General features: G+C 69.7%; 54 protein-coding genes and 2 pseudogenes (1 of these 56 cut by a window edge). 34 read left to right on the forward strand and 22 right to left on the reverse strand.

Annotated features, from left to right (window positions below; all coding sequences use genetic code 11):
* The 3 genes and pseudogenes from OU415_RS22445 to larC form a co-directional block, all read left to right on the forward strand.
* Positions 1-573: pseudogene (locus OU415_RS22445) on the forward strand (ATP-dependent sacrificial sulfur transferase LarE); the annotation flags it as partial.
* Positions 570-1,238, forward strand: a complete 669-nt coding sequence (larB, locus tag OU415_RS22450; RefSeq protein WP_270950997.1) for a nickel pincer cofactor biosynthesis protein LarB — start codon at positions 570-572, stop codon at positions 1,236-1,238. The pseudogene OU415_RS22445 and the gene larB, both read left to right, overlap by 4 nt.
* Positions 1,235-2,374, forward strand: a complete 1,140-nt coding sequence (gene larC / locus OU415_RS22455; RefSeq protein ID WP_270950998.1) for a nickel pincer cofactor biosynthesis protein LarC — start codon at positions 1,235-1,237, stop codon at positions 2,372-2,374. Before larB ends, larC begins: the two co-directional genes overlap by 4 nt.
* 9 nt (positions 2,375-2,383) lie before the next feature.
* Here larC and OU415_RS22460 read toward each other — a convergent pair whose 3' ends face one another.
* From OU415_RS22460 to OU415_RS22480, 5 genes are read right to left on the reverse strand one after another with little or no spacing between them, the layout of a single operon-like run.
* Positions 2,384-4,471 (reverse strand): xanthine dehydrogenase family protein molybdopterin-binding subunit, encoded by a 2,088-nt coding sequence (locus OU415_RS22460; protein ID WP_270950999.1) that lies wholly within the window; start codon positions 4,469-4,471, stop codon positions 2,384-2,386.
* Entirely contained in the window at positions 4,468-5,454 is a 987-nt protein-coding gene (locus OU415_RS22465; protein WP_270951000.1) for an FAD binding domain-containing protein, read from the reverse strand. Before OU415_RS22465 ends, OU415_RS22460 begins: the two co-directional genes overlap by 4 nt.
* Entirely contained in the window at positions 5,451-5,942 is a 492-nt protein-coding gene (locus tag OU415_RS22470; protein ID WP_270951001.1) for a 2Fe-2S iron-sulfur cluster-binding protein, read from the reverse strand. The genes OU415_RS22465 and OU415_RS22470 overlap by 4 nt, the downstream gene beginning before the upstream one ends.
* A gap of 40 nt (positions 5,943-5,982) precedes the next feature.
* On the reverse strand, positions 5,983-6,846 hold the full coding sequence (ligD, locus tag OU415_RS22475; RefSeq protein ID WP_270951002.1) for a non-homologous end-joining DNA ligase: 864 nt from the start codon (positions 6,844-6,846) through the stop codon (positions 5,983-5,985).
* 6 nt (positions 6,847-6,852) lie between these two features.
* Positions 6,853-7,422: a DNA polymerase ligase N-terminal domain-containing protein gene (locus tag OU415_RS22480; RefSeq protein WP_270951003.1), complete on the reverse strand. Its 570-nt coding sequence runs from the start codon at positions 7,420-7,422 to the stop codon at positions 6,853-6,855.
* A gap of 177 nt (positions 7,423-7,599) precedes the next feature.
* Between OU415_RS22480 and OU415_RS22485 the strand changes: the two genes are divergently transcribed.
* The 3 genes from OU415_RS22485 to OU415_RS22495 all read left to right on the forward strand — a co-directional run bounded on the left by OU415_RS22485 (position 7,600) and on the right by OU415_RS22495 (position 10,426).
* Entirely contained in the window at positions 7,600-7,815 is a 216-nt protein-coding gene (locus tag OU415_RS22485) for a hypothetical protein (protein ID WP_270951004.1), read from the forward strand.
* 105 nt (positions 7,816-7,920) lie between these two features.
* On the forward strand, positions 7,921-9,405 hold the full coding sequence (locus tag OU415_RS22490; protein WP_270951005.1) for a CoA transferase: 1,485 nt from the start codon (positions 7,921-7,923) through the stop codon (positions 9,403-9,405).
* A gap of 223 nt (positions 9,406-9,628) precedes the next feature.
* The gene (locus tag OU415_RS22495; RefSeq protein ID WP_270951006.1) at positions 9,629-10,426 is read left to right on the forward strand and encodes an exodeoxyribonuclease III; all 798 of its coding nucleotides are present in this window, start codon (positions 9,629-9,631) and stop codon (positions 10,424-10,426) included.
* 240 nt (positions 10,427-10,666) lie between these two features.
* On the opposite strand, the gene OU415_RS22500 is transcribed toward OU415_RS22495, so the two are convergent.
* Positions 10,667-11,167, reverse strand: coding sequence for an Lrp/AsnC family transcriptional regulator (locus OU415_RS22500; RefSeq protein WP_270951007.1), 501 nt, complete (start codon positions 11,165-11,167; stop codon positions 10,667-10,669).
* 90 nt (positions 11,168-11,257) lie between these two features.
* Here OU415_RS22500 and pdhA point away from each other — a divergent pair, with 90 nt between their 5' ends.
* The 4 genes from pdhA to OU415_RS22520 all read left to right on the forward strand — a co-directional run bounded on the left by pdhA (position 11,258) and on the right by OU415_RS22520 (position 15,984).
* Complete coding sequence (pdhA, locus tag OU415_RS22505; protein ID WP_408641894.1) at positions 11,258-12,325, forward strand: pyruvate dehydrogenase (acetyl-transferring) E1 component subunit alpha; 1,068 nt, start codon at positions 11,258-11,260, stop codon at positions 12,323-12,325.
* A complete protein-coding gene (locus OU415_RS22510; RefSeq protein WP_270951008.1) occupies positions 12,325-13,344 on the forward strand; it encodes an alpha-ketoacid dehydrogenase subunit beta in 1,020 nt (339 codons plus the stop codon). The genes pdhA and OU415_RS22510 overlap by 1 nt, the downstream gene beginning before the upstream one ends.
* A gap of 80 nt (positions 13,345-13,424) precedes the next feature.
* The gene (locus OU415_RS22515) at positions 13,425-14,690 is read left to right on the forward strand and encodes a dihydrolipoamide acetyltransferase family protein (RefSeq protein ID WP_270951062.1); all 1,266 of its coding nucleotides are present in this window, start codon (positions 13,425-13,427) and stop codon (positions 14,688-14,690) included.
* A 91-nt stretch (positions 14,691-14,781) separates the two neighbouring features.
* Positions 14,782-15,984, forward strand: coding sequence for a calcium:proton antiporter (locus OU415_RS22520; protein WP_270951009.1), 1,203 nt, complete (start codon positions 14,782-14,784; stop codon positions 15,982-15,984).
* A 191-nt stretch (positions 15,985-16,175) separates the two neighbouring features.
* On the opposite strand, the gene OU415_RS22525 is transcribed toward OU415_RS22520, so the two are convergent.
* Positions 16,176-16,829, reverse strand: a complete 654-nt coding sequence (locus OU415_RS22525) for a hypothetical protein (RefSeq protein ID WP_270951010.1) — start codon at positions 16,827-16,829, stop codon at positions 16,176-16,178.
* A 303-nt stretch (positions 16,830-17,132) separates the two neighbouring features.
* On the opposite strand from OU415_RS22525, the gene OU415_RS22530 reads away from it, so the two are divergent.
* From OU415_RS22530 to OU415_RS22540, 3 genes are all read left to right on the forward strand, one after another.
* Complete coding sequence (locus tag OU415_RS22530) at positions 17,133-18,080, forward strand: ATP-binding cassette domain-containing protein (protein WP_270951011.1); 948 nt, start codon at positions 17,133-17,135, stop codon at positions 18,078-18,080.
* Between the two features lie 26 nt (positions 18,081-18,106).
* A complete protein-coding gene (locus OU415_RS22535; RefSeq protein ID WP_270951012.1) occupies positions 18,107-18,856 on the forward strand; it encodes an ABC transporter permease in 750 nt (249 codons plus the stop codon).
* 70 nt (positions 18,857-18,926) lie between these two features.
* The gene (locus OU415_RS22540) at positions 18,927-19,583 is read left to right on the forward strand and encodes a GntR family transcriptional regulator (protein ID WP_270951013.1); all 657 of its coding nucleotides are present in this window, start codon (positions 18,927-18,929) and stop codon (positions 19,581-19,583) included.
* Here OU415_RS22540 and OU415_RS22545 read toward each other — a convergent pair.
* The 3 genes from OU415_RS22545 to OU415_RS22555 are packed head-to-tail and all read right to left on the reverse strand — an operon-like array spanning position 19,580 to position 21,637.
* Positions 19,580-20,401 (reverse strand): ABC transporter permease, encoded by an 822-nt coding sequence (locus tag OU415_RS22545; protein ID WP_270951014.1) that lies wholly within the window; start codon positions 20,399-20,401, stop codon positions 19,580-19,582. The genes OU415_RS22540 and OU415_RS22545 overlap by 4 nt on opposite strands.
* Complete coding sequence (locus tag OU415_RS22550) at positions 20,361-21,170, reverse strand: ABC transporter ATP-binding protein (RefSeq protein WP_270951015.1); 810 nt, start codon at positions 21,168-21,170, stop codon at positions 20,361-20,363. Before OU415_RS22550 ends, OU415_RS22545 begins: the two co-directional genes overlap by 41 nt.
* On the reverse strand, positions 21,167-21,637 hold the full coding sequence (locus OU415_RS22555; RefSeq protein ID WP_270951016.1) for a MarR family winged helix-turn-helix transcriptional regulator: 471 nt from the start codon (positions 21,635-21,637) through the stop codon (positions 21,167-21,169). Before OU415_RS22555 ends, OU415_RS22550 begins: the two co-directional genes overlap by 4 nt.
* Positions 21,638-21,820: 183 nt before the next feature.
* Between OU415_RS22555 and OU415_RS22560 the strand changes: the two genes are divergently transcribed.
* Together OU415_RS22560 and OU415_RS22565 are read left to right on the forward strand one after the other, a co-directional pair.
* On the forward strand, positions 21,821-23,266 hold the full coding sequence (locus OU415_RS22560) for an MFS transporter (protein WP_270951017.1): 1,446 nt from the start codon (positions 21,821-21,823) through the stop codon (positions 23,264-23,266).
* A 10-nt stretch (positions 23,267-23,276) separates the two neighbouring features.
* A complete protein-coding gene (locus OU415_RS22565; RefSeq protein ID WP_270951018.1) occupies positions 23,277-23,852 on the forward strand; it encodes a TetR/AcrR family transcriptional regulator in 576 nt (191 codons plus the stop codon).
* Positions 23,853-23,882: 30 nt separating this feature from the next.
* On the opposite strand, the gene OU415_RS22570 is transcribed toward OU415_RS22565, so the two are convergent.
* From OU415_RS22570 to OU415_RS22585, 4 genes are all read right to left on the reverse strand, one after another.
* Positions 23,883-24,482 (reverse strand): HAD family hydrolase, encoded by a 600-nt coding sequence (locus OU415_RS22570; protein ID WP_333778487.1) that lies wholly within the window; start codon positions 24,480-24,482, stop codon positions 23,883-23,885.
* Positions 24,483-24,542: 60 nt separating this feature from the next.
* The gene (locus OU415_RS22575) at positions 24,543-25,163 is read right to left on the reverse strand and encodes a class I SAM-dependent DNA methyltransferase (RefSeq protein WP_270951020.1); all 621 of its coding nucleotides are present in this window, start codon (positions 25,161-25,163) and stop codon (positions 24,543-24,545) included.
* A 137-nt stretch (positions 25,164-25,300) separates the two neighbouring features.
* Positions 25,301-26,053 (reverse strand): amino acid ABC transporter ATP-binding protein, encoded by a 753-nt coding sequence (locus OU415_RS22580; RefSeq protein WP_270951021.1) that lies wholly within the window; start codon positions 26,051-26,053, stop codon positions 25,301-25,303.
* Positions 26,053-26,973, reverse strand: a complete 921-nt coding sequence (locus OU415_RS22585) for an amino acid ABC transporter permease (protein WP_270951022.1) — start codon at positions 26,971-26,973, stop codon at positions 26,053-26,055. Before OU415_RS22585 ends, OU415_RS22580 begins: the two co-directional genes overlap by 1 nt.
* Before the next feature lie 404 nt (positions 26,974-27,377).
* On the opposite strand from OU415_RS22585, the gene OU415_RS22590 reads away from it, so the two are divergent.
* Positions 27,378-28,268, forward strand: coding sequence for an ABC transporter substrate-binding protein (locus tag OU415_RS22590; RefSeq protein WP_270951023.1), 891 nt, complete (start codon positions 27,378-27,380; stop codon positions 28,266-28,268).
* Positions 28,269-28,324: 56 nt separating this feature from the next.
* Here the strand turns inward: OU415_RS22590 and ssuE are convergent, their stop codons facing one another.
* The gene (gene ssuE, locus OU415_RS22595; protein ID WP_270951024.1) at positions 28,325-28,885 is read right to left on the reverse strand and encodes an NADPH-dependent FMN reductase; all 561 of its coding nucleotides are present in this window, start codon (positions 28,883-28,885) and stop codon (positions 28,325-28,327) included.
* Between the two features lie 363 nt (positions 28,886-29,248).
* Here ssuE and OU415_RS22600 point away from each other — a divergent pair, with 363 nt between their 5' ends.
* The 4 genes from OU415_RS22600 (at position 29,249) to OU415_RS22615 (ending at position 34,005) form a co-directional block, all read left to right on the forward strand.
* Positions 29,249-30,511, forward strand: coding sequence for an aminotransferase family protein (locus tag OU415_RS22600; protein WP_270951025.1), 1,263 nt, complete (start codon positions 29,249-29,251; stop codon positions 30,509-30,511).
* A 506-nt stretch (positions 30,512-31,017) separates the two neighbouring features.
* Positions 31,018-31,530 carry an ATP-binding protein gene (locus OU415_RS22605; RefSeq protein ID WP_270951026.1) on the forward strand — a complete coding sequence of 171 codons (513 nt, stop codon included), beginning with the start codon at positions 31,018-31,020 and terminating at the stop codon, positions 31,528-31,530.
* 389 nt (positions 31,531-31,919) lie between these two features.
* On the forward strand, positions 31,920-33,749 hold the full coding sequence (locus OU415_RS22610) for a transketolase (RefSeq protein ID WP_270951064.1): 1,830 nt from the start codon (positions 31,920-31,922) through the stop codon (positions 33,747-33,749).
* Positions 33,750-33,810: 61 nt separating this feature from the next.
* Complete coding sequence (locus OU415_RS22615) at positions 33,811-34,005, forward strand: DUF2795 domain-containing protein (RefSeq protein WP_270951027.1); 195 nt, start codon at positions 33,811-33,813, stop codon at positions 34,003-34,005.
* Positions 34,006-34,028: 23 nt separating this feature from the next.
* Here OU415_RS22615 and OU415_RS22620 read toward each other — a convergent pair whose 3' ends face one another.
* A complete protein-coding gene (locus tag OU415_RS22620; protein WP_270951028.1) occupies positions 34,029-34,307 on the reverse strand; it encodes a DUF3040 domain-containing protein in 279 nt (92 codons plus the stop codon).
* Positions 34,308-34,554: 247 nt separating this feature from the next.
* Complete coding sequence (locus OU415_RS22625; RefSeq protein ID WP_270951029.1) at positions 34,555-36,450, reverse strand: collagenase; 1,896 nt, start codon at positions 36,448-36,450, stop codon at positions 34,555-34,557.
* Between the two features lie 108 nt (positions 36,451-36,558).
* On the opposite strand from OU415_RS22625, the gene OU415_RS22630 reads away from it, so the two are divergent.
* The gene (locus OU415_RS22630) at positions 36,559-37,515 is read left to right on the forward strand and encodes a LysR family transcriptional regulator (protein ID WP_270951030.1); all 957 of its coding nucleotides are present in this window, start codon (positions 36,559-36,561) and stop codon (positions 37,513-37,515) included.
* 269 nt (positions 37,516-37,784) lie between these two features.
* On the forward strand, positions 37,785-38,807 hold the full coding sequence (locus tag OU415_RS22635) for an MBL fold metallo-hydrolase (RefSeq protein WP_270951031.1): 1,023 nt from the start codon (positions 37,785-37,787) through the stop codon (positions 38,805-38,807).
* 59 nt (positions 38,808-38,866) lie between these two features.
* Here the strand turns inward: OU415_RS22635 and OU415_RS22640 are convergent, their stop codons facing one another.
* Together OU415_RS22640 and OU415_RS22645 are read right to left on the reverse strand one after the other, a co-directional pair.
* Positions 38,867-39,982, reverse strand: a complete 1,116-nt coding sequence (locus OU415_RS22640; RefSeq protein ID WP_270951032.1) for an alpha/beta hydrolase — start codon at positions 39,980-39,982, stop codon at positions 38,867-38,869.
* Positions 39,983-40,056: 74 nt separating this feature from the next.
* Positions 40,057-40,803 carry a MerR family transcriptional regulator gene (locus OU415_RS22645; protein ID WP_270951034.1) on the reverse strand — a complete coding sequence of 249 codons (747 nt, stop codon included), beginning with the start codon at positions 40,801-40,803 and terminating at the stop codon, positions 40,057-40,059.
* 209 nt (positions 40,804-41,012) lie between these two features.
* Here OU415_RS22645 and OU415_RS22650 point away from each other — a divergent pair, with 209 nt between their 5' ends.
* Together OU415_RS22650 and OU415_RS22655 are read left to right on the forward strand one after the other, a co-directional pair.
* A complete protein-coding gene (locus tag OU415_RS22650; RefSeq protein ID WP_270951035.1) occupies positions 41,013-42,296 on the forward strand; it encodes an MFS transporter in 1,284 nt (427 codons plus the stop codon).
* Positions 42,297-42,318: 22 nt separating this feature from the next.
* A complete protein-coding gene (locus OU415_RS22655; protein WP_270951036.1) occupies positions 42,319-43,284 on the forward strand; it encodes a phosphotriesterase family protein in 966 nt (321 codons plus the stop codon).
* Here OU415_RS22655 and OU415_RS22660 read toward each other — a convergent pair whose 3' ends face one another.
* On the reverse strand, positions 43,285-44,316 hold the full coding sequence (locus OU415_RS22660; protein ID WP_270951038.1) for an Lrp/AsnC family transcriptional regulator: 1,032 nt from the start codon (positions 44,314-44,316) through the stop codon (positions 43,285-43,287).
* 113 nt (positions 44,317-44,429) lie between these two features.
* Here OU415_RS22660 and OU415_RS22665 point away from each other — a divergent pair, with 113 nt between their 5' ends.
* The 3 genes from OU415_RS22665 to OU415_RS22675 all read left to right on the forward strand — a co-directional run bounded on the left by OU415_RS22665 (position 44,430) and on the right by OU415_RS22675 (position 48,571).
* A complete protein-coding gene (locus tag OU415_RS22665; protein WP_270951040.1) occupies positions 44,430-45,959 on the forward strand; it encodes an AbgT family transporter in 1,530 nt (509 codons plus the stop codon).
* Positions 45,960-45,979: 20 nt separating this feature from the next.
* The gene (locus OU415_RS22670; RefSeq protein ID WP_270951042.1) at positions 45,980-47,233 is read left to right on the forward strand and encodes an amidohydrolase; all 1,254 of its coding nucleotides are present in this window, start codon (positions 45,980-45,982) and stop codon (positions 47,231-47,233) included.
* A 138-nt stretch (positions 47,234-47,371) separates the two neighbouring features.
* A complete protein-coding gene (locus tag OU415_RS22675; RefSeq protein WP_270951044.1) occupies positions 47,372-48,571 on the forward strand; it encodes a hypothetical protein in 1,200 nt (399 codons plus the stop codon).
* A gap of 36 nt (positions 48,572-48,607) precedes the next feature.
* Here the strand turns inward: OU415_RS22675 and OU415_RS22680 are convergent, their stop codons facing one another.
* Positions 48,608-49,231, reverse strand: coding sequence for a TetR/AcrR family transcriptional regulator (locus OU415_RS22680; protein ID WP_270951045.1), 624 nt, complete (start codon positions 49,229-49,231; stop codon positions 48,608-48,610).
* A gap of 63 nt (positions 49,232-49,294) precedes the next feature.
* Here OU415_RS22680 and OU415_RS22685 point away from each other — a divergent pair, with 63 nt between their 5' ends.
* From OU415_RS22685 to OU415_RS22700, 4 genes and pseudogenes are all read left to right on the forward strand, one after another.
* The gene (locus OU415_RS22685; RefSeq protein WP_270951046.1) at positions 49,295-50,122 is read left to right on the forward strand and encodes a class I SAM-dependent methyltransferase; all 828 of its coding nucleotides are present in this window, start codon (positions 49,295-49,297) and stop codon (positions 50,120-50,122) included.
* A 166-nt stretch (positions 50,123-50,288) separates the two neighbouring features.
* Positions 50,289-50,501, forward strand: a pseudogene (locus OU415_RS22690) (class I SAM-dependent methyltransferase); the annotation flags it as partial.
* A 52-nt stretch (positions 50,502-50,553) separates the two neighbouring features.
* Entirely contained in the window at positions 50,554-50,970 is a 417-nt protein-coding gene (locus OU415_RS22695; protein WP_270951067.1) for a hypothetical protein, read from the forward strand.
* Between the two features lie 79 nt (positions 50,971-51,049).
* Entirely contained in the window at positions 51,050-51,667 is a 618-nt protein-coding gene (locus OU415_RS22700) for a hypothetical protein (RefSeq protein WP_270951047.1), read from the forward strand.
* A 43-nt stretch (positions 51,668-51,710) separates the two neighbouring features.
* Here the strand turns inward: OU415_RS22700 and OU415_RS22705 are convergent, their stop codons facing one another.
* Positions 51,711-52,193, reverse strand: a complete 483-nt coding sequence (locus OU415_RS22705; RefSeq protein ID WP_270951048.1) for a hypothetical protein — start codon at positions 52,191-52,193, stop codon at positions 51,711-51,713.
* Between the two features lie 137 nt (positions 52,194-52,330).
* Between OU415_RS22705 and OU415_RS22710 the strand changes: the two genes are divergently transcribed.
* The 3 genes from OU415_RS22710 to OU415_RS22720 form a co-directional block, all read left to right on the forward strand.
* A complete protein-coding gene (locus OU415_RS22710; RefSeq protein WP_270951050.1) occupies positions 52,331-53,167 on the forward strand; it encodes a helix-turn-helix domain-containing protein in 837 nt (278 codons plus the stop codon).
* The gene (locus tag OU415_RS22715) at positions 53,164-53,340 is read left to right on the forward strand and encodes a DUF397 domain-containing protein (RefSeq protein ID WP_270951052.1); all 177 of its coding nucleotides are present in this window, start codon (positions 53,164-53,166) and stop codon (positions 53,338-53,340) included. The genes OU415_RS22710 and OU415_RS22715 overlap by 4 nt, the downstream gene beginning before the upstream one ends.
* A 97-nt stretch (positions 53,341-53,437) precedes the next feature.
* On the forward strand, positions 53,438-55,234 hold the 5' portion of the coding sequence (locus OU415_RS22720) for a CocE/NonD family hydrolase (RefSeq protein WP_270951054.1). It continues 51 nt past the right edge of the window; the window shows 1,797 of its 1,848 coding nt (coding positions 1-1,797); the start codon lies at positions 53,438-53,440; the stop codon falls past the right edge of the window.

The following is a 55,234-nucleotide window of genomic DNA, read 5'->3' on the forward strand; positions in this document are numbered from 1 at the left end:
GAGTACGCGGCCCACGACGGAAAGCGCTGCTACCACTGCAACTCCGCCCTGGACGACGCGGTCGAGCCGTGGGCCGCGGCCTTGGGTGCGCGGATCGCGCTGGGCACGAACCTCGACGACCTCGGCGACCACCGCCCCGGCCAGCAAGCGGCCGCGCAGCGCGGTGCCATCGCGCCGATGGTGGACGCCGGGTTGACCAAGGAAGCCGTTCGCCGGGCCAGCCGCGAGCTCGGCCTTCCCACCGCGGACAAGCCCGCCGCTGCCTGCCTGGCCTCCCGCGTCGCCTACGGCGATCCCGTGACCCCGGAAGTGCTCGGGCGCATCGAGCGCGCCGAGACCGCCGTGCAGGCGCTGGGTTTCGGCGTCTGCCGAGTGCGCGCGCACGCGCACGGCACTGTTGCCCGGCTGGAGGTGCCGGACGGCGACATCGACCGCGCCGCGGCGCAGCACGCCGAGCTGGACCGGGTCGTGCGCGAGGCCGGGTTCGAGTTCTGCTCGCTCGACCTGGGCGGGTTCCGAAGTGGACGGATGAACGCCCTGCTGCCGCTGCTGCCGACCCGGACCGCATCATGACCGGGTTCGCCGACCTCGGCTACGCGCGGGTGGACACCGACCGCGAAACCCGGCAGGGGCTGCCCGAAGTCGTCTACGCCCCCGGCAAGCGACCTGCGGAGATCACCGGGATCGTCACCGAACTGCTCGCCCGCAGCACCGGCCCGGTGCTGGTGACCCGCTTGGAAGCCGACGTCGCAGCGCAGGTCCAGGTGCCCGGTGGAAGCTACGACGAGACCGCGCGCCTGCTGGTGTGCCGACCGGCGCAGCCCCGCCCGTTCCGGGTGTGCATCGCCACCGCGGGCACCTCGGACTGGCCGGTCGCCGCCGAGGCCGAAGCGGTGTGCGCGGCGATCGGGCTGACCGCGCACGTCGTGCGCGACGTCGGTGTGGCCGGCATCCACCGGCTGCTGGCGGCCCGCGAGGAGCTGGCGCAGGCGGACGCGGTGATCGTGGTGGCCGGGATGGAGGGGGCGCTGGCCAGCGCGGTCGGCGGCCTGGTGGCGTGCCCGGTGATCGCGGTGCCCACGTCGACCGGATATGGCGCGGCCTTGGAGGGCGTGACGGCGCTGCTGGCCATGCTGACCTCGTGCGCGGCCGGCCTGACCGTGGTCAACATCGATTCCGGCTTCGGCGCGGCGATGGCCGCGCACCGGCTGGCCCACACTGCGGCGGGACACCGATGATCCTCTGGCTCAACCCGGTCACCGGGGTGTCCGGTGACATGCTGCTCGGCGCGCTGCTCGGCCTCGGCGCGCCGTTGGAAGACGTGCGCGCCGCGGTCGAATCGACCGGACTGGCGGGCTGGCGGCTGCGCAGCGAGCAGGTCCAGGTCAACGGCATCGCAGCGACCAAGGCCGTGGTGGAGGTCGACGACACCAGCACCGAACGCCACGCCTCGGAACTCATCGCCCGGGTCCGCCGAGCCCGGCCCGAGCCCGTCGCGGAGCTGGCCGCCGCGGCGGTCCGCGCGATCGCCGAGGTGGAGGGCGCGCTGCACGGCCAGCACCCCGATGACGTGCACCTGCACGAGATCGGCGGTCTGGACACCGTGGTCGATACCGTCGGCGTGGCCGCCGCGCTGCACGTTTTGGGTGTCACAGCCGTCCATTCCGCACCGTTGGCGCTGGGCACCGGCACAGTCCGCTGCGCTCACGGCGTGCTGCCCGCCCCAGCTCCGGCAACGCTCCAGCTGCTGCGCGGCGCAGCGGTCGTCGGCACCGACCTGCCCGGCGAAACAGTCACCCCCACTGGCGCTGCTCTGCTCACCACGATCGGGACCGAGTTCGTCCCGCCACCGGCGATGACCGTCCAGAACACCGCTTTCGGCGCCGGCACCCGACGGTTCCCGCAGCGCCCCAACGTCCTCACCGCAACCCTCGGCACCCCGCTGACCGCCGAACCGGCCGAGCCGATGCTGGTCCTGGAGTGCAATGTGGACGACGTCACCGGCGAACTCCTCGGCCACGTCATCGACCGGGCCCTGCGGGCAGGCGCGGCCGACGCGTGGACGACCCCGTCGACGACGAAGAAGTCCCGCCCGGCCCACGTCCTGCACGTCCTCTGCCACCCCCACCGGGAACCGGCCCTGACCGAACTGGTCCTGTCCGAAACCGGCAGCCTCGGCATCCGCAGCCACCAGGTCGACCGCCGAGCCCTCCCCCGCCGCACCACCACGGTCACCGTCGAAGGCCACGCGATCCGCCTGAAACACGGCCCCTACCGCACCAAACCCGAGCACGACGACGTAGCAGCAGCCGCCGCGGCTCTGGGCCGGCCGCTGCACGTCATCGCCGCCGAAGCCCTCGCCGCTGCGGACTGACCTGCGGTATCAGGTCAGGAATTTGTCGAGGGTTATCGGCAGGTCCCTGACCCTGGTTCCGGTGGCGTGGTGGGTTGCGTTGGCGATGGCCGCCGCCGTTCCCACGATGCCGAGCTCCCCGATTCCCTTGGTACCCATCGGGTTCACGTACGGGTCGTGCTCGTCGAGGCAGTGGATCTCGATCTCGCCGACGTCGGCGTTGGTCGCTATGTGGTACTCGGCGAAGTCGTGGTTGATCACGTGGCCGTAGCGGGGGTCCACCACGCTGTGCTCGTGCAGCGCCATGGACAGACCCATGGTCATGCCGCCCAGCAGCTGGGAGCGGGCCGTCTTGGCGTTGATCATCCGGCCGGCCGCGAAGACGCCCAGCATCCGCGGCACCCGCACCTCCCCGGTGTCGACGTGCACCCTGACCTCGGCGAACTGGGCGCCGAAGCTGTGCATCGCGAGCTGCCCGGCGTAGGGGTTGTCCGGGATCGCCCCGGTCACCTCGACGCCCTCGTCCGGGATCGGTTCCCCGTTGGGCAGCTGCGCGCGCAGGCGGCGGGCGGCGTCCACGATCGCCGAGCCCCAGCACCCGATCCCGGTCGAGCCGCCGGCTCCGGACGCGTAGGGCAGGTCGGTGTCGCCGATGCTCAGCTGCACCTCGGACATGGGCACGTCCAGCGCGTCCGCCGCGATCTGGGTCAGCGCCGTCCACGCGCCGGTTCCGATGTCGGCCGCGCCGATCAGGACCCGGTAGCGGCCGTCCGGTCGGGCTTGGACGGTGGCGCGCGTTCCGGGCATGGAGAACACCGGGTAGGTCGACGCGGCCACCCCGGTGCCCACCAGCCAGCGGCCGTCGCGGCCGGAGCGCGGGGTGGGATCGCGCTGCGCCCAGCCGAAGCGCTGCGCGCCTTCGCGCAGGCAGGCGACCAGGTTCCGGCTGGAGAAGGCGCGGCCGGTCGCCGGGTCGGTGTCCGGTTCGTTGCGGATGCGGAACTCCACCGGGTCCAGGCCGCAGGCGATGGCCATCTCGTCCATCGCCACCTCCAGGCCGAACATGCCGGGGCACTCGCCGGGAGCCCGCATCCACGACGGCACCGGCACGTCGAGCTCGGCGACCCGGTGGGTGGTGCGGCGGTTCGGAGCGGCGTACATGGTGCGGGTGGGCACCGCGGTCTGCTCGACGAACTCCTTGATCCGGGAGGTCTGCGACACCGCGTCGTGGCTGATCGCGGTCAACCGCCCGGCGGCGTCGCTGCCGAGCCTGATCCGCTGGAAGGTGCCGGTGCGGTAGCCGACGACGGTGAACATCTGCTGCCTGGTCATCACCAGCTTCACCGGGCGCGGGGTGACCTGCTGAGCGGCCATCGCGGCCAGCACCACGTGCGCGTGCGGCAGTCCCTTCGACCCGAAACCGCCGCCCACGTGCGGGCACACCACGTGGATGCGCTGCTGGTCCAGGCCGAACACCGCGGCGATGCTGTCGCGCACCCAGTGCACGCCCTGGGTGGAGTCGTAGAGGGTGAGCTCGCCTTCGGTCCAGATCGCGATCGTGGCGTGCGGTTCGAGCGGGTTGTTGTGCTCCTGCGGCGTGGTGTAGACGGCGTCGTGCACCACCGCGGAGCTGGCCAGAGCGGCGTCCACGTCGCCTTCCGCGGTGTCGGTCTGGAACCCGCCGTTGACGAGTTCGGGTTTGACCAGGTCCGAACGCGCCGGGTGCAGGTCGACGTCGTGCGCGCGCTGCTCGTAGCCGATGTGCACCAGCTGCGCCGCCCGTCGGGCGGTCTCGATGCTCTCGGCGAGCACCGCGCCGATGAGCTGTCCGTGGAAGGCGATGTCCGGGGACTGCAGGATGGCCAGTTCCGCGTCGCTCCTCGAGGCCAGCTTCGGGGCGTTCTCGTGGGTGAGCACCCCGATCACCCCGGGTTCGGTCATCGCCTCGGTGGGATCGATGCCGGTGATCCGGCCGAGCGCGATCTCCGCCTGCAGCGGGACGGCGTACACCGGCTGGTCGACCGGGTGCTCCGCCGCGTACAGCGCCGCGCCCCGGACCTTCTCGCCCCCTTCGATCCGGTCCACCGGGGCACCGATGATGCTGGTCGTCGCGGTCATCCCGGCACCCCCGACAGCTCGGACAGCACACCGACGATCATGTTGCGCGCCAACGGGACCTTGAACTCGTTGCCGGGCAGCGGGCGTGCCGCGTCGAGTTCGGCGTCGGCGGCACGGCGGAACGCATCAGCCGACGCGGCACCGCCGCGCAGCGCGGCTTCGGCGGTGGTGGCCCGCCAGGGCTTGTGCGCGACGCCGCCCAGTGCTAGGCGGACGTCGCGCACCGCCCCGTCGGCGACGTCGACGGCAGCCGCCACCGACACCAGCGCGAACGCGAAGGACGCGCGGTCGCGGGCCTTGCGGTACCGGGAGTTGACGGCGAGGTCCGAGCTCGGGACGTCGATCGAGGTGATCAGCTCGCCGTGCTCCAGGACCGTGTCCCGCTCCGGCGCGTCGCCGGGCAGCCGGTGCAGGTCCACCAGCGGAATCGATCGCGGCCCGCGCGGCCCCTCGGTGTTCACCACGGCGTCGAGGGCGACGAGCGCCACGGCCATGTCGGAGGGGTGCGTGGCGATGCAGGATTCGGACGCGCCGAGGATGGCGTGTTCGCGGTGGAATCCCTCCCGCGCCGAACAGCCGGTGCCCGGTTCGCGCTTGTTGCACGGCGTGTTGATGTCCTGGAAGTACGGGCATCTGGTGCGCTGCAACAGGTTTCCGCCGGCCGTGGCCAGGTTGCGCAGCTGCCCGGAAGCACCGGCCAGGACTGCCTGCGACAGCACCGGGAACCGGCGGCGGATCACCGGGTCGGCGGCCAGCGCGCTGTTGGTGACGGCCGCGCCGATCCGCACGAAGTCCGGCCGCGGCTCGATCCAGTCGGAGGTCAGCTGCCGGACGTCGACCAGCAGATCCGGGACCTCGACCTCCAGCTTCATCAGGTCGACCAGGTTGGTGCCCCCGGCCAGGAAGGCCGCGCCGGGTGCGGCGGCGATCGTGCTCACGGCGCTGTCGACGTCCGGAACGCGCTGGTAGCGGAACGGCCTCATCGCTGCACTACCTCCACGATGGCCGGAACCATGTTGGCGTAAGCACCGCAGCGGCAGAGGTTCCCGCTCATCCGCTCGCGCACCTCGTCGGCCAGCTCCGCCCCGTCGGCGGTGACCGCGCTCGGCTCGCCTTCGCGCATCTCGTGCAACATGCCCACCGCCGACACCACCTGCCCTGGCGTGCAATAACCGCACTGGAAGGCGTCGTGCTCGATGAACGAGCGCTGCACCGGGTGCAGGTCGCCGTCGGTCAAGCCGTCGGCGGTGCGCAGGTTCGCACCGTCGTAGGCCACCGCCAGCATCAGGCAGCTGTTGACCCGGCGGTCGTCGAGCAGCAGCGTGCACGCGCCGCACTGGCCGTGGTCGCAGCCCTTCTTCGGACCGGTGATGCCGAGCCGTTCCCGCAGCGCGTCGAGCACCGTGGTGCGGGTGTCGACGGTGACCCGGTGCTCGACGCCGTCGACGACGAGGGTGATCTCGGTGTCCACTGCCCCTCCCCTCAAGGCCTGTTCATCAGGCCTACCCGTGTCAACCGGGCCGCATTCCCGCCCACGGATCGTTCTTCTGCGCCAGCCGACGCGCCATGTTCGCCAGGCCGTAGGACTGCGGTTCCGCGCGGCTGATCTCGTCGAGGTCCAGCGGGGTCGCGGCCGGGGCGCCGGGGCGGGCGCGCAGCGAGTAGGGCGCGATCATGGTCTGGCCGTAGGCGTTGCGGTTGGTGTCCAGGAAGATCCGGTCGCCGCGCTTGTCCTTCCGCTGCTCGACGGTGAGCCGGTCCGGTTCGTCGCGCACCGCGCGCTCGGCCAGCTCGCGCAGGTCGGCCCGGACCTCGTCGAACTCGCGCTCGGCGCGCAGCGGTGCGGCGACGTGGAAGCCTCGACCGCCGGTGGCCTGCACGTGCGGTTCCAGCCCGGCATCGCGGAACCGCTCGCACATCCGGCGGACCACCTCGCGCAGCTCGGTCAGCGACACCCCGTCCGGCGGGTCCAGGTCGAGCACCACCAGCACCGGCCGTTCCAGGTCGTCCACGGTGGCGAGACCGATGTGGAACTCCAGGCAGGCCTGGCCGGCCAGGTAGAGCAGCGTCGCCGGGTCGTCGAGGACCACGTGGTGCACCACTCCGCGCTCACCGCGCTGCGGCACGGACACCACCCGGATCCAGTCCGGGAAGTGGTCCGAGGCCTCCTTCTGGAAGAACCCGCCTTCGTCGATCCCGTCCGGGAACCGCCGCAGCGTCAACGGTTTTCCGCTGGTGTGGGGGACCATCGCCTCGGCGACCGAGCGGTAGTAGTCGAGCACGTCCTGCTTGCGGTAGCCGGCATCCGGGTAGAGGACTTTGTCCGGATTGGACACTTCGAACCGCCGTCCCTGGACTTCCAGCTGCGCCGTCACCCCGGATCACCGCAGCTCGTCGTTGGTCCGCCCGGAGACCACCGACTCGGGCTGGGTGCTCACCGGGTTGCGCCGCCGGTCGGCGCCCTCGTCGTCGACCTTCACCAGCAGCCACTGCTCGCGCCCGCGGATCTCGCTGCGCGTCAAGGCGAAACCACCGCACAGCTTCGACCCGTTCAGCCAGACCTTGACGTGCCCGGCCTCCAGCGCGTCGGCCATCGGCACCGGCTCGCCGTCGCGCTCGGTGTCGTTGCGGTAGGTGCCGGTGTCCCAGACGACCACCGTGCCCGCGCCGTAGCCCTCCGGGATCTCGCCTTCGAAGTCCGCGTAGTCCAGCGGGTGGTCCTCGGTCTGCGTGGCCAACCGCTTCTCGCGCGGGTCCAGCGACGGCCCCTTCGGCACCGCCCACGACTTGAGCACGCCGTCGACCTCGAGCCGGAAGTCGTAGTGCAGCGTGGAGGCCTCGTGCCGCTGCACCGCGAAGCGCGGCTGAGCACCGGGCGAACCGCCGCTCGGCTCCCCGGAACGCCGCAGATCCCGCTTGCGCCGGTACGTCGCCAACTCGTCCTCAGCCACGTCCTCGGCCTACCCGGAGTGTTCGTCCGCTAACCAAGCGCGATCGACGTGCGGCGCGAAACCGCCTGCTGACACATCAAGTTGAGACGATCGGGTGAAACCTGGAACCAACGGCCAGCGCATTTGTTCCTATTGGGCGAGAAACGCGATGTTGCGCCGACGCCAGGGAGAGCATCCATGCAGCAGCACGTGCACGCCGAACTGATCGGCGGGCCGGAGGACGGCCGGTCCTTCATCATCCCCTCGCCGGAAGCGGACTTACCCATCGGCCAGTTCACCTTCCCCTCCCCGCGCGACGGCGAGTCGCCGTGCGCGCAGTACGACCGCCGCGACCGCCGCTCCGACGGCGTGTGGCGCTACCAGTACGCGGGCGAGCCGGCCATCCGACCGTGACCGCTGCGGTCACGCCGAGATCCGCGAAACGGTCGAGCCGTCCGCACCAGCGTCTAGTTAGCATGGATAACGACTCCTGGTTCGTCGAAGTGCACTGGAGGCACCATGTCGCTGACCGAGCGGATCACCAGCGCGGTGGCCGACCCCGCGACCGATGACGCGTTCGACCCGCTCGCCGAGCTGACCGAAGTGCTCGCCGGAGTCGACCTCGACCCGGCGGACGCCGGCGGGCGGATCACCTTCCGCGGCGCCGACCCGGTGGTGCCCAGCACGCTGCGCCTCGGCGGCGCCGCCAGCATCGCGCTGGCCGCGAAGTCGGTGGCGATGGCCAAGATCTGGCAGCTGCGCGGCGGCCCCGGCCAGGACATCGCGGTGGACCTGCGCCGCGCCCCGCACCGGCTGTGCCCGTTCTACGACCGCAAGTGGGAACTGCTCAACGGCTATCCCGCGGCCAGCCCGGCCAACGCCAGCAACGCCCTCGGCTTCGCCTTCTACCGCACGGCGGACGACCGCTGGGTGATGCCGCTCAACCCCTACCCGAAGCTGAAGGTCGCGACCCAGAAGCTGCTCGGCGTGCCCGACGACGCCGACGCCGTCGCCAAGGCCATCGCCCAGTGGCGGGCCCGCGACCTGGAGGACGCCGGCGTCGAGGCGGGCGTGGTGATGCCGATGCTGCGCACCCCGGCCGAGCTGTTCGCCGAACCCCACTACCAGCAGTCCCTGGTCCACCAGCCGCTGGTCGAGATCACCAAGATCGGCGACAGCGAGCCCGAACCGTTCCGGCCGGGCGGCAGCGCGCCGCTGGACGGCATCCGCGCGCTGGGCATGGGGCACGTGATCGCCGGCGCGGGCGCCGGGCGGGCGTTGGCGCTGCACGGCGCCGACGTGCTGAACCTGTGGCGGCCGAACGAACTCGAGCACGACACGACCTACATCACCGCCAACGTCGGCGCGCGATCCTCCACAGTGGATCCGCGCCGGGGCGGTGGACCGCAGCTGGTCCAGCGGCTGCTCGCCGACGCCGACGTCTTCTACGCCAACCGGCGCCCCGGATACCTGGAGGAGATCGGCCTCTCGCCGGAGCAGGCCGCGGCGACCCGACCGGGCATCGTCCACGTCACGGCGTCGTTCAACGGCCGCACCGGACCGTGGGCCGGTCGGGTCGGGTTCGACCAGTCCGCCGGCAGCGTGGTGGGCATGATGAACCTCGAAGGCGACGGCGAAACCCCGCAGCTGCCGCCGATCCTGGTGGTCAACGACTACATCGTGTCCTGGCTGATGGCCCTCGGCGCCGCACAGGCCCTCATCCGCCGCGCCACCGAAGGCGGCAGCTACCGCGTGCACGTCTCGCTGACCCGCGCCGCGCTGTGGATCTTGAGCATGGGCGTCTTCGACCGCGACTACGCCCGGTCGATCGCCGGCACCGGCGAGGAGCACGCCTACCTGGACCCGGAGACCTTCACCGCGGACACCCCGCTGGGCCACTACCAGGGCGTCACCGACCAGGTCTCGATGAGCGAAACCCCCGGCGACTACCGCCAGGTCCTCGTCCCCCGAGGCTCCTCCCACCCCGAATGGCTCCCCCGCTGATCCCCGTCCCCCGCTCCCGACGCAAATTCAATGGAATTTGGATGTCCAATTTCCATTGAATTTGCGGAAGTTCTCCACAGGACCCCGGAACCTGTCCACACCCTTCGGCGTGTCGGGCGCCGGACACGCCGGGGGATCGCAGTTTCAATTGAAACTGTGGTGCAGGTCCGTTCCGCCACGGGTGGTTCGCCGGGGTGACGGGGGTGTGTGGGAAGGTTCGGGCGTGCGGATCGCGAGCTGGAACGTCAACTCCGTCGGGGCCCGGTTGCCGAAGCTGATCGACTGGCTGGGCACCGCCGAGCCGGACGTGCTGTGCCTGCAAGAGCTCAAGTGCGCCGAGGACGCGTTCCCCTACGACGAGGTCGGCGAACTGGGCTACGAGGTCGCCGCGCACGGCACCGGGCGCTGGAACGGGGTCGCGGTGCTGTCCAAGGTCGGCATCGACGACGTGCGCCGCGGACTGCTCGACGAACCCGGCTTCATGGCCGACGGCGCGATGTTCGAGTCCCAGGAACCGCGGGCGATCGGCGCCACCTGCGGCGGCGTGCGCGTGTGGTCGGTGTACGTGCCCAACGGCCGCGAGGTCGGCCACCCGCACTACGACTACAAGCTCCGCTGGCTCGACGCGCTGCGCGCCACGGCCGCCGAGGAGCTGGGCGAGCTCCCCTGGACCGTGCTCGGCGACTTCAACATCGCGCCGACCGACGCCGACGTCTGGGACATCGCCGAGTTCGAGGGCTGCACGCACATCACCGAGGAGGAGCGCAAGGCGCTTACCGCGCTCGGCGAGGTCGGCCTGACCGAGGTCTACCCGCGCGCCCTGAAGTACGACGTGCCCTTCACCTACTGGGACTACCGGGCGCTGCGCTTCCCCAAGAACCAGGGCATGCGCATCGACCTGGTCTACGGCAACGAGCAGTTCACCGGAGCGGTCACCGACGCCTACGTCGACCGCGAAGCCCGCAAGGGCAAGGGAACCTCCGACCACACCCCGGTGGTCGTCGACCTCACCCTCCCCTAACGGGGCGTACGGTCTCAGAGCCCGTCTTCGACGGCTAGCTCTTGATCTTCGTCTTTGATTCGCCGCCAGGCGAATGGCCCACCCTCGCAACCGGCACCGCCGCGGGTTCTCAGAGGTCGCCTGGCGAGGACAGCCCTTTTGCCGTGTATTGGCATACATAAAAAAGGGATCCCGCAGCCAGGCGGCGTCTGAGGTTCCGCCACCCGCACCGCCACGCAAGGTGGGTCTGGAACACCGCATTCACCTGCGTTCGGGCTCGAACTCGTCGAAGATCAGCCAGGTGTGGCAGGTGCGGACTCCTGGTAGCGACTGGATGTGGTCGAAGACCAGGTTCCGCAGGGTCACGTTGTCCTCGGTGCGCACGCGCACCACGATGTCGAACTCCCCCGCCACCAGCGCCACGTGCTCGACGGAGTCGATCTCGGCGAGGCGGCGGGACACCTCGCGCCAGGTGTCCTGCTCGATGGACAGGCCGATGAGCGCCGCCGTGCCGAGTCCTGCCTTGGTCGGTTCGACGTGGGCGTGGAAGCCGGTGATCACCCCGCTGCCGATCAGGCGGTCCACCCGGCTGTGCGCGTTGGTGCGGGAGATGTTGACCTGCTCGGCCAGGGTGCGGATGGACATCCGGCCGTCGCGGACCAGCTCGTCCACGATGCGCGCGTCGATGTCGTCCAGCGCCGGTGCCGTTCGTCCGGCCCGCCCGCCCCGGACAGCGTTTTCACCGGACGCTTGGTCCACCATGACGTACTCCTGAAGCCGTTCGTTGCGAGTTCTCGCCGATGACTTGTATCACATGGCTCGGCTGGCCGACTATCTCAAGCCAGTCGTCCAATGGAGGTGTCGGCCGTGGAATGGCTTCCGTCGAGCAGTCCGGTGGGGATGCTGGACCAGCCCGATCCGAACTACCCGGTGCCGGAGCCGTCCCGGCTGCTGGCCACGTACCGGGCGATGGTCGTGGGCCGCAGGTTCGACGCCCAGGCCACCACGCTCACCAAGCAGGGCCGTCTCGCGGTGTACCCGTCCTCGCGCGGCCAGGAGGCCTGCCAGGTCGGCGCTGCGCTGAGCATCGGCGCGCAGGACTGGCTGTTCCCGACCTACCGGGACTCGGTGTCGCTGGTGACCCGCGGCCTCGACCCGGTCGAGGTGCTCACGCTGCTGCGCGGTGACTGGCACTGCGGCTACGACGTGCCGAGCACCCGCACCGCGCCGCAGTGCACCCCGCTGGCCACCCAGACCCTGCACGCGGTCGGCTTGGCGCACGGGGAGGCCCGCAAGGGCCGCGACACCGTTGCGCTGGCGCTGATCGGCGACGGCGCGACCAGCGAGGGCGACTTCCACGAGGCGCTCAACTTCGCCGCCGTGTTCAAAGCCCCGGTGGTGTTCCTGGTGCAGAACAACGGCTATGCGATCAGCGTGCCGCTGGCCAAGCAGTCGGTCGCGCCTTCCTTGGCGCACAAGGGGATCGGCTACGGCGTCCGCAGCGAGCAGGTGGACGGCAACGACGCGGCGGCCGTGCTGTCAGTGCTGGACACCGCCGTAGCGCACGCCCGCTCCGGCGGCGGGCCGTTCCTGGTCGAGGCGCACACCTACCGCATGGAGGCGCACACCAACGCCGATGACGCCGGGCGCTACCGCGACGCGGCCGAGGTCGAGCAGTGGCAGCAGCGGGACCCGATCGACCGGCTCGAGCGCCACCTGCGCGAGGGCGGGCACCTCGACGACGCAGCCGTCGAGCGGATCGCCGCGGAGGCCGAGGAGTTCGCCGCCCAGGTCCGCAGCCGGATGCAGGTCGAGCCGACCGCGGATCCGGAGGACCTCTTCCGCCACGTCTACGCCGAACCGACCCCGCAGCTGCAGGAGCAGCTCGCCCAGCTCCGAGCCGAACAGGAGGCGCAGTGATGGCACCGACCAGCATGGCGCAGGCGCTGAACGCGGCGCTGCGCGACGCCATCGCCGAGGACGACGACGTGGTGGTCTTCGGCGAGGACGTCGGCAAGCTCGGCGGGGTCTTCCGGATCACCGACGGCGTGCAGGACGCCTTCGGCGAGGACCGCTGCTTCGACACCCCGCTGGCCGAGTCCGGCATCGTCGGGTTCGCGGTGGGCATGGCCATGGCCGGGTTCCGCCCGGTGGTGGAGATGCAGTTCGACGCCTTCGCCTTCCCGGCGTTCGAGCAGGTCGTCTCGCACGTGGCGAAGATGCGGAACCGGACGCGCGGGGCGGTCGCGCTGCCGATCGTGATCCGGGTTCCGTTCGCGGGCGGCATCGGCGGCGTGGAGCACCACTGCGACTCCAGCGAGGCCTACTACGCGCACACCCCCGGCCTGAAGGTGGTCGCCCCGGCGACCCCGGCGGACGCGTACTCGCTGCTGCGCGAGGCGATCGCCGATCCGGATCCGGTGGTGTTCCTGGAGCCGAAGAAGCTCTACTGGTCCAAGGAGGACGTCGAGCTGCCGGTCGAGACCGAGCCGCTCGGGCGTGCCGTGATCCGCCGACCGGGCCGGGACGCCACGCTGATCGCCTACGGCCCCGGCGTCCCGCTGGCGATGGAGTCCGCGGAAGCCGCCGCCGAGGAGGGCTGGGACGTCCAGGTGGTCGACGTGCGCAGCCTGGTGCCGTTCGACGACGAAACGGTCGCCGCCGCGGTGCGCGAGACCGGGCGCTGCGTGGTCGTGCAGGAAGCGCAGGGATTCGCCGGCGTGGCCGCGGAGATCGCGGCCCGGGTGCAGGAGCGCTGCTTCCACTCGTTGGCCGCGCCGGTGCTGCGCGTATCCGGTTTCGACATCCCGTACCCGCCGCCGAAGCTCGAGCACAGCCACCTGCCGAACGTCGACCGGGTGCTGGACGCGCTCGCGCGGCTGCAGTGGGACGACCAGCCCGACGCGAAGTGGCTCGAACTGCAGGAGGGAGCGGCGTGAACAGCGCAGTGCCGACCCCGCCCAACCGCACCCCAGGGGACCGTGACGCAACCCAGCCACAGGAAACCTCTGAACGCAAGATCACCCTCGAACGCGACCACCACTGTGAATCGCGGAGGGGCGGAACCGCGTTCACCCTGCCCGACTTGGGCGAGGGGTTGACCGAGGCGGAGATCGTCCGCTGGCACGTCGCGGTCGGCGACCGGGTGGAAGCCGACCAGGTGGTGGCCGAGGTGGAGACCGCCAAGGCGGTCGTGGACGTGCCCTGCCCGCACGCCGGTGTCGTCGAGGCGCTGCACGGCGAGCCCGGTGACGTGATCGCGGTGGGGTCCCCGCTGACCACGATCGCCGGCGCGGACGCCCCGCACGAGCAGCACCGGACCGAGGAGCGGGCCGGATCGGGCAACGTGCTCGTCGGCTACGGGACCGGCGGTGCGAAGCGGCGGCGCCGGAACCGGATCCGGCCGGTGCACGTGGTGCCGCAGGCCAACGGTGCAGCGCGCAGTGCTGGAGCTCCGCGCGTGCTGTCCCCGATCGTGCGCCGGCTCGCGAAGCAGCACGCCGTGGATCTGTCCAGTGTGGATGGATCTGGTCCAGGCGGGGTGATCTTGCGCCGCGACGTGGAGGCGGCCCGAGTTCCGGAACCGCCGGTCACCGAACCCTCTGGCGAAACCCGCGTCCCGCTGCGGGGTTTGCGCGGTGCGGTGGCCGACAAGCTCACCCGCAGCCGCCGGGAGATCCCCGACGCCAGCACGTGGGTGGACGTCGACGCCACCCTCCTCCTGGAAGCCCGCGACGTGCTCAAGCCGCGCGGCATCGGCCTGCTGGCGCTGCTCGCGCGGTTCTGCGTCGCCGGGCTGCGCCGGTTCCCGGAGCTCAACGCATCGGTGGACGCCGACCGCAACGAGATCGTCCAGCACAGCCGCATCGGTCTCGGCTTCGCCGCCCAAACCCCGCGCGGCCTGGTGGTTCCGGTGGTTCGCGACGCGCACGAGATGACCACCGCGCAACTGGCCGAGGCGATCTCCCAGCGCACCGAACAGGCCCGCGAGGGAGAGCTGGGGCCGAAGCACCTGACCGGAGGCACCTTCACGCTCAACAACTACGGCGTGTTCGGGGTGGACGGCTCGACGCCGATCATCAACCACCCGGAGGCGGCGATCCTCGGCGTCGGCCGCATCGTCGACAAGCCCTGGGCCTTCCAGGGCGAACTGGCGCTCCGCAAGGTCACCCAGCTGTCCCTGACCTTCGACCACCGGGTTTGCGATGGCGGTACGGCCGGGGGTTTCCTCCGCTACCTCGCCGACTGCGTGGAAAATCCCGTCACCGCCCTCGCCGACCTCTGACCGGCGCATCGCCTCGGAGGTGCCCCACACCTCCGAGGCGATGTGCTCCTGACGGGTAGGATGAGCGCAGAAGGTGCGAGCGGGACGACCCGTGAGCGAGAACGCGAGCAGGGACGGCCCAGCAGATTGCGGGCACACGTCTTTGCGGACAGCATCCACCTTCCGGAACGTCATCACCCCCGCCGTGCTCTTCCGGCTCGCGCTGGGCTGGGGTGCCTTCGTCGCCGTCCTCACCGCTGAGCCGGTCCTGTCGGCACATCTTCCGAGCCCGCTGCTGGTCGGCGTGCTCGTCGGCATCACCGCCGTGATCATCGTCTGCGCCTTCGGCGTGGTCGCTGAGGCGGAGCACCTGGCGCACCGCCTCGGCGACCCCTACGGCACGCTCGTGCTGACGCTGTCCATCGTGCTGATCGAGGTCGTGCTGATCTCGGCGGTGATGCTCGGCCCCGGGGAGCACCTCACCATCGCGCGCGACTCCGTGATGGCGGTGTTGATCATCCTGAACCTCGTCATCGGCATCGCCCTGCTCGTCGGCGGCATGCGGCACGGTGCACTCGAGCCCAACCGCACCGGGGTCTCCTCGTACCTGTCCCTGCTCGTGGTGCTCACGACCCTCGCCTTCGTCCTGCCCGGCCTCATCGGCTCGGACGGCGCCTACGGCCGCGGGCAGGAGATCCCGATCATCGCGCTGACCGTGCTGCTGTACGCCTTCTTCCTCCACTTGCAGATGGGAAGGCAGCGGGCGGACTTCCAGGAGGTCTCGCCGCGCCACAGCGTCACCGGAACGTCCGACGCCGTGGAGGTCAGGCGCCCGCCGATCGCCGAAGTCCTGTCGCAGCACCGCAAGGAGGTGGGCCTGCGGGCTGTCACCCTCGTGATGACCGTTCTTCCCATCGTGCTGCTCTCGCACGACATGGCCGCACTGCTCGACGACGGTCTCGATCGCGCCGGCGCTCCCGTCGCGCTGTCGGGCATCCTCATCGCCATGATCGTGTTCCTGCCCGAGACGATCACCGCCGTCCGGGCCGCGCACGCCGGTGAGATCCAGCGCGTGAGCAACCTCTGCCACGGCGCGCTGGTGTCGACGGTCGGCCTGACGATCCCCGCAGTGCTGACCATCGGGCTGCTGACCGGGCAAACCGTCGTGCTCGCCGAGGATCCGACCAACCTGGCGCTGCTGGGCGTCACCCTCCTGCTCTCGGTCACGACGTTCGCGGGCAAGAAGGTCACCCCGCTTCACGGAGCGGCGCACCTCCTCGTCTTCCTGATCTACGGACTCACCGTCTTCTCGTGACCCCCTAACCCGACCAGGCCCCCAGAACCCGCGGTCCGCCACGGGTGAAGTCCGCAGTTTCAATTGAAACTGTGCACCACCGGCGTGTCGGGCCCCGACACACCAGGCCGTGTCGGGATTCCCGCAAATTCAATGGAAATCAGACGTCCGATTTCCATTGAATTTGCGTCTTCGCACGGCGGCGGGACGGGTCAGGCGTCGTCGGGTTTGGTGGCGTGGTCGTAGTAGCCGAGGACTCCGGTGGCCCCGTGGAGGGCGAAGTCCGCCTCCGGGGTTTTCGGTTTGCCCGCGGTTTCGATGATTCCGCGCAGGGTCACGTTGACCAGGTCGTCCAGGTCCCGCCAGCGGGCCGCCGGGTGCTCGTCGGACCGGGCGTCCGCGGCGAAATCGGCTTCGCAGCGCTGGATTCCTTCGCGGAGCCGGCGGACCAGCTTCATGAACGTGCCGTGGCCGCGGGTGGGGACCAGGTCGTCGGCGTGGGACGCCAGGAGCCCGGCCATGTAGGAGATGTCCTCGACGTGGTTGCCGAGCCACTTGCGGCGGCGGTACACGTCGCCGAGCTCCGGCCAGCGCTTGCGCGCCGCCTGCCGGGTGCGCCCGGTGACCGCGCTCAGATCGGCCAAGCTCGCGCCCAGCCACACTGATTCCTCCGCCGCCTCCGCGGTCTGCCGCATCGCGGCCTCCGCCACCTGGTCCTCGACGTCCAGCGCCGCCCGGAACCTGCCCAGCGAGCGCAACCGCCGCTCCTGCTCGTCGCCGACGTCGCTGAGCTTGGCGCCCGGGTCGACCACTTCGACCGGCGCCGCCTCGGCCAACCGCCGCACCAACCGCCCGACCTCGTCCATCTTCCGACCTCCTTGTAAACCTGAGGTTCACAGTACACCTTGTAAACCCGAGGTTCACAGTGAATTTTCTCCCGGATTCCTCCCGGATCGCCGCTGAACTGCGAATCCGCCGAATCCCGATGCCATTCCGGAGCCCCCGCCGAACAGCGTTTTCGCAGGTCAGAGCAAACATGAACGCAATGTTCACGTTTGACCGGCAACCCCCTCCCGGGGCAAGATCGAGCTCTCCCGAAACCACCCCTGAACTGGGGTTTCTTCGTCGTGCCCGCATTCGGCGGGCGATCGACCAGCTAGGAGTCGTCGATGATCCGTGCCCGCGGTCTGACCCGCCGGTTCACCGTCAAGCGCCACCCCGTCGAGGCCGTCCGCGGCCTGGACCTCGACGTGGAACCCGGCCAGCTGGTGGCCTTCCTCGGCCCCAACGGCGCGGGGAAGTCGACCAGCCTGCGGATGCTCACCACGCTGCTGCCGCCCACCTCGGGCACCGCCACCGTCGCCGGGCACGACATCCGCACCGAGCCCGCGGCCGTCCGCGCCCGCATCGGCTACGTCGGCCAGAAGAACAGCGCCGGCGAGAACTACCGGGCCCGCGACGAGCTGATCACCCAGGGCCGCAGCTACGGCATGTCCCGCCACGACGCCCGGCACCGCGCCGGCGAAGTCCTGGAGCTGCTCGACCTGACCGCGCTGGCCGACCGCAAGCCCGGCACCCTCTCCGGCGGCCAGCGCCGCCGCCTGGACATCGCGATGGGCCTGGTGAACCGGCCGGAACTGCTGTTCCTCGACGAACCCTCCACCGGCCTGGACCCGCACAGCCGCGCCAACATCTGGGAGCACGTGCTGCGGCTGCGCGAGGAGCACCGCACCACGCTGCTGTTCACCACCCACTACCTCGACGAGGCCGACACCATGGCCGAGCGGGTCGTGGTCGTCGACGAGGGCCGGGTCATCGCCGACGGCACTCCCGGCCAGCTCAAAGCCGACCTCGCCGGCGATCGCATCACGATCACCGTCGCACAGCCGGACGTGGCAGCAGCCGCCGAGACGGCCGAGCGCATGACCGACGCGGTGACCGTCGAGGACCGCTCGATCCGCGTCCGCGTCCCGCGCGCCGACGCCGCCCTGCCGGAGTACCTGCGCGCCCTGGAGGACAGGGGGATCAAGGCCATCGCGGCCGAAACCGCGCGCCCCACCTTGGACGACGTGTTCCTCGCGCTCACCGGTCGAAGCCTGCGCGAGACCCAGTCATGACCACCCACCCTGGAAAGGACCGACCGATGACCTTCTTCCGCGACACCGCAACGGTTTTCCAGCGGGAGATCACGCCGAGCCTGCGGGAGCCGACGGCGATCCTGTTCAGCATGGCGCAGCCGCTGCTGTTCCTGTTCCTGTTCGGGCCGCTGCTGGCCGGCACCCCGGGCTTCGAGGCCTCGCCGTGGCAGTGGTTCGTGCCCGGCATCCTGGTGATGATGTGCCTGTTCGGGCCCATGATGGCCGGGTACAACCTGCTGGTCGAGCTGGGCAGCGGCTCGATGGAGCGGATGCTGGTGACCCCGCTGAACCGCTCGGCGATGCTCGTCGGGCGCACCCTCAAGGAGTTCGCCCTGCTGCTGGTGCAGGCCGTGCTGCTGATCGCGCTGTCGGTGCCGCTCGGCTTCCAGCTGCACCCGGTCGGCGTCCTCGCCGGACTGGCGTTGCTGCTGGTGTTCGGCGTGGGCCTGGGGTCGTTGTCCTACGTGCTGGCCATCGCCGCGCACCCCGGCGGGGAGCTGTTCTACGCGGTCACCCAGCTCGTCCTGTTCCCGCTGATGCTGCTGTCCGGCGTGCTGCTGCCGATGGATGCCGGGCCGGGCTGGTTGCAGGTGGTCTCGCGGATCAACCCGGTCTCGCACATCGCCGACGCCGCCCGGGCGCTGTTCTCCGGGCAGCTCCTGGACCCGTCGGTGCTCGCCGGTGGCCTCGCCGCCGTCGTGCTCGCCACGATCGGTCTGGTGGTGGGCACTCGGGCCGTGAAGCGCGGGATCTGATCGCGAAAGGCTGCCGCCCGGGCCGGTCGCTGACTTAGGGTGGGGCGGCAGCCAGCGACGAGGAGGCACCGTGTCGGTCACCGGAGAACGAGCCGCAGAGCCTCGTGTGCCCCTGCGCGAGCAGGTGCGCCAGGAGCTGCAGGCCCGGATCGCCTCCGGCAGGCTGCTGCCCGGCGACCGGATCTTCGAGCAGGACCTCGCCGTTGAGCTGGGGATTTCCCGAGTTCCGGTGCGCGAGGCGATCAGGATGCTGCAGAGCGAGGGCTTCGTCGACGTGCCGCCCGGCCGCCGCGGTGTGTTCGTCCGCGGGCTCGACCGCCAGCAGGCCAAGGAGCTGTTCGAGGTGCGCGAGGCGCTGGAGGTCTACGCCGCCCGCCTGGCCGCCGAGCGGGCCGAACCCGGTGACGTCGAGGTGATGGCCGAACTGGCGCAGCGGTCCCGCGCGGCGCTCGAATCCGGTGACATAGATCAGATGTCCAACGCCAACGAGGCCTTCCACGAGAAGCTGGTGGACCTGTCGGGCAACGACCTGCTGGCGTCGATGCTCGAGCCGCTGCACGGCAGGCTCGCCTGGCTGTTCCGGATGAACCTCGAGCCCGAGCGGGTGTGCCGCGAGCACGAGGCCATCCAGGCCGCGATCAGCGCCGGCGACGCCGACCGGGCGGCCGAGGTGGCCAAGCAGCACGTCCTGTCCAGCCAGCGGATGGTGCTGGAGCGGATGCTCTAGCGGGCGAGCCTGGCCAGCAGAGCCGAGGCGACGCAGATCATCGCGACGGCGGCCACCACCAGCACGCCGAAGTCCAGCATTAGGTTCGCGGGCAGGCCGAGCAGCAGTCCGCGCAGCGCGTCCACCTCGTAGCCCAGCGGGTTGACCCGGTTGACCGCCTGCAGCCAGCCCGGCATCAGCTCCACCGGGTACAGCGCGTTGGAACCGAAGAACAGCGGCATGGTGATCGCCTGCCCGATGCCCATCAGCCGGTCCCGCGAGAGCACCAGCCCGGCGATGGTGATCGACAGGCAGCAGAAGAACGCCGACCCCAGCAGCACTGCCACGACCACGCCCAGCAGCCGCAGCGGGTTCGCCGTCATCGACACCCCGAGCAGCGCGGCCAGCACCAGCACCACCAGCGCCTGCGCGAGCGCGCGCACGCCGGCTGCGAAGGCCTTGCCGCTCACGATCGCCACCCGAGGCGTCGGGGTGACCAGCAGTTTCGCCAGGACCCCGGCGTCGCGCTCCCAGATGATCTGGATGCCGTAGAAGATCGCGACGAACAGCGCCGACTGCGCCAGGATGCCCGGTGCCAGGTAGTCCAGGTACGGCACGTCGCCGGTCGGGATCACCCGCAGGCGGTTGAACGTCTCGCCGAAGATGACCAGCCACAGGGCGGGCTGGATGGCCCGGGTGATCAGCTCGGTGCGGTCGTGGCGCAGCTTCTGCAGCTCGACCAGGCACATCGTCCCGATCCGGGACGCCATCAGCCCGATCGGTCCACGTCGCAGCGGCTCAACCGACACGACGTGCGACCCGGCGTGCTGCACGGACATCGCGCATCCCCTCCCCCGTGCTCTCGCCCAGCGCGTCGCCGGTCACCGCGCGGAAGGCGTCTTCCAGCGTCGCCTCCGGCCCGACCTCGGTGCGCAGCTCCAGCGGTGTTCCTTCGCGGTGGATCCGGCCGCGGTGCATCAGCGCGACCCGGTCGCACTGGCGGTCGGCCTCCTCCATGTAGTGCGTGGTGACCAGCACCGTCATCCCGGTGGCCGCCCGTACCTCGTCGATGCGCTCCCACACGCCCGCGCGGGCGATCGGGTCCAGGCCGATCGTCGGCTCGTCCAGCACCAGCAGCCTCGGCGCGCTGACCAGCGCTTGGGCCAGTTCCAGGCGGCGGACCATGCCGCCGGAGTAGGTGGCCGCGGTCCGCTCCGCGACGTCGTCCAGGCCCACCGAGCGCAGCGCCGCGTCGACCGCATCGCGCCGCTGCGCCCTCGGGACGTCGAAGAGCCGGGCGAACAGCTCGACGTTCTCGCGGCCGGTGAGCGCGGAGTCGGCCGAGAGCTGCTGGGGCACGTAGCCGATCAACCGGCGGGCGGCGAGCTTGCGGCGGTTCACGTCGACGCCGAACACCTCGATCGCGCCGGGCGCGGCGGGCAGCAGCGTGGCGATCATGCGGATGGTGGTCGTCTTGCCCGCCCCGTTTGGGCCGAGCAGCCCGAACACCTCCCCCGAGACGATGCGCAGGTCCACGCCGTCGACGGCCACCGTGTCCCCGAAGCGGTGGCGCAGGCCTTCGCAGCACACCGCGAGTTCCTCGGTCATGACTCCTCCAGATCCGGCGGCTCGTCGGCCGACAGGTTCGCCAGCAGTTGGCGCAGCGCGGGCAGCGCCTGCCGCAACGCCTCCTGATCGGCCTCCGGGAGCTGGGCGACACCGGCGCCGACGAGCTCGGAACGCGCCTCGCGCCAGTACGCCAGGCGGTGCTCGGCGAGGTCGGTGAGCTGCAGTTTCGCGGCGCGGCGGTCATCGGGATCCGGGTGCCGTTCCAGCATTCCCATCGCGACCAGCTGGTTGACCAGCGTGCTGACCGAGTTGGGCGCCAGGTGCAGCACCTCCGCCGCCCCTCGCACCCCGATGCCCGGTTGGTCCTCCACGGCTCGCAGCAGCTCGACCTGCGCGCCGCGCAGCTTCGGACCGGGCGCTTCCGGCCGCAGCCTGCGGCGAACCCGTCGGCGCAGGCCGGCCAGCACCGACATCAGCTCGTCGCCCACCGCCACCGCATCGCTCATAGCACCAAAGTACCTCTTACTAAGAGCTACTTCCATCTTGATCAACTCGTCCACAGTGGATGAATAATCGGACGAATTTCCATTCATCACCGGAAATTCCATCCAAAGCACCCTTGTGGGACTGGGTGAACACAGGTTCACTTGCTTGGTGAACACAAGTTCACCTGAAGAGCGAGGAGCCCGATGAGCAGCCCCACGGCCGCATCCCAGCGACGTTCCAAGATCGTCATCGGAGTGCTCGCCTCCTGCGGGATCGCGGTGTCGCTGATGCAGACCCTGGTCGTACCGCTGCTGCCGGAGTTCCCCAGGCTCCTCAACACCACCCCCGCCAACGCGGCGTGGCTGGTCACCGCGACCCTGGTGGCGGGCGCGGTGTGCGCGCCGGTGCTCGGCCGCCTCGGCGACATGTACGGCAAGCGGCGGATGCTGCTGGTCTCGCTGGCCGCCATGTCCTCGGGCAGCGCCATCGGCGCGGTCAGCGACGACTTCGGTGCCGTGCTGGTCGGCCGGGTGCTGCAAGGCGCGGCGATCGGTGTCGTGCCGCTGGGCATCAGCATCATGCGCGACGAACTGCCGGAGGAGCGGATCACCTCCGGGGTGGCGCTGATGAGCGCGACGCTCGGGATCGGTGGTGCGGTCGGGCTCCCGGTGACCGGAGTGGTCGCCGAGAACTTCAACTGGCACTGGCTCTTCGGCGGTGCGGCCCTCTTCGGCCTCGTCGAGTTCGCGCTGGTGCGCCTGGTGGTGCCGGAGTCGGCGCTGCGCAGCGGCGGGCGGTTCGACTTCGTCGGCGCGCTCGGGCTCTCGGCCGCCCTGACCTGCCTGCTGCTGGCGATCTCCAAGGGCAACGACTGGGGCTGGACCAGTCCGCCGGTGCTCGGCCTGCTCGTCGCGGCCGCTGCCCTGTTCCTCGTGTGGGGCGGCTACGAACTCCGCACCCCGTCCCCGCTGGTGGACCTGCGGGTCTCGGCCCGCCCCGCGGTGCTGCTGACCAACATCGCCTCCGTGCTGATCGGGATGGCGATGTTCGCCGGGTTCATGGTCGGCGCGCAGATCATGCAGGCCCCGGTGGGCACCGGCTACGGCTTCGGGATGTCGCTGGTGGTCACCGGACTGGTGCTGCTGCCGATCGGCGGGGCGATGGGCGTGTTCTCCCCGCTGTCGGCGCGGATCTCGCGGCGGCGCGGACCGCGGACCACGCTGATCCTCGGCGGATCGGTGCTGACCGCGGGCAACCTCGCCGGATCGTTCCTGCACGACCCGCTGCCGCTGGTGGTGTTCAACCTGACGATCGTGGCGATCGGCGGTGCGCTGGCCTACGGCGCGCTGCCGACGCTGATCATGCGCGCCGTGCCGCCGGCCGAGACCGCCGCTGCGAACAGCCTCAACACCCTGGCCCGCTCGATCGGCACGTCCAGCTGCAGCGCCATCGTGGTGGCGCTGACGACGGGGTCGGTGGTGCAGATCTCCGGGGTCGAGTACCCGTCGGTCACGGCCTACTCCTGGGTCTTCCTCGTCGCAGGCACGGCGGCGCTGCTGGCCGCGCTGATCGCCGCGGTCACCCCGTCCGCACGTCGGTACGCACCCGTTGTCCCGCAGGTGGCGACCGCGACCGGGCAGGCGCGCTAGCCTGATCGACATGTCCAGCCCGGCAGTCGGCGACGATCAGCGGCGTGATGCCTGCGCAACCCGCGAGGCGATCCTGAAGGCGGCCCGGCGCCGCTTCTCCTCCTGCGGCTACGCCGACGTGACGCTGCGCGACATCGCGGCCGACACCGAGGTGAGCGCCGCGCTGGTGGTGAAGTACTTCGGCAGCAAGGAGGACCTGTTCACCGAAGCCTCGGGCTTCGAGCAGGACGCCGAGCGGCTGCTCGACTGCGAACTCCCCCAGCTCGGCGAACACCTGGTGCGCACCTTGCTGGACTACCACGAGCAGACCCAGGGCGACCCGCTGCTCCGAGCGGTGTTCACCTCCTCCCGCCCGGCGGGAGCCCAGTTCCGGGCGAACTTCGAGCACCAGCTGCTCACCCGGCTGGCCGAACGCCTCCCCGGCCCCGACGCCCAGCTCCGAGCAGAACTGGTCTGCAGCCACCTGATGGGCCTGGCGGCTTCCCGCCTGGTCCTCCGAACCGAGGCGATCACCGCGGAACCCAAGGAGAACCTGGTCGCCATCACCGCGCCCCTGATCCAGAACTGGCTCGACGGCCCGCTCTGAGCCGCGGCTCGCCAGCTGGGCCAACGCCCTTCAGCCGAGGGCAGCTCGGAGCTGGTCCGGGTCCTGGTAGTGCACGCCGATCATGCCGAGATGACTTGCGGCCGCGACGTTTTCCAGGGTGTCGTCGATGAACAGGCATCGATCGACGTCGGCTCCGGCCCGTTCCGCGGCGAACTGGTAGATGCGCGGATCGGGTTTGGCCGCGCCGACGCTGGAGCTGTTCACCACGGCGTCGAACAGGTCGAGAACGCCCAGCTCCGCCAGGTCGGACTCGAGCCTGGTCGTCGCATTGGACACCAGCACGACCGGCACTCGCAGGTCGGCGAGGAGTTCCGCGACCTCGTCCACGAGGTCGCCGACCGGCGCGGACCACTGGGCAACGACAGCGCGTGCTGTCTCGACACCGCAAAGCACGGCCAGGTCCGCGGTGATGGCCTGGCGCCACTGCTCGTCGGTTTGAGCTCCGGTGATCGCGGGTTTCAGGCGTTCCGGGGCGAACGCCGCGCCGGCCAGCGCCCCCTTCGGCAGGCCGCCGTGGCGCTCAGCGTCATGCATGATCGCTGGATCCCACCAGCGAAGCACACCGTCCAGATCGCACAGAACCGCATCGAACGTCCGCACGCCGATCATGCTCCCACCCCGCCAGCCTCCCGACACGCGAGGGCATGTCGGGAGGCGCACCAGTGCCGGTCAGCGGACTTCCAGGACTGGGATCTTGCAGCGGACGTCCTCGCCGTTGACCGACTCCCACTCGTCCGCTTCGCGGAGGTGGATTCGGCCCGCTTCGACCAGGCCGTTCAGGTATTCGCCGACCTTGCGGGACTCCCAGACGTGGGCGACCGTGGCGACCACCAGGCCTCCTGGGCGGACCACGCGGACCAGTTCGTCGAAGACCTCCGGGCCGACGTGGCCATCGGTGATCGTTCCGACGCAGATCGCCGCCGCGTAGGTGTTGTCCGGGATGTCCAGGCGCTTCGTCAGGTCTGCTTTGGTCAGGTTGCGGTAGGCGCCGGTCGCGCGGGCCTGGTCGAGCATGCCCCGGGACAGGTCGAGGCCGTCGATCACCGCCACCGACCGGGACGCCAGCACCTTGCCGACCAGGCCCGTTCCGCAGCCCGCGTCCAGGACCGGGCCCAGGTCCGCGCCGGCCAGGTCGACCAGGCGGTTCGCGGCGTTGGCCGGGGCGACGTAATCCATCCCGGCGAGCATGTCCGCGTCGTACTCGGCGGCCCACTCGTCGTAGACCGCTTCGGCTTCCTCCTTGCTCTTGAGGTCGTACGCGCGCTGCAACTTCGGGCTGCGGCCAGTCATGGTCGACGCTCCTTCCGCTCGGATCACCTCGACCTTCGCACGATCCGATCCCCGGGAGTACGACCGAGATCACAGCCGCCGGCCGCGAACCTCCGCCTCCGGCGCGCTGTTCGGGCAGGTCAGCGGCGGATCTCCCCTCACAGCACGTGTTCCAGGAACTCCCTGGTCCTCGCCTCGCGGGGCCGGTCGAGCAGTTGGCCCGGCGGCCCGGATTCCAGCACCTCGCCGCCGTCGAGGAACACGACCTCGTCGGCCGCTTCGCGAGCGAAACCGATCTCGTGGGTCACCACCAGCATCGTGTGCCCTGCGGCGGCGAGATCGCGCAGCACCGCCAGCACCTCCCCCACCAGTTCCGGGTCCAGCGCGCTGGTCGGCTCGTCGAACAGCAGCAACTTCGGTTCCATCGCCAGCGCCCGCGCGATGGCGATCCGCTGCTGCTGACCGCCGGAAAGCTGCCGCGGGTAGGCATTCTCGCGCTCGGCCAGGCCCACTCGGCGCAGCTTGTCCCGAGCTCGATCCTCAGCGTCCTTCCTGGACAGACCGAGCACCCCGATCGGCGCCTCGACCAAGTTCTGCAGCACCGTCAGGTGGCCGAACAGGTTGAAGTCCTGGAACACCATGCCGATCTGGGCGCGCTGGCGGGCGACCGCGCGGTCGCCGAGCTCGTGCAGGCGACCACCGGACTCGCGGTAGCCGATCAGCTCGCCGTCGACCTCGACCCGCCCCGCATCGACCTTCTCCAGGTGGTTGACGCAGCGCAGCAGCGTGCTCTTCCCGGAGCCGGACGGCCCGATCACGCAGGTCACCCCGCCCCGGCGCACCGACAGGTCCACCCCGCCGAGCACCCGCGTCGAACCGAAGCTCTTGTGCAGACCGCTTATCTCCAGCATCAACGGGCTCCCTTCAGCACGGCCCGGAGCCGTTGCAGGGGTGTCGGCGGCAGCTCGCGCTCCGCGCCGCGGGCGTAGTGGCGCTCGACGTAGTACTGGCCGGCGGTGAGGATCGAGGTGACCACGAGGTACCAGGCGGTCGCCACCAGCAGCAGCGGGATCACCTGGTAGTTGCGGTTGTAGATCAGCTGCACCGAGTACAGCAGGTCGTGGACCGCGATGACGCTGACGATGGACGTGCTCTTGAGCGTTCCGATCAGCATGTTCCCCGCTGGCGGGATGATCGACCGCATCGCCTGGGGCAGCACGATCCGCCGCAGCACCCGCAACCGGGACATGCCGAGCGACTGCGCGGCCTCGGTCTGCCCGGCGTCGACGGACAGGATCCCGGCGCGCACCACCTCACCGGCGTAGGCGGCCTCGTGCAGCACCAGGCCGATCACCGCGGTCGCGGTGCCGCCGATGAGGTTGACCGTGTCGAACGTGAACCACGGGCCGAAGCTCACCGTCGGGTACAGCGCGCCGATGTTGAACCAGAACAGCAGCTGCACCAGCAGCGGGATGGAGCGGAAGAGCCAGGTGTAGAGCCAGCTCACAGCGTTGAGCACGGGATTTCCGGACAGGCGCATCACGGCCAGCACCGCGCCCAGCGCGAAGCCGAGCACCATCGTGACCGCGGTCAGCCACAAGGTCAGCCAGAGGCCGTTGAGCACGGCGGGCAGGGTGAAGTGGGCACCGACCACGGACCACTGGAAGTTCGGGTTCGTGGCCATCGAGTGGACCACTGCGGCCAGCACCGCCACCGCGGCGAACGCGGCGATCCACCTCCCGGGGTGTCGGGTCGGGACCGCCCGGGGCGGATCGGTCGGCGTGGCGGTCCGGACCTCCGGAACCGCTTGGAGGTGCGAGGATCTGGTCATCAGGACTTCCCGTCGGACTGCGATTTTCGCTGGGAGCGCGGATTTCGGCGGACCGACTTCAACGACATGCCGAAACCGCCTTGAAACAAAGGGGAAACGCCGCGCGGGAACCACCCACCACCGAGGTCCACGCTATCGATCCCGACCGGACCGTCAAGGACGTCCCACAGGTTGATCGGCGTTGACACCCCGTTCAGCACCGGGCGATTCTCGGGTCGTGACCAGGCAACTGCGTTTGGTGAAGCGCAACCACATCGACCTCGCCCTGGTGTGGTCGGCCGCTTGTCGCGGCTGACGCTCCCGACTTCGCGCCGCCGGCCGCTCAGCCGGCGCCTCCCCGCACGGGCCCCACCACCACACCCGTTGCCGTTCCCCGGAAGGGTCGTCACCGAATGCTCACGCGCGTGAGAACAGCCGTCACCGCACTCGCCGCCGCCGGACTGCTCGCCGGTTGCGCACCCGCTCCTGACCAGACCGGACTGGACGTCACCGCCGACGTCGTGTCCCCGGTCGCGAAGGACGAAGCCATCGCCGCACTGCTCCCGCCGGAGGTGCGCGACTCCGGAGTGCTGAAGTTCGGCAGCTCCATCGGCGGCCCGCCCGCCGCGTTCTACCTGCCGGACAACACCACCGCCGTCGGCCTGGACGTCGACATCGCCGACGCGGTGGGCCGCGTGCTGGGCGTGCGCGTCGAGCGGCAGGAGGCCTCGTTCGAGGCGATCCTGCCCGCGCTGGGCAGCGGCAAGTTCCAGGTCGGCACCGGCAACTTCGGCGTCACCGAAGAGCGCAAGAAGACCATCGACTTCGTCACCTACGTCGACGACGGCCAGGGCTTCGCGGTCCGCAGCGACAGCGACCTCCCACCGGTCACCGACGTCGTGCAGCTGTGCGGGCTGACCATCGGCACCGGCGCGGGCACCACGTTCGAGTCGACCCTGAACGCGCAGCAGCACCGCTGCGCGGAGGCCGGGCGCCCGCCGTACCAGGTCCAGGTGTTCAAGGAGCGCAGCGCCAACTACTCGGCCTTGCAGCAGGGCAAGGTCGACGTGGTCATGAACACGATCAACGGCCTGCACCACGCCACGTCGCAGCAGCCGAACCTGCGCTACCTCAACGACTTCCGCCGCCTGGACGTCGGATTCGCGCTGGCCAAGGGCTCACCGCTGGCGCCCGCGCTGCAGGCGGCGGTCGACAAGCTGATCGCCGACGGGAGCTACCAGCGCATCCTGCGCAAGTGGGGTGTCGAACCGTCGGCGATCCCGCGCTCGCAGATCAGCCCTCCGGAACTGCGCTGAACGCGACGTGGGCTGTCGGTCCCGGGCAGGACCGACACCCCACGTCGTTGCTGCGATCAGGCGGTCCGGCCGAGGACCGTGGTGTGCGGGACGCCGTCGAGGGCCTTGTCGAACTGCTCGATGACGTCGGCCAGCGGGCCTCCGCTGTCCGGGTGGACGCTGATCTCGTCGTCGACCACCGTGACGTGCTTGTCGAGCAGGAAGAAGCTCTGCACCGCGTGCCGGGCGCCGAGCGAGTGCACCACCGGGCGCAGGGCGTAGTCGATGGCCAGGACGTGGGCGACGGTCCCGCCGGTGGCCAGCGGCAGCACCGCCTTGCCCGCGAAGCCGAACTGCGGCAGCAGGTCCAGGAAGGACTTGAGCAGGCCGGAGTAGCTCGCCTTGTAGGTCGGGGTGGCCAGCACGATCCCGTCGGCCGCGGCGACCGCGGCGGTTGCTTCGGCGATGGCCGGGGCCCGGGTGTCGGCGCTGAGCAGCGCGTCCGCCGGGAGGGTCCGGACGCGCAGGTGCTCGACGCTGCGGCCGGCGCCGGACAGGCGCTGGGCGATGTGCTCGCCGATCCGCTCGGTCTTCGAGGTTCGCGACGGACTGCCGGAAATCACCAGAACTCTGGACACAGGTGCTCCCTGGGTTCGAAATCCTCCATTGTGGACTGATTCGCGCCTTCCGCTCAGGTGCGCGGAACTCCGGATCGACATGCCTGGGCGCAGACGCGCCGGAAGTCGACGTGCCGCCGCCTGGTGAGCACCGGGAACATCACGGACCAATCGTCGACTTCGCACCGAGCGGGTGTCAACGCTTCCCAGCAGCCGGGAGCAGCACCCGCTGGACCACAGTGGACGGAGAGGCAGCCGAGCACGGAGCGTGATCGCGGGGAGGTGTCGATCTGGCCAATCCGCGAGCTCGACTTCGGCGTTTTGGCACTGGCGCACCGGTGTGCGGCGGGGAAAGCTGAGGGCGCGACACCGAAGGAGGAACGCATGTCGACAGCACCGCGCAGCACTGCGCTGTGGCACCCGTTCGCGGACATGTTCGAGGTCAAGTCCAGCCAGTTCACGGTCAGCCGGGCCGAGGGCGTCTGGGTCTACGACCAGGACGGACGCCAGTACCTCGACGGCACCGCGAGCCTGTGGTACGCCAACGTGGGACACGGCCGCACCGAGATCGCCGAGGCGGCGGCCGCGCAGATGCGCACGCTCGAGTCCTACTTCGTGTTCAACGACTTCACCAACCCGCCGTCCGAGGAGCTGGCCGACCGGCTCGCCCAGCTCGCGCCGGTGGACGACGCGAAGATCTTCCTCACCACCGGCGGCGGCGAGTCGATCGACACCGCCGCCAAGCTGGCCCGGCAGTACTGGGCGCAGCGCGGGCAGCCGCAGCGCACGCACATCATCAGCCGCGGCAACGCCTACCACGGCACCAACGGCATGGGCACCAGCATCGGCGGCATCGAGGTCAACCGGGCCGGCTTCGGCGACCTGGTCCCGGAGACCACCCGGGTGGCGTACGACGACGCCGAGGCCCTGCGCGAGGCCATCGAGAGCATCGGTGCCGACCGGGTCGCGGCGTTCTTCGCCGAGCCGGTGATCGGCGCGGGCGGCCTCTACCCGCCGGAGCCGGGCTACCTGGAAGCGGTGGCCAAGCTGTGCGCCGAGCACGAGATCCTGTTCGTGGCCGACTCGGTGATCTGCGGTTTCGGCCGCGTGGGCAGCTGGTTCGGCGTCGAGCGCTGGGGCCTGCGACCGGACATGATCACCTTCGCCAAGGGCGTGACCAGCGGATACCTGCCGCTGGGCGGCGTGGTCGCGTCCGATCGCGTGGCCGAGCCGTTCTGGGAGCACCCCGGCCGCGTGTTCCGGCACGGCGCGACCTACTCCGGGCACCCCACCGTCGCCGCTGCGGCGCTGGCCAACCTCGACATCCTGGAGCGCGAGAAGCTGCTGCAGCGCGCTGACGAGCTGGAACGCCCGCTGCACGACGCTCTGCTGCAGCTCGCCGACCACCCCGCCGTGGGCGAGGTGCGCGGTGGCGTCGGACTGCTGGGCGCGGTCGAGCTGGCGCCGGAGGTGCTGGCCGCCGACCCGGGCGCCGTCGGGCGCGCGCAGAAGGCGATCCGCGAGCTCGGCGTCATCGTGCGCCCGCTGGGCAAGGCGCTGGCGGTGTCGCCGCCGCTGACCATCGCCGAGTCCGAGATCGAAATGCTCGGCAAGGCGATCAGGGAAGGACTTGACACCATCGGATGACCTCGTCGGGGTGAATGCGAAGCACCGCATTCACCCCGAGCCGGGGACATTCGTCGCCGCCCATTCAGCAGCTGGACATCGGGCACTCATCCACCTGGAATATTCCCGTTGCAGAAAAGATACGCGGCGGTCTGTACCAGACCGGATTCGTCACGTACGTTTCTGTTCAGCCCTGCTGTCGCGGCCGTTGGCGCACCTGTTCGACACCATCTGCTGCGGTATCGAAAGATGCTGCGCCGCAACGCGATCGGCAGCCAAACGTCCACAGCAGACCATCGAGGGAAGTCGACATGCACCGAGTCACGTGAGGCTCGCACCGCGGCACCCGGCCGGGGCGCCGGGCAGCGCGCGGTGCACGCCTCGGAGAAATCGACATTCCCCGGAACCGGCCCGGCGAGCAGTGACTGAAAACCACCGCCCCTGTGCACGAGCCGCCCGAACGAGTTGGCAAAATACGGCTTCCGGGTGACGACGCGCAGCGGACGCGGATGGAGGACGACAGCCAGGTGAACACCCAAACCGCACAAGTCGACGACCTTCGGCTCATCGCACTGCCCAGCGCGGTCAGCTGCGCCGAGATGTTCGTCCGGTTCACCCTCGCCGAGTGGGCCCTGCGCGATCTGATCGACGAGACCACGCAGCTCACCACCGCCCTGGTCACCGCGGCCGTGGACAACGCGAACCAGGACTCGGCGGGCTTCATCACCGTGCGCCTGCGGCTCAGCGGGGACAGCCTCCTCGCCGAGGTCGAGGACGAGCAGGCCACCCTCCCGCCGGCGCTGGCGCCCGGGTTCGCCGGTGGCCGTTGCGGTTCGACCGCCCTGCGCGGCGGCGGCAGCGTCGTGTGGTGCGAGGTGCCGCTCCCGGGTGGGGTCTCGGCGGACTCGGTCCCGCTCCCCCGCCGCTCCAAGACCAAGCGCAGCCCGATGGCTGAACACCCGGCCGAGGAAACCGCCGAGATCGACCCAGAGGTCGTCAAGCGCCTGCTCTCCGGCCTCTCCAACGCCGACCTCCCCTAATCGGCCCCTGTTTCAGCTGGTCATGACACGTGAGCACTTTGGGGCGCTATAACCCCCCAAAGTGCTCACGTGCATCTACCAGGCAAAACGCACTCGCACGCCCCTGATCAAGGCTCTTGATCTTTTGCCTGATCAGGGCTCTTGATCTTTTGCTTGGATTCGCCGCCAGGCGAATAGCCCACCCTCGGCGCTTGCACCGCCGCGGGTTCTCAGCGTTCGCCTGGCGAGGACGGCCCGACTGCCGTGTATTGGCATACATAAAGTCGGGCACCCGCAGACCAGGCGGGCGCTGAGGTTCCGCCACCCGCACCGCCACGCAAAACGAGTGCTTCAGACAAACAAGACAGGCGTGAGTTTCGGGGGCGGGTTAGGTGGGCACTTGGTGGGGCATGGACCACCTGAGCTTCCGCTTCGAGCTGGCGCAGCAACTGCGGGTGGACTCCGTGCGGTGCAGCAGTGCTGCCGGGTCCGGCCATCCCACCTCCTCCATGTCGGCCGCCGACCTGATGGCCGGGCTGCTGGACGGACATCTGCGGTTGGACTTCGACCACCCGGAAGACCCCCGCAACGATCACCTGATCTTCTCCAAGGGGCACGCCTCACCTCTGCTGTACTCGTGCTTCAAGGCGGTCGGTGCGATCGACGACGCCGAGCTGATGACCTTCCGCGAGTTCGGGAGCCGGTTGGAGGGGCATCCGACTCCGATCCTGCCCTGGGTCGACGTGGCCACCGGGTCGCTCGGCCAGGGGCTGCCGATCGGGGTGGGCGTGGCGCTGGCCGCGCAGCGGCTGGACCAGCTGCCCTACCGGGTGTGGGTGCTGTGCGGGGACAGCGAGATGGCCGAGGGCTCGGTCTGGGAAGCGCTGGAGCACGCCGGGTTCGAGCAGCTGGACAACCTGATCGCGCTGGTCGACGTCAACCGGCTGGGCCAGACCGGGCAGACCATGCACGGCTGGGACCTCGACGCCTACGCCGACCGCGCGCGGGCCGCCGGGTGGCGGGTGCTGGAGATCGACGGCCACGACCCGGAGCAGATCGAGACCGCGTTGAAGGACGCCGAGGACGGCGACGGCCGTCCGGTGGCGGTGCTGGCGGCGACCAAGAAGGGCAGGGGCGTCGCCGAGGTCGAGGACAAACCGGGATTCCACGGCAAGGCGCTGGTGCACCCGGAGGAAGCGATCCAGGAGCTCGGCGGGCTCCGCGACCTGCGGGTCACCCCGGCCAAACCCACCACCACCGCGCAGCCGCACGTCTTCGAGGTGCGCGGCGGCGGGCTGCCCGCCTTCGAGCCGGGCACCAAGGTCGCCACCCGCAAGGCCTACGGCGAGGCGCTGCGCGCGCTCGGCGATCGCCGCGGGGACGTGGTGGCGCTGGACGGCGAGGTGGGCAACTCGACCTTCGCGGAGATGTTCCGCGATGCCCACCCGGACCGCTACTTCGAGATGTACATCGCCGAGCAGCAGATGCTGGCCGCCGCGGTGGGCATGCAGGTGCGCGGGTGGCGACCGTTCGCCTCGACCTTCGCCGCTTTCCTGTCCCGCGCCTACGACTTCATCCGGATGGCCGCGATCAGCCGGGCCGACCTGTGCCTGATGGGCTCGCACGCCGGGGTCGCGATCGGCGAGGACGGGCCGTCGCAGATGGCGCTGGAGGACTTGGCCGCGTTGCGCGCGGTGCACGGCAGCACCGTGCTGTACCCGTGCGATGCGAACCAGACCGTGCAGCTGGCCGCGGCGATGGCCGACCGGCCCGGGATCAACTACATGCGCACCAGCCGCGGCGCCACCCCGGTGATCTACGCGCCGGACGAGGAGTTCCCGATCGGCGGCTCCCGGGTGGTGCGCGAGGGCGACGACATCACGCTGGTCGGCGCCGGGATCACCTTGCACGAGTCCCTGCAGGCGGCGGAGATCCTCGCCGCGGAGGGCGTCCAGGCCCGGGTGATCGACCTGTACTCGATCAAGCCGGTCGACGCGGAGACGTTGCGCAGGGCTGCGACCGAGACGCGCGGTCTGGTCACGGTGGAGGACCACTGGCCGGAAGGCGGGCTCGGCGAGACCGTGCTCAGCGCGCTGGCCGGGGTCGGCGCTCCGGTGCACGTGCTGGCGGTGCGCATCATGCCTGGTTCGGGGACGCCGGCCGAGCTGCTCGGGCAGGCCGGCATCGACGCGCCCGCCATCGCCGCTGAGGCCAGGGAACTGCTCAAGGCGCACCGCTGATTCGCGGTTCCCGCAGGTGATGGGCGGGTAGTCGGATGTCGTCCCGGCCGGGAGGCGAGTGATGGCGTCCTTACCCGATCGCGCGGAGCTGCTCCGGTTCCTCTGCCACGTCCGATTTCCGGCGACCAAGCAGGAGATCCACCAGCAGTGCGAGGCGCTGGGCGCGCCCGCCGCGCACTTGGCCCGCCTGCGGACGCTGCCCGAAGGCACCTACGTCGAGCCCGACACGGTCCTGCAGGCGCTGCCGCACCCGTGAATCGTCCACATCGGACATCTGGTTCAGGTTCGCCCTTTTCTCCTGCCCCGCCACCAGAGCGCACCAGCGCTCGCGACGGTGACCGCGAACAGCGTGATCGAGCTCAGGACCAGCCCGCTGACCAGGCACAGCGCGGCCAGCAGCACGAGGAGCGCGAACACCAGGAACACCAGCACCCGGCGAACTCCGGTCCAGTCCCGGCGCCCGTCGAACCTCTCGAACTTCTCCGCCAGCCGAGGATCGCCGGACATCAGCGCCGATTCGATCTCGGCGAGCCTGTCCCGCTCATGCCTGCTCAACATGACGAGCTCCTAGCGACGTTCCCTGCGACCCCAAAGAGGTACCCGCCCCCCATCTGACTGAAGCCCGGAAGGGCCCATACAGATTGGCACGGCAGACTTCGCCGCCCCACGCGACGACCGGGTGATTTTCAGTCACGGAACGTGATCTTGAGCGATCACGTTTCGTCACACCGCGTGGTCGGGCGTCCGGGGCGAACGGACCGCTCGCCTCGGCCGGCGTTCTGAGCGGTCCGTTCGCCCCGACCGATCACGGCGTCGAGCAGGCCCCCGCGGAGCACTCGGTCAGCCAGTTCGCCCAGTCCTGGTCGTAGCTCGTGCCGATGGTCCCGGTGAGGAACTCGCGGGCACCGGCCCAGTCCCCCTTCCGGTACATCCCGAGCACGGTGCCGAGCTCGTCCGGATGGCGCTCGAACATGTACCGCACCGCCAGGTAGCCCCACCGGTAGACGCGGTTGGTGTCGGCGTTGTCGTAGGTGGTGTCCCACAGCTCGCTGAGCCGGTAGGTCTGCTTGCCCGCCTCCTCGATCGCCTCCGGGTAGGCCTGCTGCCGGTAGCTGTACGAGATGTACTCGCCGATGCCCTCCAGCCACCACACGGTGGGCGTGCTGGTCGACTCCGCGAAGTCGCCGTGCATGTCGAAGCGCCCGTCGAGGTAATGGGTGTACTCGTGGTTGAGGTTCCAGATCTCGAAGTCGGGGCGCTCCCAGTCGGCTTCGTGGGCGATGAACCGCGGCTGGTTGCCGGGCTGGGCCGGGTCGCCCTCCAGGTACATGCCGCCGTTGTTGGTGTCGATGCCGTAGATCGCGCCGGCGTAGGTCTGGTAGTCGCCGCCGGAGTCGAAGACGACCACCTCGATGGTGGTGTTGTTGTCATCGGCGACCGGCTGGCCGCCGGACTGGACCTTGTCGTGGAAGAACGCGTCCTGGCCGGTCAGGCTGGTGCAGGTGGCGTCCAGCTCTTCGGCCGACATCTGCTGGGCGCGGATGCCGATGCTCGGGCTGCAGGTGCGCTGGACGGTCAGGACCGCGTCGATCAGCCGCTGCTGCAGGTCGCAGGTGCCGTACTCGGCGCAGTTCTGGCCGTCGTGGAAGTCGACCACCTCGGCGATGCCGACCCACAGCGGCGCCGTCGGACCGGTCAGCCGGCTCTTGCCGAGCAGGTCCTTGAGCATCGGCCGGACCTGGTCGCGCAATGCTTCGTGCTGGCTGAAGCGGGCGAGTTCGCGGCCCGCGTTGGCGGTCAGGAACCCGCTGTCGCCGCCGAGCAGGTCGAGGTGCTGCGCGGCGAAGGTGTGCAGCGTTTCCAGGACGCTGGGGTCGGCGTGCACGGCGTCGACGAAGTCCGGGAACTGGTGTCCGCGGAACAGCACCGTGTAGACGTTGTTGACCGCATTGAGCATCCACCAGTACTGGTCGTAGGACGAGTCGTAGGCGGTGAGCAGCCGCTTGACGACGTCCAGGTACCGGCCGTTCTCCGCCGAGCTGTCGATGAGCGTCACCGATTCGGCGAGCACCTCGCCGCTCTCGTCGCTGACCGTCCCGGACTTCTCGTTGGCGAAGAACGCGTCCAGCGCGCCCTGGACCGCTGCCTTCAGCGCCGGTCCGTAGTCGCCGACGTTCTCCGGATCGCCGTACTGGACGTAGTACCCGGCGCGCAGGAACAGCACGAGCTGCGCGGTGCTCGTGCTGTTGTCCCCGGGATAGGCGACGGCGTTGTCCCGGTAGGCGTTGGCGACGGTGACCATCTGCTCTTCCCGGAACGCGCCGTGCGCGTCCGCGCCGGAGAGGCCGAACAGGGTGTTGATGCAGTCGGTCGTCGCGGCCTTGATCTCGCCGACCAGTTCCGCGCCGGTGGTACCGGTGAACCGAGACGCGTCGCAGTCCGCTTGCACCGGCTGCGTCGAAGGCCGTGGCCGGAACGGGAATTCCTGCGGTTCGGGGTGCTCGCGGGGGTTGCCGACCGGCAGCGGTGGGCGTTCGGAGGCGTCCAGCACTCGGGGATCGGCGGTTTTGCTTGTTGCCGCTGGGTTTTCGGCCAGGGCGGGCGCAGCGGGTGGGACCAGGCTCAGGGCCAGGACGAGTAGCACGGCGCGGAGCACTGCGGGACTCCGCCGACCGGCCGCACGGGGTGCTCTGATCGGCACGTTCGACCTCCTGCTCGGGGGCTCGGGGTGGGAGAACGCGCGCACGCAAGGGGAATTCTGGCAGCCAGCGGTGATCTGGCGTCATAAGCCGGGATATAGAGTTCCGCTATGACGATCGAGATCCGCCAGCTGCGGATGATCTGCGCGATCGCGGAAACCGGCAGCATCACGCGCGCCGCGGCCCGGTTGGAGCTCACCCAACCCGCGCTGAGCAACCAGCTGCAGGCGATCGAGAAGATGCTCGGCGATCCGCTGTTCGTGCGCAGCAGAACCGGTGTGGTGCCGACGGATTTCGGCCGCCGGACCGTCGACCGGGCGCGGATCGTGCTGTCGGAAGTGGATTCCCTCTTCGGCGCGGCGGGCAGACCGTCGCCGTCGACCGAGCCGCTGCACCTCGGATGCGCGCACCTGGCGTGCGTGCCGAGCGTGGTGGACCGGATGCAGGACGGCCGGCTGGGGCAGTCTGTGATGCTGCACGTCGAATCTTCCGCTGCGGTGCTGGCGGATTCGCTGTCCCGGGGACGCTACGACGCGGGATTGGTTGCCAACGCTGAAGGTTTCTCCCTCGCGTTGGAACGCCCGGTGATCAGCCGCGTGCTCGTGCCGCGCTACCCGTGGTTCGTCGCGCTCGCCGCCGACCACTGGGCCGCCGACCGCGACGAGGTCCGGCTGGCCGATCTGGCGGACGAATCGTGGATCGGACCGCCCGGAGCCGACGACGGTTCGCTGGCGGTGTTCCGCTCTGCTTGCCTGGACGCCGGTTTCGAACCGCGGATCCAGTTCGAGGCGCCCAGCGGCGGGGCGCGCGAACTCGTCGCGCGCGGCTACGGAATCCGGTTGGTGGAGCCCACGTTCGCCGTCCCGGAGGGCACCGCCGTGCTGCCGCTGGCGGGGCATCCCCTGGTCGCCCGGCTGGCGGTGGCCTGGCGCCCGGACCGCCTGACCCGAGCGCAGGCGGACGTCCTCTACCAGGACCTCGCACGGGCCTACCTGGCGCACGTCCCGGACAACCCGGCCTTCCACCGCTGGTGGAACGCCCACCCCGAAGTCCACCCGGTCCTCTGAGCCGCGGCCGGGGTTCCGCAAATTCCATTGAATTTCGAGGTCCGATTTCAATGGAATTTTGATCCCGGCCGGTGACCGCGTCCGGCTGAACGCAGACGACCTGTGTCCGAGGTTCCGGCCAGCGACACCGTCGCGCAGAACAGGCCTGGAAAACCCCTCGCGGTGGCGCCGGCGGTGTGACGTGGCGCAGGGCACACTGACCGGTCGGTATGTCTGTGGTACGTCTACTGGGACGCCCCTGAACAGGTGGCGGGCTCGGAGGTGTGGTCATGGGCGACGCGCGGCACGAGTGGATGCGACCCGGTGCGCACGAGGTCGCGCCCGGGGTGCACCGGATCCCGCTCCCCCTTCCCAACGACGGTCTGCGGGCGGTCAACGTCTACGCGATCAGCGACGGCGACGGGCTCACCCTGGTCGACGGCGGCTGGGCGCTGGACGAGGCGCGCGAGCAGCTCACCGCCGGGTTGCGGAAGATCGGCGCTGGGCTCGGCGACATCAAGCGGTTCCTGGTCACCCACGCGCACCGCGACCACTACACGCAAGCCGTCGCCGTGCGGCGCGAGTACGGATCGCGGGTGCTGCTGGGCGAAGGCGAGCAGCACACGATCCGCAAGCTGATGGACCCCGGGCACACGCCGTTGGACAAGCAGGTCGAGCTGCTCACCGCGTGCGGCGCGAAACCGGTGCGGGACGCGGTGATCGCCGCCCGCGGCACGAAGTACCGGTCGACCGACTGGGAGGAGCCCGACGAGTGGATCACCGAGTCCACCGACGTCGACCTGGCCGACCGACCGCTGCGCGCCCTGCCGACTCCCGGCCACACCCGCGGCCACGTGGTGTTCGTCGACGGCTCTAGCGAGCTGCTGTTCGCCGGTGACCACGTGCTGCCGCACATCACCCCGTCCATCGGCTTCGAGCAGGCGCCCAGCGAATCGCCGCTGCGCGACTACATGGCCTCGTTGCGGCTGGTCCGCTCGCTGCCGGACATGCGGCTGCTGCCCGCGCACGGCCCCGTGACCGACAGCGTGCACCAGCGGATCGACGAGCTGCTCGACCACCACGATCGACGCCTGGCGACCACGGCCGACGTCGTCGCGCGCGGTGCCACCACCGCCTACGAAGCAGCACGCGCGTTGACCTGGACCCGCCGCGAACACGCCCTGGACGACCTGGACCCGTTCAACCAGATGCTGGCGGTCCTGGAAACCTCGGCCCACCTCGACGTGCTGGTCCTGCAGGCCAAACTCCGCACCGAGACCATCGACGGCGTCAAGCACTACACCCCGGCCTGACCCGGTCCGGTCCGCAGTTTCAATTGAAACTGCGGTTCCTCGGCGGGGGCTGGATGCGATCAGCGGGACAAGTGCGTGGCGAAGAAGCCGACCACGTGGTCGCGGATCGCGGGCACCGATTCGGCCGGGTCGATCGTGCCGACCAGCTTCGCCCGGTCCTCTGCTCTCATCAGCCCGGCGTCCTGGAGCTGGGGTGCCGTGGTGCCGTAGTCGGTGAGCACCCAGTGGGTGGCGTCATCGAGCTGCTGCCAGCGGGTGCATCCGCGCTGATGAGCAAGCATCGCTGACCACGACCGCTCGATCCGCTCGTCGCGGAAGCCGTCGGTGCCGAGCAGCAGCAGCGGTCGGTCCGTGCCCTCCCGGGCGATCGGGAGCAGCTCGCCGGGCTCTTCCGGCAGGTATTCCAGGTATCCCTCCATGTTGACCGCGGCAGCGATTCGCCGGTCCTCGTGCATCACCTCGGCCGCGGTCGCCCCGCCGGCGGAGTGCCCGTAGCTGCCGACTCGTCGCAGGTCCAGCGCCCGGCCGAGGTTGTCGGGAAGTTCCCGGGATTCCGCGTCGGGGTTCCGCCCGGCGGCCAGCTCTCCCAGCTGGTCCAGGACGAACCGGGTGTCGGCGATGCGGGTGCCGAGCATGGTGCGGAACAGCGCCGGGTCCGTCCGCGGATCGCCGGGCATGTCGATCATCCGCACCCGACCACCGGGGAACTCGACCTCGCTGGTCTCGCCGGGGTGGTCGATGGTCACCACGACGTTGCCGTTGCTGGCGAGCTCTTCGGCGAGCCCGGTGCCGATGGCGCGCGGATCGACGCCACCGGGGCTGTAGAGCAGGACCGGCCGCCGGACGGGTTGAGCCGGCGCGCCGGTGTGCGAGTGGGTCGCGGTGGCCGCCCAGTCGACCGCCTCGTCCGGCAGTTCGGGATGCAGGTAGACCGGGTCGAATCCCTTGAACGCCTCCGCCGCGGCGGGCGTCAGCTGCGGTGCGAGCGGGTATCCGCGGACGTCGTCCGCCGGGTAGAACACCGTGACCATCAGTTCCCTGGCGCCGCCGTGCCACGGGTCGGTCCGGTCGCGGTCGACCAGGTGCAGCACGGTGGTGCCGAGCCGGTGCGGGCCGGCCGGGGGCGGCAGCTCCAAGGTCACCTCCGCCGGGACCGGACTCGTCGTTCCAAGCATGTTTCCCCTCCTGTTTCAGGGCATGACAGGTCAAGCCACCAATTCCGTTGCGTGCAAATGCTTTCCGCTGCTGGTCAGCTCAGGGACTCGGCGACGCGGTCCAGGTAGTCCGGCAAGTCCTCGCCGAGCACGAAGTCCTGCCGCTCGGGAACGGCGCGCTCGCGGAGGAACTGCAGCATCGAACTCAGGATCTCCGGATCGCCACCGGTGAACACGTCGACCAGCTCGAACAGCCGCCGGGCGCTGCGCTGCACGTCGGGGTCGTCCACCGGGTCGTCGGCCTGGCAGTGGCGCACCAGTTTCGCCGCCACCAAGGGCCATTCCGAGTCCAGCATCTCCCTGCCCTCGGGTCCGAGCGCCTCGGCGCGTTCGGCTAGGACGGCCCGCTGCTCATCAGTGATGTGCTGGTCGATCGTGCTCATCCGCCCCAGCGCGGCGAGGAGCTCGCCGGTTTCCGGACGCCGGGATTCGTCCAGCTGCTCCAGCAGGCTCCTGGTCCGGTTCCGCAGCGCGTCCAACCGGCTCGCCTGCTCGTCGAGCTGACCGAGGTGCCCGACGAGCACCTCGCGCAGCGCGGCGGGATCGGCCAGCACGTCACCGATCTCCTCCAACGACATCCCCAGCTCCCGAAGCAACCGGATCTGGTAGAGCCGCTGCAGGTCCTGCTCGGTGTACCTGCGGTGCCCGGACGCGGTCCGCTCACCGGCCCGCAGCAGCCCGAGCTCGTCGTAGTGGTGCAGCGTGCGCACGGTCAGGCCGGTCGCCTCGGCCAGCGCCCCAACGCTCCGAAGCGGCCGCTTCGCACCCCCGGTTCCGGTCACGGATCCGACACTAGAACCTCCCGCTACGTCAGGTTCAACCCCCGGTTCAGCGCGCCAGCAATGACGCGCCGATGCCCAATTCCGTTGTGGGCTGCAGATCCCGAAGCCTTGCGCCCCTCTACAGGCCGCCCTACTATCCCTGAGTCTCGATCGATCGATCGAGCGGTTTGCGGAGAGCCGACCGAACAGCTCGCGGCGGGAGCGATGGGATGCACGGCACCAGAGATCTGCGTCGGGTGGCTTCCGCGGCGTTCGTCGGCACGGCCTTGGAGTGGTACGACTACTTCCTCTTCGGCGCCGCTGCCGCGCTGGTCTTCGACCGCGTCTTCTTCCCCGACCTCGACCCGAGCACCGGTCTGATTGCCTCCTTCCTCACCTTCGCGGTCGGCTTCGTCGTCCGGCCGCTGGGCGGAATCCTGTTCGGGCACATCGGTGACCGCTTCGGCAGGCGGCGGGCGCTGACCGCCACCCTGCTGATCATGGGGCTGTCCACCGGCGCGATAGGGCTGCTGCCCGGCTACCAGCAGATCGGGTTCGCCGCCCCGCTCCTGCTCGCCTTCCTGCGCTGCCTGCAGGGGATGTCCGCCGCCGGCGAGTGGTCCGGTGCGACGCTCATGGCGGTCGAGCACGCGCCCGCCGGGCGGCGCGGCTGGTACGGCGCGATGCCGCAGTACGGAGCGCCGGCGGGCACCCTGCTGTCCAGCGGCGCGATGGCGCTGGCGACGCTGCTGCCCGACGAGCAGTTCTTGTCGTGGGGTTGGCGGGTTCCGTTCCTGGTCTCGTTCGCGCTGCTGGTGGTCGCCTTCCAGGTCCGGCGCCGGGTCGAGGAATCGCCGCTGTTCCAACGGGAATCCCGGGAGAAGGTGCCGGTCCTGGCGGTGCTGCGCGGCCACTGGCGGGAGGTGCTGGTCGCGTTGTCGGCGACCATCGCCAACACCGGTGGCCTGTACCTGCTGACGACGTTCCTCGTCGGCTACGGCACGAGCGCCTTGGGGCTGTCCAGGCAGGTGATGCTCGCGGCGACGCTGATCCCGGCGGCGCTGGAGTTCGCGGTGATGGCCTTCAGCGCGCGGCTGACGGACCGGTTCGGCCCGGCCCGCATCTGCGTCTCCGGGTCGCTGCTCTCCGCGGTCACCGCTTTCCCGGTGTTCCTGCTGGTGGACACGCGATCCCCGGCGTTGGTGGTGCTGGGAGCCGTCATCGGGATCAGCATGCTCACCGTCACCTACGCCGCGCTGGGCACCCTGCTCGCGTCGATCTTCCCGCCGCCGCTGCGCTACACCGGCGTCGCGATGGGCGTCAATCTGGCCGGGGTGGTCGGCGGGCTGCTGCCCTACTTCGCCACCCAGCTGCTCGTGGTGTCCGGCAACGCTTCTTGGCCCGCGGCGGCGCTGCTGCTCGCGATCTCGGTGTGGAGCCTGCTCGGCAGCCTCGCCGCCCAGCGCCGGACGCGCGCGGAAACCGAAGCGCGACAACCCGAACCAGCAGCCTGACCGCGACGAGAGGAAGCTCAGCATGCCCAGCGTGATGACCGCGTCAGGTCCGGTCGAACGGGATCGGCTAGGTCCCACCCTCCCCCACGAGCACCTGTTCATCAACCTGCTCCGCGAACGCCGCGGGGATGGCCTGATCGTCGACGAGCAGCTGGTCACCGAGGAGGTCGGCGCGTTCGCCGAGCTCGGCGGCGGCACCATCGTGGACCTCACCTCCGCCGAACTGACCACGGGTGCCGCGCCGGTGCCCAGCCATGACGCCACCGGCAGCACCCGCGACCCGCAGAACGTCCTGGCCATCGGGCGCGTCGCGAAAGCCAGCGGGCTCAACGTGGTGCTGGGCACCGGGCACTACCGGGACCCGTTCCTGGAGCGGGACTGGTTCGACCGGCACGACCCGGACCAGATCGCCGAGCACCTGGTCCGGGACCTGACCGAAGGCTTCCCCGGAACCGGTATCTCGGCGGGCATCATCGGCGAGATCGGCGCCGACAAGTGGTACATCTCGGCGGCCGAAGAGCGGTCGTTCCGCGCTGCTGCTCGCGCCCACCGCGCTACCGGGGCCGCCATCTACACGCACGCGGCGCGCTGGCCGGTCGGCCTGCCGCAGCTCGACCTGCTCGCCGAGGAGGACGTGGTGCCGGAGCGGATCGCGATCGGGCACTGCGACCTGGTCGAGAAGCCCGGCTACGCGCTGGAGATCGCGCGCCGAGGGGCCTACGTCGGGATCGACACCATCTTCACCGCCAACCCGCACGAGGTGGGTCGGCGGGTGGCGATGGTGCTCGAGCTCGCGCGGGCCGGTCATCTCGACCAGATCCTGCTGTCCCACGACGTGTGCGTGAAGTCGCAGCTCAGCGCCTACGGCGGCCCCGGGTACTCGTTCGTGCAGACCGTCTTCCGGAAGGCCTTGCGCGAGGCGGGGATCGACGACGGCGAGTTCGAGCACATCACCGCAGCCAACCCGGCGCGGTTGCTCTGCGGGTGATCACGCGCTCGGGAGGTGGAGTTCGGCCCAGGGGTCGGTGGGGACGGTTTCGGTGCTGCGGCCCAGGTCGTCGAGGATCCGGGACTGCCGCTTCGGTTGGCGGAGGGTGATCGCGCGTTCGGCCAACGACAGCGACGGCAGCTGGGCCGCCAGCCGCTCCTCCAGGCGGTGGCAGTCCTCCGGTGCGCGCAGCCAGACGATCATCACCAGGTTGTGCGCGCCGGTCACCGCAGCGCAGAACCGGATCTCCGGGAGCTTGGCCAGCGACCGGCCCACCTCCGACAGGTCCTCGGCGGGCGCGTTGGCCCAGAAGATCGCCGAGACCGGCCATCCGGTGAGGCTCTGCGCGACTTCGCAGCGGATCGACACCAGTCCCTGGTCGACCAGCTTCGCCAACCGCCGCCGCGCCGTCGACACGCTGGTCCCGGTCAGCTCGGCGAGCTCGGCCACGCTCCGCCGCCCATCGGTGCTCAGCGCGACGATCAGGTCGCGGTCCTTCTCGGTCAGCACGCCCTGCTTCGCGCGCGGGGGCGCGTGCGCGGCCAACTGCGCTCGCTGCGCCGGGGACAGCGCGTTGAGTCGCCACTGCACGCCTTCGCTGAAGATCGTCGTCGCGGTGTGCACGCTCGCCCGCCGCACTCCGGGGTGGTGGCTGAGCTCGTCGAGCACGAATCGCGACAGCGCGGGGAGGCTGCGCGCGTTGATCAGGACCAGCAGGTCGCGGCCGCTGCCCACGTGGTGCACCGAAACGACTTGCGGCAGCCGGGCCAGCAGGACCGCGAGCCGGTCCCGCTCGCTCGGTCGGCAGTCGATCTCCACGCATCCCAGCACGAACGCGGTCGGCGCGGTCAACCGCGCGTAAGCGGTCATCCACACCAGGCCCTGCTCGGTGATGCGCTGCCACCGGCGGGCGGCCGTGCTCGGATCGATCCCCAACACCGAACCGATGACCTGCCAGGAACCCCGCGGGGCGATCTGCACGGCGTTGACGAGCGAGAGGTCGACCTCGTCGAGGCTGGACGAATCTTGCATGCACGGACCTTCATATGACGATTTCCAGCAATTCAAGCAGCGCTTCTGGTGCGTTGTCCACCCTGTCGTGAACTGCGGGCGGCGGCCCGCGCTCGACTTCGCCCGGAGACCTCATGGACACAGACGCAGCGCCTGCCCGGCGGACCCGGTTGGACCGGGTGTTCGCCGGCATCGAGCGGATCGGCAGCAAGCTGCCCGAACCGTTCTTCCTGTTCGTCTACCTGCTCGCGGCGCTAGCGGTGATCTCCACCGCGGTGGCCGCTTTCGACGTCACCGTCGACGTTCCCGGCAAGGCCGAACCCGTCCCGGTGCGGGCGGTGCTCAGCACCGACGGCCTGGTCTGGTTCCTGACCAACTTCGTGGACAACTTCATCGGCTTCCCGCCGCTGGGCACCGTGCTGGCGATGATGCTGGTGGTCGGTTTCGCCGAGCGCACCGGTTTCCTGTCCTCCGCGGTGACGCTGGTGTTCGGCCGCGCGCCGCGCTGGCTGCTGCCGTACGCGGTGGCGTTCGTGGCGTGCCAGGCGCACGTCATGTCCGACCCGTCGCTGATCGTCATCCCGCCGCTGGCCGCGCTGATGTTCAAGGCGGCCGGACGGCACCCGGTGGCTGGCCTGATCGGCGCTTTCGCCTGCGGGGCAACGGGTTACGGCGGCGGGATCCTGATCGGATCGCTGGACGGCCTGCTGGAGGGCATCACCGAGAAGGCGGTCAAGATCGCCCCGCTCGGCGTCGAGGTGCACACCCACATCGCGATGAACTACTTCTTCGCGGCCACCGCGGGTCTGCTGCTGCCGCTGGTCGGCGGGTTCCTGATCGACCGGGTGCTGGAGCCGCGGCTGGGCCCGTGGACCGACCCCGACGGCGAGCAGACCGCCGAACTCACGCCGCAGCAGCGCAAGGGCGTGTGGCGGGCGTTCGCGTTGCTGGCCGTCTACGCCGTGGTGGCCTTCGGCACCTGGCTGATCCCCGGCAGCTTCCTGCGCGGCGAGGGCGGAGCGCTGGTGCCGTCGCCGTTCCTGGACAGCATCGTGCCGCTGATCATCATCGCGTTCCTGCTGGCCGGGCTCGCCTACGGGCTGACCGCGGGCACCGTCGCCCACCGCGCCGACCTGCCTCGGATGATGACCGAAACCGTCAAGGACATGGCGGGCTACATCGTCTTCATCTTCGTCGCGGCCCAGTTCATCGCGCTGTTCACCTGGTCGAACCTGGGCACTCTGATCGCCATCGGCGCGGCCGACGGACTGCGCGCCGCCCATCTGACCGGTTTCCCGGCCATCCTGGTGATGGTGCTGCTGACGACGGTGGCGAACCTGTTCATCACGTCCGGTTCGGCGCTGTGGTCGCTGCTGGCCCCGGTGATGATCCCAGCTTTCTCCATCCTCGGCTACGACCCGGCGTTCATCCAGGCCGCCTACCGGATCGGCGACTCGACCACGCAAGCGGTCAGCCCGCTCAACGCCTACGTCTACATCCTGCTCAGCGTCAACAAGAAGTACCAGCCGGAGACGCAGCTGGGCACGCTGCTGGCGCGGTTGAGCTTCTTCGTGCTGCCGTTCTTCGCGATGTGGCTGCTGATCCTGGCCGCGTTCTACTTCTTCGACCTGCCCATCGGCCCGGGTTCGGGCATCCGGCTGTAACCGTCCACAGAGGAGAGATGATGAACTTCGACGAGCTCGTGGCGTTGCGTCGCGACTTCCACCAGCACGCCGAACCGGCGTTCCTGGAGATCCGCACCTCCAGCATCGTCGTGTCCCGCCTGCGCGAACTGGGCCTGGAACCGCTGACGGGCCAAGCAGCGATGCGCGCCGAAACCGTGGTCGACTACCCCACCGCCGAGCAGCGCGAGCTGTTCGCCGAACGCGCGGTGCGCACCGGGGCGGACGCGGAGAACGTCAAGCACGCCGCGGAGTTCGGCACGGCAGTGATCGCCGATGTCCAGGGCAACCGACCGGGCCCGGTCTGGGCCTTGCGCTTCGACATGGACGCGCTGCCGCTGGCCGAGTCGGACAGCCCCGAGCACGCCCCGGCGGCGAACGGCTTCCACTGCGACTACGGCGCGATGCACGCCTGCGCGCACGACGGCCACACCGCCATCGGCCTCGGCCTGGCGAGCCGCCTGGTCGCCGACAACGATTTCGCGGGAACCGTGCGATTCCTGTTCCAGCCCGCGGAGGAAGGCGGCCGCGGCGCGGCGTCGATGCTCGCGGCCGGCGCGGTCGAAGGCGTCGACCGGTTCGTCGCCGTGCACCTCGGCCTGGACGACCCGGCGGGCAAGGTCAGCGGCGGCATCCAGGGCCTGCTGGCCACCACCAAGATGCGAGCCACCTTCGCCGGCACCGCGGCGCACGCCGCCGGAGCCCCGGAGCAGGGCGCGAACGCGCTGGTCACGGCAGCGAGCGCGCTCCTGAACGTGATGGCGCTGCCGCGCTACTCGTCCGCGGACACCCGCATCAACGTGGGCACCCTCCAAGGCGGCGACAACGTCAACATCGTCCCGTCCTGGGCCACCATGACCCTCGAAGCCCGCTCCACGGACTCCGACGTCAGCGCCTCCCTGACCGAACGCATCAAGACCACCCTGCGCGGCTCCGGCGAAATGCACGGAGTGGCGGTCGACGTCGTCGAAACCGGCGGCTCGGCCACCATGGACTGCGACGCCGAGCTGGTCGACGCGGTCAACGCCATCGCAGCCGACCTCCCGGACGCCACGAGCACCGAAGGCCTCAAGCAGATGGGCGGCAGCGACGACGCCAGCCTCTTCGCCCGAGAAGTCCAGCGAAACGGCGGAATCGCGACCTACATGACAGTCGGCGGAGGCAACGAAGCCCCCCACCACAACCCGCTGTTCGACATCGACGAACGCGCGATCCCGGTCGCCCTGGACGTCCTGGAACAGCTCATCCGCCGCTGAGCAAACGGAGGGTGCCTTCCACCGACCTGTTGGAAGGCACCCTCCTGCTCACGTGCCTCTAGAACCTGTGAAGGTAAGCGAGGGATCAGTCCAGGCAAAAACGAGAGGAATCGGCGGCACATCCCTAACATCTGCTGGGTGGGAACCGTCGAAGCGCTGACACCGAACCTGAGCCAGGCCGACACGGCTGGTCTGCTCGAGGTCGACCCGGACGAACTCGCCGGGTACGCGGCCGATGCGGCGCAACCTTGGTTCCGTCGCAAGCTGTGCGCAGATGCGCTCGCAGGGCGCGTTCCGGAAACGCGCGTACCGGTGCTGTTGGAGTGCATCCGCGATCGCAGCGAAACGCCCCGGGCCCGCAGCGCCTTGCTCGGCATCCTCGGGCACCGGGAAGAACTTCGAGCCTGGCTGTACCACGAGGACCGGGAGTCCGACGACGCGTACGGGATGCCCGAGGCGATATTGAGCGCACGCGGTGCCGCCGGAGATCGCACGACGGCTCATGACCTGGCGACGCTTGCGAACGATCCGTGGGCTCACCGCCGCGTGGTCGGCGAGGCCGGATTGGACGCGCTCGTCGCCCGGTACGGGGCCGAGGCGATCATCGCTGATCTCGGGGACGCGCGTCCGGAAGATCGTGCGTTCCGCGTGCGGATGCGGCATCGCGCGGGCGAGGACGTGACGACGGCACTCGCGGACCCGGACGCGGGAGTGGCACATTTGGCCCATTCGCTCGTGGACGACGAAGAGCGCCTCCGCGAGTACTTCGAACAAGCTCCCACCGTCGAGGCGAAGCTGTGGTCGGTGTGTGCGCTGTACCGCCTCAACAACGACCTCGCCGAAGCCCGGGCGATCTACGACTCGCTGGGGCGTCCTCGCGTCGAGGTCGACGGTCTCGACGACGAAGTCCGTGCTGCGGTCCGTCGCGAATACGTGCCCGATTGCGAACCGCGAACCGATCCGCGCTGGCGACTCGAAGAGATCTGCGCCGATCCGGTTCAGCCAGCCGACGAGGACGAGCTGCTCGCACGCGCGAGAGCAGCGCTCACCGCAGCGAACCTGGAACCGGGAACTCCGCGGTCAGACGAACCTCCCGGAGGTCGGACCACGTACAACGTGCTCGATCACGTGGGCGGCTCGGTCGCCGTCAGCACCCTCGGTCGATTCGTCATCAGCAACGAGGCGAACTCCGCCGCTCGAAGTGCCCTGGAACCAGCTGGATTCCGCTGGATCGATGAGCCTCTCGCCTCGACGACTGTCACCGGACTCTGCACCTACTTCTTCGGCAACCGTGGGCCGCTCGAAGTCCGGGACCTCCTCTTCTTCTGGCAGGACTGAAGCAGACCAGCGGTTCACCTCCTCGCTGTTATCCGATCAGCAGGAAACGAGCTGGGCGCGGAGAGTGTCGTAGGCCCACTGCTCCCACTGGTCCGGAGTCCAGCCGCGGTCGCGGACCAGCAGCAGGTAGAGCTCTGGGCTGAGGAGGCCGAACAGGACGTCGGCGGCGTGGTCGGCGGACAGCTCAGCTCGCGTTCCTGGCTTGGTGACCAGGGATTTCGCCGTTGCGGCTTGGACGGTGTAGCGCGGGTCTTCGCCCTTCGGCCACAGGTCCACGACCTCCGGGTCCGTCGCTGCCGCGACGCGCAGCACCTCCACGATCGCCGCGACCCGCTCCAGCACCTGGCGGGTGCCCGCGATGTGCGCGCGGAGGTGGGCTTGCGCGGTCTCCTCCGCCAGGGCGTCGCGGAACCACTGGCGGTCCATCGTCGCGACCGGCTCGTCGTCGCCCGCGATCGCGGTGTCCACGACCTCCTTCAGCAGGTTCCGCTTGTTGCGGAACGTGAAGTAGATGGTCTGAACCGCGACTCCGGCCCGGTCCGCGATGTCCTGCAACGGCGTCGCGCCGTAACCGCGCTCCACGAACAGCTCGCCCGCTGCGCGCAGCATCCGCAGTCGTGTCTGCTTGGCCTTCTCGGCCCGCTTGTTGACCGGACTCATGACTGGAGTCTATAACTAGAGTCCATCACTAGTGACAAACTCTAGTGAAACTGGAGGGTCCCGATGCAGAACGTGGTCAACGTCCAGCAGGCCGAGGCGTGGAACGGCTGGGAGGGCGAGCTCTGGGCATCGAACGCCGAGCGCTACGACGGGATGCTCGACGACTTCAACGCTGCGCTGTTCGCCGCCGCCCAGATCGACCGAGCCCACCGAGTGCTCGACGTCGGGTGCGGCACCGGAAGAACCACGCGGCTGGCCGCCGGACAGGCGACGCGCGGCCGAGCCGTCGGCGTCGACATCTCCGCCCCGATGGTGGCCCGCGCCCGCGCCGATTCGGCCGACATCCCCAACATCGAGTTCGTCCAAGCGGACGCCCAGGTTCACCCGTTCCCGGAAGCCGGTTTCGACGTGGCCATCAGCCGCGGCGGCGTGATGTTCTTCGCCGACCTGGTCGCCGGGTTCAGCAACATCCGCCGCGCGCTCCGCCCCGACGGCAGGCTGGCGTTCATCAGCCCGGCAGCCCCCGATCCGGATGGCGACTACGCTCGCGCGACCGCAGCCCTGGGCGAGTTCATGAAGAAGCCGTCACCAGCATCCCTCGGCATGATGTCCATGGTGGACCCCGTCCGCATCGACGAAGTCCTCGACTCCGCCGGATTTCGCGACATCGCAGTGGAGAAGGTCGAAGCCGATCAGAACTTGGGCGAGAACGCCGACGACGCAGCGGAGTTCGTCTGCTCGCTGGCACCGGTCCAGTTCAACCTGCGACACCTCGACAAATCCACTGTGGATCGGCTCCGCGCGGAGCTGAGCTCGGGACTCCAACCGCACGAAACCGCGCAGGGCGTGCGGGTCGGCGGCACCGTTTGGCTGGCCAGCGCCACCTGCTGAAAGGGAAGGACCTGTCGTGGAGCAGACCGCGAACACCTCGCAGTCCGAATCCTGGAACGGTGCTGAAGGCACCCACTGGGCCGATCACCAAGACCGCTACGACGCCGTGAACTGCGGGTTCAACGACGACCTGCTGCAAGCCGCGAGCCTCACCGAACGGGATCGGGTGCTCGACATCGGTTGCGGCAACGGACAGACGACCCGGATGGCCGCCGCACGTGCGATGCACGCCGTCGGCGTGGACCTGTCGGCTCCGATGCTGCAACGAGCTCGGCGCACGGCGGCGCAGGAAGGCATCGGCAACGTCTCGTTCGAACAGGGCGATGCCCAGGTGCACCCGTTCCCACCTGCCGGTTTCGACGTGGTGATCAGCAGGTTCGGCGTGATGTTCTTCGCCGACCCGATCGCCGCGTTCACCAACATCCACCGCCTTGCGGCCCGGCGGCCGGCTGGCGTTCGTCTGCCTGCGCGAGCGCCACGACGGAGACCTGGGCACGGTCCTGGATGCGATGGCCGAACACCTTCCGGCGCCCGCCCCCGTCGACCCGCACTCCCCCGGCCCGACCTCCCTGGCGGACCCGAACCGCATCCACGAAGTGCTGACCGGCGCCGGATTCTCCGACGTGACGGCAAAGCCCGTCGATGCACCCCAGCTCTGGGGCCACGACCCGGCCGACGCGGCCAACTTCCTCTTCGAGTGGGCCCCGGTTCGAGCAATGCGCAGCAATGCAAACGCGACCGAAACAGAACGCGCCCACGCAGCCCTCACCGAAGCGATGCAACGCCACCACCAACCCAACGGTGTGCAACTGCGCGGCTCCGCATGGCTGACCACCGCCACCCGCTGAAGCCCCCAACGCACTGAGCCTTTCGCGTAACGACTTGCTGCTCCGTGCGACCACGGTGCGGTCATGGCCGGTGCGCAGGATGACGAGGGCGGCTGCGACGATCTGCGAAGTTGATTTTGGTCGGACCAACCTTTATACCCAGGAGGTCGACACCACGATGACCGACGCCCGCACCCCACCTGCATCCTGGCCCCGCGCCGCCGCCTCGGGCCTCGTTGAGGTCGAGCGACACCTCTTCCGGCTCTCAGACCCGGAGGCACCGGCGTTGCGCCAGGCCCCGCTCCCCTCCGAGGAGTCTCCCGTCACAACCGGAGCCGGCCCAGATCTCGCGCTGTTCCACAGCGTTCTGGAGGATGGCGCCGTACATGCGGATTTGGAGCTTTGGGAGCACCCCGCGCCCGAACCGCCCCATCCGTGGGATCTGACGGTCGTCCACGAGGTGGAGATCGCCGGTCCGCACATCGCGCTCGTCTCGGGTACCTCCAGCCTCGGGACGGAATGCGTCCTCCCGGTGCCCACCGACACCTACGTCCTCGACGCCCGCTGCCGCGACCGAGCCGCAGCCGAGGCGGCCTTCCTCGCCTGGCTGGACGAGGAGGAGGAAGAAGGAGCGGAGCCAACGACCGAATCCTGGCCCCACGACGGGATCGAGCGCTGGCTCGTACGGCTGTGGCCCACTAGACCGACCACCGCTTGACGCGGTAGCCCCGATCACCCCAAGCCCCGCATTCAGGTCGGGATCACCTCCTCGCCGCCAACCAGCCGAAACGGCGCAGCGCCGCAGCGAAGCGCTCGGTTTCAGCGGCCAGACGCCCCAAACTGCCGGTGTCGACCTCGCCTGCGCGGATTCGACTCTCCTCGTCTGCCAAGTCCTGATGCAGCACCAGCATTGCTGACGCCATCTCCGGCGGCGTATCGATCCGCGCGGGGATCATCTGGTTCAGGTCCGACCGGTCGGCGAGGACTGGAAAGGCAGCAGCCACAATGCAGTCCGTGCACTCCAGAATCCCCGTCGGCAGGTCAGGGCATCGCTCCCCTGGACGTGAACACACTTCCACTTCTTCGACTTGGAACACCCGCCGACACCAGGACCTGACCAAGGAATCCGTTGTGTTGCAACGAATGTGAGCGAATCTGCACCAGTCCGGGACGATCCCCTTGCGGTATTGGAAGTGCTTGAACTGCTTGGTTTCTGAAAAAGCCGAATCTGGCTCCAATTTCATGTTCCCCGCCCTATCGCGCCGTTTCCTGCTCGCACCACCCGTTGTGGTAATTACTGAATCTTGTTGCAACGTGCCACCATCGACAACGCCGTGACCATGTGCGCAACAGGTGATCAGCGTTTGGAACGGAGCAGATCGTGGCTAGAACCCCGAGGGGACGAGCGCTGGGAAATGCGCTTCGCGAAGCCCGCCAAGAGCACGGGCTCACCGTCCGAGGCTTCGCAACCCAGCTTGGACGAGATCCCGGTGTCCTGTCGAGATGGGAAACCGGCGACCGGATACCCAAGCCGGAACAGGTCGCTCAGATCTTGACCGCGCTAGGAGTGAACGGGCAGCGCTTCGAGGAAGTCATAGACCTCGCTTACGGTGCGAGCGATTCGAGCTGGGTGGCTACAACGCTGCCCGAGAACCGGCAACAGCTCGCCGCCCTGCTCGATCTGGAGCAGGGAGCCACCAACATCACCGAGGTCTCACCCTTGCTCGTCCCAGGTTTGCTGCAGACGACCGACTACATCCGGGGCATCATGGGTTCCGGGCTACCAGCTGGAGAACTCGCTACCCGCGTTTCGATCCGGATCGGGCGTCGAGAAGTGCTCACCGGCCACAAGCCCACCCAGTTCACCGGCATGATCGGCCAATCAGCTCTGACGCAGGTCATCGGGTCTCCCGACGTTCTCACCGACCAGCTCAGGCACCTCCTGGAAATCGGGCGGCGCCCGAACATCGAACTGCGGATCATCCGGTCTGATTCTGGCTGGAATCCCGCGCTGGACGGGCCGTTCATGCTGATCGAAGGACCATCTGGCGTGGCCGTCCACCTCGAGAACCGCAAGTCAGGGCTCTTCCTCCATGAAGAAGCAGACATTCGCATGTACAGGCAGGCGATCGAGATGGTACGAACAGCCACGCTGAGCCCGGAAGACTCGGCGAAGCTCATCGCGGACTTGGTTGACAGGATGGAGCGAAAGGCATGACCACCTCGAAGACCTGGATCAAATCGTCCCGCAGCCAGAGCACATCGACTTGCGTCGAACTGACCACCGACCTCGACGAGATTCGCGACTCCAAGAACCCGTCCGGACCAACGTTACGGGTCGATGTCGCCAGCTTCGTGCAAGCCGTCAAGGATGGCCGGTTCGATCGCTGAGCACCACGCGAGCCGTCCGTGATCGTTGGTCTTGGGCGGTTCGCGTAACCCTGGGCCGTTCTGGTCGTTGATCTCCCCGACGTGCTGGGAGGTCTTCATGCGCCGGAGTTCGTTGGCCCTGTTGCTGGCGCTGGTGACGGTTCTCGCCGGGTTGACCACGGTGAACACCGCTGCCGCGCAGGACAGTTGGGTGGCTCGTGGGGAGGAGTACCCCTCGACCGCCACCGAGAGCGACGTTGCGATTCCGATGTCCGACGGCACCGTGCTGCGCGGTGATGTTCAGCGGCCGGCCGATGCTGGTGGGAATCCGCTCGACGGGCGGTTTCCCGTGCTGCTGACCATCACCGCGTACAACAAGACCGTGCTGAACGGGCCCGCAGCAGCGGCGATGGGCGATCCCAGCTACTTCGTCAAGCGCGGATACGTGCAGGTCACCGTCGATGCTCGCGGTACCGGCAGCTCGGGTGGTTCGTGGGCGGCGTTCAGCGAGCGCGAGAACACCGACGCCGGTGAGATCGTCGAGTGGGCCGCCTCCGCCGAACGGCCGTGGAGCAACGGATCCGTTGGCATGCACGGTCCTTCGTACATGGGGATCAGCCAGCTGTTCGCCGCCGCCAACCGGCCGGCCGGGCTGAAGGCCATCTTCCCGCAGGTCCCGGCTGCCGACACCTACCGCGACGTGGTCGCCTCCGGTGGTGCCGTCGACGTCGGGTTCATCCCGCTGTGGTTGGGGCTGGTCACGGGCACCGGGCTCATCCCGCCCGCGTACGGACCGGGCGAACCCGACAACGCGCTGCAGATGTACCTGTCGCGAATCCAAGGTGCTACCGGGTTCACCGCGCCGATGCTGCTCTCCGCGACGCTGGGGTTGGACTCGGCGTTCGACGGACCGTTCTACGCCGAGCGCTCGCCCATCAACGTCGTCGACCGCATCGACGTGCCCACCTTCCTCGTCGGCGGCGAGTACGACCTGTTCCAGCGCGGCACGCCGATGGTGTTCGACCGGCTCCGCGAGCGCGGCATCCCGACCAAGATGATCTTCGGCCCGTGGGACCACCTGCAAGCCAGCCAGGGCACCGGAATCGAGGACGCCGGGCACGGCACGTTGCAGGAGCTCCAGCTGCGCTGGTTCGACCACTACGTGCGCGGTCTGGCCGACCCGGCGCTGGACGCCGACATCCCGCCGCTGACCTGGCACGAGATCGGTTCCGGCCAGTGGCACCAGGCGCAGGACTGGATCGACGAGCAGCGCGCCACCACGTTCCAGCTCTCCGGCACCTCGCTCCCGGCCTCGCCGGGGAAGCTGGTCGCCGACGACGCCGAACCGGGGCAGACCACGGTCGCTCCGGTCCCCGTCTCCGGCCTGTGCACGCGCTCGGCCAACCAGTGGACCGCGGGACTGCCCAACACCATCGCGCTCGGGAAGCTGTGCGAGGACAACCGGTGGAACGACCTGTCCGGAGCGGTCTTCGAAACCGAACCGGTGGCCGAGCCGCTGCGGATGCGCGGTCCGATCAACGCTCGGCTGAACATGTCGACGCCGACCGGGAACGGCATGGTGTCGGTCTCGGTGTCGTCGGTGTCGCCGACCGGCGAGGTCAACCGGCTCACCGGCGGCTGGCAGGTCCTGTCCCACCGGGCGCTCGACGAATCCCGCTCGCGCTACCTCGACGGGAAGCTGATCCAGCCGTACCACCCCTTCACCAAGGAAGCCCAGAACCTGCTTCAGCCAGGCGAGATCGCGCCGATCGACGTGGAGGTCTTCCCCACCGGCGCGGTGATCCCGCCCGGCCACAAGCTGCGGATCGCGGTGCAGGCCTACGACGTGCCGCACCTGCTCCCCACGCTGCGCGACCTCCCGGCAGCCCTGTCCCCGCTGACCATCCACACCTCA

This window comes from Saccharopolyspora oryzae (assembly GCF_027853915.1).
Classification (GTDB): Bacteria; Actinomycetota; Actinomycetes; order Mycobacteriales; family Pseudonocardiaceae; genus Saccharopolyspora; species Saccharopolyspora oryzae.

Excerpts from the sequence above, each read along its gene's own strand:
- OU415_RS22535 (WP_270951012.1), top strand. The coding sequence starts at position 18,107 with ATGACCTTCTTCCGCGACACCGCAACGGTTTTCCAGCGGGAGATCACG.
- OU415_RS22570 (WP_333778487.1), bottom strand. The coding sequence starts at position 24,482 with ATGATCGGCGTGCGGACGTTCGATGCGGTTCTGTGCGATCTGGACGGT.
- OU415_RS22715 (WP_270951052.1), top strand. The coding sequence starts at position 53,164 with ATGACCACCTCGAAGACCTGGATCAAATCGTCCCGCAGCCAGAGCACA.
- OU415_RS22660 (WP_270951038.1), bottom strand. The coding sequence starts at position 44,316 with ATGCAAGATTCGTCCAGCCTCGACGAGGTCGACCTCTCGCTCGTCAAC.
- OU415_RS22635 (WP_270951031.1), top strand. The coding sequence starts at position 37,785 with ATGGGCGACGCGCGGCACGAGTGGATGCGACCCGGTGCGCACGAGGTC.
- OU415_RS22655 (WP_270951036.1), top strand. The coding sequence starts at position 42,319 with ATGCCCAGCGTGATGACCGCGTCAGGTCCGGTCGAACGGGATCGGCTA.
- OU415_RS22530 (WP_270951011.1), top strand. The coding sequence starts at position 17,133 with ATGATCCGTGCCCGCGGTCTGACCCGCCGGTTCACCGTCAAGCGCCAC.
- OU415_RS22575 (WP_270951020.1), bottom strand. The coding sequence starts at position 25,163 with ATGACTGGCCGCAGCCCGAAGTTGCAGCGCGCGTACGACCTCAAGAGC.
- OU415_RS22485 (WP_270951004.1), top strand. The coding sequence starts at position 7,600 with ATGCAGCAGCACGTGCACGCCGAACTGATCGGCGGGCCGGAGGACGGC.
- OU415_RS22680 (WP_270951045.1), bottom strand. The coding sequence starts at position 49,231 with ATGAGTCCGGTCAACAAGCGGGCCGAGAAGGCCAAGCAGACACGACTG.
- OU415_RS22465 (WP_270951000.1), bottom strand. The coding sequence starts at position 5,454 with ATGAGGCCGTTCCGCTACCAGCGCGTTCCGGACGTCGACAGCGCCGTG.
- OU415_RS22670 (WP_270951042.1), top strand. The coding sequence starts at position 45,980 with ATGAACTTCGACGAGCTCGTGGCGTTGCGTCGCGACTTCCACCAGCAC.
- OU415_RS22565 (WP_270951018.1), top strand. The coding sequence starts at position 23,277 with ATGTCCAGCCCGGCAGTCGGCGACGATCAGCGGCGTGATGCCTGCGCA.
- OU415_RS22685 (WP_270951046.1), top strand. The coding sequence starts at position 49,295 with ATGCAGAACGTGGTCAACGTCCAGCAGGCCGAGGCGTGGAACGGCTGG.
- OU415_RS22500 (WP_270951007.1), bottom strand. The coding sequence starts at position 11,167 with ATGGTGGACCAAGCGTCCGGTGAAAACGCTGTCCGGGGCGGGCGGGCC.
- OU415_RS22650 (WP_270951035.1), top strand. The coding sequence starts at position 41,013 with ATGCACGGCACCAGAGATCTGCGTCGGGTGGCTTCCGCGGCGTTCGTC.
- OU415_RS22525 (WP_270951010.1), bottom strand. The coding sequence starts at position 16,829 with ATGGACGAGGTCGGGCGGTTGGTGCGGCGGTTGGCCGAGGCGGCGCCG.
- OU415_RS22610 (WP_270951064.1), top strand. The coding sequence starts at position 31,920 with ATGGACCACCTGAGCTTCCGCTTCGAGCTGGCGCAGCAACTGCGGGTG.
- OU415_RS22550 (WP_270951015.1), bottom strand. The coding sequence starts at position 21,170 with ATGACCGAGGAACTCGCGGTGTGCTGCGAAGGCCTGCGCCACCGCTTC.
- OU415_RS22490 (WP_270951005.1), top strand. The coding sequence starts at position 7,921 with ATGTCGCTGACCGAGCGGATCACCAGCGCGGTGGCCGACCCCGCGACC.
- OU415_RS22615 (WP_270951027.1), top strand. The coding sequence starts at position 33,811 with ATGGCGTCCTTACCCGATCGCGCGGAGCTGCTCCGGTTCCTCTGCCAC.
- OU415_RS22510 (WP_270951008.1), top strand. The coding sequence starts at position 12,325 with ATGGCACCGACCAGCATGGCGCAGGCGCTGAACGCGGCGCTGCGCGAC.
- OU415_RS22545 (WP_270951014.1), bottom strand. The coding sequence starts at position 20,401 with ATGTCCGTGCAGCACGCCGGGTCGCACGTCGTGTCGGTTGAGCCGCTG.
- OU415_RS22620 (WP_270951028.1), bottom strand. The coding sequence starts at position 34,307 with ATGTTGAGCAGGCATGAGCGGGACAGGCTCGCCGAGATCGAATCGGCG.
- OU415_RS22640 (WP_270951032.1), bottom strand. The coding sequence starts at position 39,982 with ATGCTTGGAACGACGAGTCCGGTCCCGGCGGAGGTGACCTTGGAGCTG.
- OU415_RS22460 (WP_270950999.1), bottom strand. The coding sequence starts at position 4,471 with ATGACCGCGACGACCAGCATCATCGGTGCCCCGGTGGACCGGATCGAA.
- OU415_RS22705 (WP_270951048.1), bottom strand. The coding sequence starts at position 52,193 with ATGAAATTGGAGCCAGATTCGGCTTTTTCAGAAACCAAGCAGTTCAAG.
- OU415_RS22580 (WP_270951021.1), bottom strand. The coding sequence starts at position 26,053 with ATGCTGGAGATAAGCGGTCTGCACAAGAGCTTCGGTTCGACGCGGGTG.
- larB (WP_270950997.1), top strand. The coding sequence starts at position 570 with ATGACCGGGTTCGCCGACCTCGGCTACGCGCGGGTGGACACCGACCGC.
- pdhA (WP_408641894.1), top strand. The coding sequence starts at position 11,258 with ATGGAGGTGTCGGCCGTGGAATGGCTTCCGTCGAGCAGTCCGGTGGGG.
- OU415_RS22560 (WP_270951017.1), top strand. The coding sequence starts at position 21,821 with ATGAGCAGCCCCACGGCCGCATCCCAGCGACGTTCCAAGATCGTCATC.
- OU415_RS22600 (WP_270951025.1), top strand. The coding sequence starts at position 29,249 with ATGTCGACAGCACCGCGCAGCACTGCGCTGTGGCACCCGTTCGCGGAC.
- OU415_RS22555 (WP_270951016.1), bottom strand. The coding sequence starts at position 21,637 with ATGAGCGATGCGGTGGCGGTGGGCGACGAGCTGATGTCGGTGCTGGCC.
- larC (WP_270950998.1), top strand. The coding sequence starts at position 1,235 with ATGATCCTCTGGCTCAACCCGGTCACCGGGGTGTCCGGTGACATGCTG.
- OU415_RS22665 (WP_270951040.1), top strand. The coding sequence starts at position 44,430 with ATGGACACAGACGCAGCGCCTGCCCGGCGGACCCGGTTGGACCGGGTG.
- OU415_RS22700 (WP_270951047.1), top strand. The coding sequence starts at position 51,050 with ATGACGAGGGCGGCTGCGACGATCTGCGAAGTTGATTTTGGTCGGACC.
- OU415_RS22630 (WP_270951030.1), top strand. The coding sequence starts at position 36,559 with ATGACGATCGAGATCCGCCAGCTGCGGATGATCTGCGCGATCGCGGAA.
- OU415_RS22585 (WP_270951022.1), bottom strand. The coding sequence starts at position 26,973 with ATGACCAGATCCTCGCACCTCCAAGCGGTTCCGGAGGTCCGGACCGCC.